This is a genomic window from Pseudaeromonas sp. HNCC25DJ180, from assembly GCF_055413345.1.
Window position 1 is genome coordinate 115,343 of the sequence record NZ_JBVAYF010000007.1, and the last position, 57,671, is coordinate 173,013.

48 protein-coding genes, 2 tRNA genes and 1 riboswitch (2 of these 51 running past the window's edge) are annotated in these 57,671 nt (G+C 53.4%); of the genes, 15 read left to right on the plus strand and 35 right to left on the minus strand.

Going from position 1 to position 57,671, the window contains the following annotated elements; genetic code table 11:
• The 3 genes in view from ACZYTD_RS08190 to ACZYTD_RS08200 are tightly spaced (at most 50 nt apart) and all read right to left on the minus strand, a layout consistent with a single transcriptional unit that may run on beyond the window.
• Positions 1–932 carry the 5' portion of a relaxase/mobilization nuclease domain-containing protein gene (locus ACZYTD_RS08190; protein ID WP_463891142.1) on the minus strand. It extends 514 nt beyond the left edge of the window, so 932 of the gene's 1,446 nt are visible here — the first part of the coding sequence; the start codon lies at positions 930–932; the stop codon falls past the left edge of the window.
• The gene (locus tag ACZYTD_RS08195) at positions 929–1,399 is read right to left on the minus strand and encodes a hypothetical protein (protein WP_463891144.1); all 471 of its coding nucleotides are present in this window, start codon (positions 1,397–1,399) and stop codon (positions 929–931) included. Before ACZYTD_RS08195 ends, ACZYTD_RS08190 begins: the two co-directional genes overlap by 4 nt.
• Positions 1,400–1,449: 50 nt before the next feature.
• The gene (locus ACZYTD_RS08200; RefSeq protein ID WP_463891146.1) at positions 1,450–1,893 is read right to left on the minus strand and encodes a hypothetical protein; all 444 of its coding nucleotides are present in this window, start codon (positions 1,891–1,893) and stop codon (positions 1,450–1,452) included.
• Between the two features lie 648 nt (positions 1,894–2,541).
• Between ACZYTD_RS08200 and ACZYTD_RS08205 the strand changes: the two genes are divergently transcribed.
• The 8 genes from ACZYTD_RS08205 to ACZYTD_RS08240 all read left to right on the plus strand — a co-directional run bounded on the left by ACZYTD_RS08205 (position 2,542) and on the right by ACZYTD_RS08240 (position 8,878).
• Positions 2,542–2,940: a hypothetical protein gene (locus ACZYTD_RS08205; RefSeq protein ID WP_463891149.1), complete on the plus strand. Its 399-nt coding sequence runs from the start codon at positions 2,542–2,544 to the stop codon at positions 2,938–2,940.
• Positions 2,941–2,999: 59 nt separating this feature from the next.
• The gene (locus ACZYTD_RS08210) at positions 3,000–3,464 is read left to right on the plus strand and encodes a hypothetical protein (protein ID WP_463891151.1); all 465 of its coding nucleotides are present in this window, start codon (positions 3,000–3,002) and stop codon (positions 3,462–3,464) included.
• 708 nt (positions 3,465–4,172) lie between these two features.
• Positions 4,173–4,958 carry an imidazole glycerol phosphate synthase subunit HisF gene (hisF, locus tag ACZYTD_RS08215; RefSeq protein ID WP_463891153.1) on the plus strand — a complete coding sequence of 262 codons (786 nt, stop codon included), beginning with the start codon at positions 4,173–4,175 and terminating at the stop codon, positions 4,956–4,958.
• Positions 4,951–5,574: a bifunctional phosphoribosyl-AMP cyclohydrolase/phosphoribosyl-ATP diphosphatase HisIE gene (gene hisIE, locus ACZYTD_RS08220; protein ID WP_463891156.1), complete on the plus strand. Its 624-nt coding sequence runs from the start codon at positions 4,951–4,953 to the stop codon at positions 5,572–5,574. Before hisF ends, hisIE begins: the two co-directional genes overlap by 8 nt.
• 77 nt (positions 5,575–5,651) lie before the next feature.
• Positions 5,652–6,521 carry a LysR family transcriptional regulator gene (locus tag ACZYTD_RS08225; RefSeq protein WP_463891158.1) on the plus strand — a complete coding sequence of 290 codons (870 nt, stop codon included), beginning with the start codon at positions 5,652–5,654 and terminating at the stop codon, positions 6,519–6,521.
• Between the two features lie 106 nt (positions 6,522–6,627).
• Complete coding sequence (locus tag ACZYTD_RS08230) at positions 6,628–7,137, plus strand: acyloxyacyl hydrolase (RefSeq protein WP_463891161.1); 510 nt, start codon at positions 6,628–6,630, stop codon at positions 7,135–7,137.
• A gap of 103 nt (positions 7,138–7,240) precedes the next feature.
• Positions 7,241–8,494 carry a TIGR03862 family flavoprotein gene (locus ACZYTD_RS08235; RefSeq protein ID WP_463891163.1) on the plus strand — a complete coding sequence of 418 codons (1,254 nt, stop codon included), beginning with the start codon at positions 7,241–7,243 and terminating at the stop codon, positions 8,492–8,494.
• Positions 8,495–8,671: 177 nt separating this feature from the next.
• Positions 8,672–8,878: a hypothetical protein gene (locus ACZYTD_RS08240; protein WP_463891166.1), complete on the plus strand. Its 207-nt coding sequence runs from the start codon at positions 8,672–8,674 to the stop codon at positions 8,876–8,878.
• A 99-nt stretch (positions 8,879–8,977) separates the two neighbouring features.
• Here the strand turns inward: ACZYTD_RS08240 and ACZYTD_RS08245 are convergent.
• Positions 8,978–9,054: transfer RNA gene (locus ACZYTD_RS08245), tRNA-Met, on the minus strand.
• A gap of 357 nt (positions 9,055–9,411) precedes the next feature.
• Here ACZYTD_RS08245 and ACZYTD_RS08250 point away from each other — a divergent pair.
• Positions 9,412–9,681: a helix-turn-helix domain-containing protein gene (locus tag ACZYTD_RS08250; RefSeq protein ID WP_463891168.1), complete on the plus strand. Its 270-nt coding sequence runs from the start codon at positions 9,412–9,414 to the stop codon at positions 9,679–9,681.
• A gap of 154 nt (positions 9,682–9,835) precedes the next feature.
• On the opposite strand, the gene rmf is transcribed toward ACZYTD_RS08250, so the two are convergent.
• The 4 genes from rmf to rlmKL form a co-directional block, all read right to left on the minus strand.
• Positions 9,836–10,018 (minus strand): ribosome modulation factor, encoded by a 183-nt coding sequence (rmf, locus tag ACZYTD_RS08255; RefSeq protein ID WP_463891264.1) that lies wholly within the window; start codon positions 10,016–10,018, stop codon positions 9,836–9,838.
• A 148-nt stretch (positions 10,019–10,166) separates the two neighbouring features.
• Positions 10,167–11,864 (minus strand): DUF3466 family protein, encoded by a 1,698-nt coding sequence (locus ACZYTD_RS08260; RefSeq protein ID WP_463891171.1) that lies wholly within the window; start codon positions 11,862–11,864, stop codon positions 10,167–10,169.
• 8 nt (positions 11,865–11,872) lie between these two features.
• A complete protein-coding gene (locus ACZYTD_RS08265; RefSeq protein ID WP_463891173.1) occupies positions 11,873–13,783 on the minus strand; it encodes an ABC transporter ATP-binding protein in 1,911 nt (636 codons plus the stop codon).
• Between the two features lie 90 nt (positions 13,784–13,873).
• Positions 13,874–15,991, minus strand: coding sequence for a bifunctional 23S rRNA (guanine(2069)-N(7))-methyltransferase RlmK/23S rRNA (guanine(2445)-N(2))-methyltransferase RlmL (gene rlmKL / locus ACZYTD_RS08270; protein WP_463891176.1), 2,118 nt, complete (start codon positions 15,989–15,991; stop codon positions 13,874–13,876).
• A 167-nt stretch (positions 15,992–16,158) separates the two neighbouring features.
• Between rlmKL and ACZYTD_RS08275 the strand changes: the two genes are divergently transcribed.
• Positions 16,159–16,235, plus strand: a tRNA-Met gene (locus ACZYTD_RS08275).
• A 108-nt stretch (positions 16,236–16,343) separates the two neighbouring features.
• Here ACZYTD_RS08275 and ACZYTD_RS08280 read toward each other — a convergent pair.
• From ACZYTD_RS08280 to ACZYTD_RS08310, 7 genes are all read right to left on the minus strand, one after another.
• Complete coding sequence (locus ACZYTD_RS08280; RefSeq protein WP_463891178.1) at positions 16,344–16,883, minus strand: cell division protein ZapC; 540 nt, start codon at positions 16,881–16,883, stop codon at positions 16,344–16,346.
• A gap of 90 nt (positions 16,884–16,973) precedes the next feature.
• Positions 16,974–17,987 (minus strand): quinone-dependent dihydroorotate dehydrogenase, encoded by a 1,014-nt coding sequence (gene pyrD / locus ACZYTD_RS08285; RefSeq protein WP_463891181.1) that lies wholly within the window; start codon positions 17,985–17,987, stop codon positions 16,974–16,976.
• 136 nt (positions 17,988–18,123) lie between these two features.
• A complete protein-coding gene (locus ACZYTD_RS08290; RefSeq protein WP_463891184.1) occupies positions 18,124–18,345 on the minus strand; it encodes a DUF2835 domain-containing protein in 222 nt (73 codons plus the stop codon).
• A gap of 41 nt (positions 18,346–18,386) precedes the next feature.
• Complete coding sequence (gene pepN / locus ACZYTD_RS08295) at positions 18,387–21,011, minus strand: aminopeptidase N (protein ID WP_463891186.1); 2,625 nt, start codon at positions 21,009–21,011, stop codon at positions 18,387–18,389.
• A 225-nt stretch (positions 21,012–21,236) separates the two neighbouring features.
• Positions 21,237–23,246, minus strand: a complete 2,010-nt coding sequence (gene prc / locus ACZYTD_RS08300; protein ID WP_463891189.1) for a carboxy terminal-processing peptidase — start codon at positions 23,244–23,246, stop codon at positions 21,237–21,239.
• Positions 23,247–23,255: 9 nt separating this feature from the next.
• A complete protein-coding gene (gene proQ / locus ACZYTD_RS08305) occupies positions 23,256–23,813 on the minus strand; it encodes an RNA chaperone ProQ (protein ID WP_463891191.1) in 558 nt (185 codons plus the stop codon).
• Between the two features lie 82 nt (positions 23,814–23,895).
• Complete coding sequence (locus ACZYTD_RS08310) at positions 23,896–24,363, minus strand: GAF domain-containing protein (protein ID WP_463891192.1); 468 nt, start codon at positions 24,361–24,363, stop codon at positions 23,896–23,898.
• Positions 24,364–24,827: 464 nt separating this feature from the next.
• Here ACZYTD_RS08310 and malE point away from each other — a divergent pair, with 464 nt between their 5' ends.
• Positions 24,828–26,162 carry a maltose/maltodextrin ABC transporter substrate-binding protein MalE gene (gene malE / locus ACZYTD_RS08315; protein WP_463891193.1) on the plus strand — a complete coding sequence of 445 codons (1,335 nt, stop codon included), beginning with the start codon at positions 24,828–24,830 and terminating at the stop codon, positions 26,160–26,162.
• Between the two features lie 53 nt (positions 26,163–26,215).
• Here the strand turns inward: malE and tmaR are convergent, their stop codons facing one another.
• Both tmaR and ACZYTD_RS08325 read right to left on the minus strand, forming a co-directional pair.
• Positions 26,216–26,542 (minus strand): PTS system regulator TmaR, encoded by a 327-nt coding sequence (tmaR, locus tag ACZYTD_RS08320; RefSeq protein ID WP_463891195.1) that lies wholly within the window; start codon positions 26,540–26,542, stop codon positions 26,216–26,218.
• A gap of 252 nt (positions 26,543–26,794) precedes the next feature.
• Positions 26,795–27,538, minus strand: a complete 744-nt coding sequence (locus tag ACZYTD_RS08325; protein WP_463891196.1) for a DeoR family transcriptional regulator — start codon at positions 27,536–27,538, stop codon at positions 26,795–26,797.
• Between the two features lie 425 nt (positions 27,539–27,963).
• Here ACZYTD_RS08325 and purT point away from each other — a divergent pair, with 425 nt between their 5' ends.
• Positions 27,964–29,142 (plus strand): formate-dependent phosphoribosylglycinamide formyltransferase, encoded by a 1,179-nt coding sequence (gene purT, locus ACZYTD_RS08330; RefSeq protein WP_463891197.1) that lies wholly within the window; start codon positions 27,964–27,966, stop codon positions 29,140–29,142.
• A gap of 106 nt (positions 29,143–29,248) precedes the next feature.
• Here the strand turns inward: purT and rnd are convergent, their stop codons facing one another.
• From rnd to ACZYTD_RS08350, 4 genes are all read right to left on the minus strand, one after another.
• Positions 29,249–30,361 carry a ribonuclease D gene (gene rnd, locus ACZYTD_RS08335; protein WP_463891198.1) on the minus strand — a complete coding sequence of 371 codons (1,113 nt, stop codon included), beginning with the start codon at positions 30,359–30,361 and terminating at the stop codon, positions 29,249–29,251.
• Positions 30,362–30,412: 51 nt separating this feature from the next.
• Positions 30,413–32,095: a long-chain-fatty-acid--CoA ligase FadD gene (gene fadD / locus ACZYTD_RS08340; protein ID WP_463891199.1), complete on the minus strand. Its 1,683-nt coding sequence runs from the start codon at positions 32,093–32,095 to the stop codon at positions 30,413–30,415.
• Between the two features lie 228 nt (positions 32,096–32,323).
• Positions 32,324–34,330: a response regulator gene (locus ACZYTD_RS08345; protein ID WP_463891200.1), complete on the minus strand. Its 2,007-nt coding sequence runs from the start codon at positions 34,328–34,330 to the stop codon at positions 32,324–32,326.
• 1 nt (position 34,331) lies between these two features.
• Positions 34,332–35,444 (minus strand): FIST signal transduction protein, encoded by a 1,113-nt coding sequence (locus tag ACZYTD_RS08350; protein ID WP_463891201.1) that lies wholly within the window; start codon positions 35,442–35,444, stop codon positions 34,332–34,334.
• A gap of 384 nt (positions 35,445–35,828) precedes the next feature.
• Between ACZYTD_RS08350 and ACZYTD_RS08355 the strand changes: the two genes are divergently transcribed.
• Positions 35,829–36,986: a glycosyltransferase gene (locus ACZYTD_RS08355; protein ID WP_463891202.1), complete on the plus strand. Its 1,158-nt coding sequence runs from the start codon at positions 35,829–35,831 to the stop codon at positions 36,984–36,986.
• A 3-nt stretch (positions 36,987–36,989) separates the two neighbouring features.
• On the opposite strand, the gene ACZYTD_RS08360 is transcribed toward ACZYTD_RS08355, so the two are convergent.
• The 11 genes from ACZYTD_RS08360 to ACZYTD_RS08410 all read right to left on the minus strand — a co-directional run bounded on the left by ACZYTD_RS08360 (position 36,990) and on the right by ACZYTD_RS08410 (position 50,776).
• Positions 36,990–38,378: a sigma-54-dependent transcriptional regulator gene (locus ACZYTD_RS08360; RefSeq protein WP_463891203.1), complete on the minus strand. Its 1,389-nt coding sequence runs from the start codon at positions 38,376–38,378 to the stop codon at positions 36,990–36,992.
• A gap of 139 nt (positions 38,379–38,517) precedes the next feature.
• Positions 38,518–38,931 (minus strand): ATP-binding protein, encoded by a 414-nt coding sequence (locus ACZYTD_RS08365; RefSeq protein ID WP_463891204.1) that lies wholly within the window; start codon positions 38,929–38,931, stop codon positions 38,518–38,520.
• A 44-nt stretch (positions 38,932–38,975) separates the two neighbouring features.
• On the minus strand, positions 38,976–39,317 hold the full coding sequence (locus ACZYTD_RS08370) for an STAS domain-containing protein (protein ID WP_463891205.1): 342 nt from the start codon (positions 39,315–39,317) through the stop codon (positions 38,976–38,978).
• Positions 39,318–39,520: 203 nt separating this feature from the next.
• The gene (gene thiH / locus ACZYTD_RS08375) at positions 39,521–40,636 is read right to left on the minus strand and encodes a 2-iminoacetate synthase ThiH (protein WP_463891207.1); all 1,116 of its coding nucleotides are present in this window, start codon (positions 40,634–40,636) and stop codon (positions 39,521–39,523) included.
• 9 nt (positions 40,637–40,645) lie between these two features.
• Complete coding sequence (locus tag ACZYTD_RS08380; protein WP_463891208.1) at positions 40,646–41,440, minus strand: thiazole synthase; 795 nt, start codon at positions 41,438–41,440, stop codon at positions 40,646–40,648.
• A 2-nt stretch (positions 41,441–41,442) separates the two neighbouring features.
• On the minus strand, positions 41,443–41,700 hold the full coding sequence (thiS, locus tag ACZYTD_RS08385) for a sulfur carrier protein ThiS (protein ID WP_463891209.1): 258 nt from the start codon (positions 41,698–41,700) through the stop codon (positions 41,443–41,445).
• The gene (locus ACZYTD_RS08390; protein ID WP_463891210.1) at positions 41,697–42,536 is read right to left on the minus strand and encodes a HesA/MoeB/ThiF family protein; all 840 of its coding nucleotides are present in this window, start codon (positions 42,534–42,536) and stop codon (positions 41,697–41,699) included. Before ACZYTD_RS08390 ends, thiS begins: the two co-directional genes overlap by 4 nt.
• Complete coding sequence (gene thiE / locus ACZYTD_RS08395; protein WP_463891211.1) at positions 42,529–44,151, minus strand: thiamine phosphate synthase; 1,623 nt, start codon at positions 44,149–44,151, stop codon at positions 42,529–42,531. Before thiE ends, ACZYTD_RS08390 begins: the two co-directional genes overlap by 8 nt.
• On the minus strand, positions 44,148–46,064 hold the full coding sequence (gene thiC / locus ACZYTD_RS08400; protein ID WP_463891266.1) for a phosphomethylpyrimidine synthase ThiC: 1,917 nt from the start codon (positions 46,062–46,064) through the stop codon (positions 44,148–44,150). Before thiC ends, thiE begins: the two co-directional genes overlap by 4 nt.
• Before the next feature lie 144 nt (positions 46,065–46,208).
• Positions 46,209–46,310: riboswitch (TPP riboswitch) on the minus strand.
• A gap of 60 nt (positions 46,311–46,370) precedes the next feature.
• Positions 46,371–48,422 carry an NAD(+) synthase gene (gene nadE / locus ACZYTD_RS08405; RefSeq protein ID WP_463891213.1) on the minus strand — a complete coding sequence of 684 codons (2,052 nt, stop codon included), beginning with the start codon at positions 48,420–48,422 and terminating at the stop codon, positions 46,371–46,373.
• Positions 48,423–48,760: 338 nt separating this feature from the next.
• Positions 48,761–50,776 carry a HAMP domain-containing methyl-accepting chemotaxis protein gene (locus ACZYTD_RS08410; RefSeq protein ID WP_463891214.1) on the minus strand — a complete coding sequence of 672 codons (2,016 nt, stop codon included), beginning with the start codon at positions 50,774–50,776 and terminating at the stop codon, positions 48,761–48,763.
• Between the two features lie 169 nt (positions 50,777–50,945).
• On the opposite strand from ACZYTD_RS08410, the gene ACZYTD_RS08415 reads away from it, so the two are divergent.
• Positions 50,946–51,740: an ATP adenylyltransferase family protein gene (locus tag ACZYTD_RS08415; RefSeq protein WP_463891216.1), complete on the plus strand. Its 795-nt coding sequence runs from the start codon at positions 50,946–50,948 to the stop codon at positions 51,738–51,740.
• 24 nt (positions 51,741–51,764) lie between these two features.
• Here the strand turns inward: ACZYTD_RS08415 and ACZYTD_RS08420 are convergent, their stop codons facing one another.
• From ACZYTD_RS08420 to apbC, 3 genes are all read right to left on the minus strand, one after another.
• The gene (locus tag ACZYTD_RS08420; RefSeq protein WP_463891218.1) at positions 51,765–53,864 is read right to left on the minus strand and encodes an AsmA family protein; all 2,100 of its coding nucleotides are present in this window, start codon (positions 53,862–53,864) and stop codon (positions 51,765–51,767) included.
• A gap of 87 nt (positions 53,865–53,951) precedes the next feature.
• Positions 53,952–54,533, minus strand: a complete 582-nt coding sequence (dcd, locus tag ACZYTD_RS08425; RefSeq protein ID WP_463891219.1) for a dCTP deaminase — start codon at positions 54,531–54,533, stop codon at positions 53,952–53,954.
• 215 nt (positions 54,534–54,748) lie between these two features.
• Positions 54,749–55,837, minus strand: a complete 1,089-nt coding sequence (gene apbC, locus ACZYTD_RS08430; protein ID WP_463891220.1) for an iron-sulfur cluster carrier protein ApbC — start codon at positions 55,835–55,837, stop codon at positions 54,749–54,751.
• Positions 55,838–56,061: 224 nt separating this feature from the next.
• On the opposite strand from apbC, the gene metG reads away from it, so the two are divergent.
• Positions 56,062–57,671: the 5' portion of a methionine--tRNA ligase gene (gene metG / locus ACZYTD_RS08435; RefSeq protein WP_463891222.1), read on the plus strand. 454 nt of this gene lie beyond the right edge of the window; only the first 1,610 of its 2,064 coding nucleotides appear in the window; the start codon lies at positions 56,062–56,064; its stop codon lies beyond the right edge, outside the window.

Sequence of the window (57,671 nt, forward strand, 5' to 3'; positions counted from 1 at the left end):
CCAAGAGCATAGTTATCTCGCCATGGCTCATAAGATATCTCTTCCACTTTTTTAAGGTTGGCCCATGTAAAGCGAGTTTTTTTAATATTACTACCACTTAACCACTTTTCGTTGTCGATGCTGTATTTAATGCCAACTGGTTTGTTGTCATCAGCAACTATTGTCACATACACGCCATGTTTTTTCAGGCCAGTGACAAATTCTGTCATTGTGCTTGGCTTTTTCTCATCATACAAACACTTGATTTTTGCCCTTATTGTTTTCGCGTGGTCAACATATCCTTTCATTCTTCTTTCATCAGCAATGAAATTATTTTCCTCTTTAGTGAATGTCTTATCAAAGTTTTCACATTTTACTAACTCATACTTTTCTTCGATATCTCGCACAGCATTGCAGCTCTTTTCGTAATCATTCTTATCATTAACGAGACTTCCATCATCCTTAACTCTGCATGCAACAATATGTAGATGTTCGTTATCTGTGTCCTGGTGTAGTGCTGATGTCCAAACTGTTGTCTCATCGTACCCCATTTTCTCCATATACTCGGTAGCTATATCAAGCCACGTTAAGTCATTAAGTTTTTCGCTCTCTGTTAAGCTTAATATGTAATGAGAACAAAACATCTTTCCTCTACCTAAATGCAGCTTGGATTGAACAAGCATTTCTTCATTCATTTTTTCTATGTTTGCACCAATTATTTTGTTGTTTGCATCATATATCAAAGGCGACTTACAACATATATTCCCACCAATATGTCTAATCCTGACTTCTTTACTTTTGATATCTTCATTCACTTGATTTTCTTCTTTCTCTTTCTCCTTCTTTTTCTTTTCTCTTTTCTTTTTCTTTTCTTCATCAAGCTCATTAGCTCTATATATGTATAACAATCTTGGTGCGAATATCGGTGAACACGGCTCTTTGCTTGAAATCATTGTATGTCTTCCTTATTGTTATTTTTGTTGTTTATTATTCTATTGTGTATCATCGAAATAATGCACTTAGCTTCAGCATAAGCATTATTAAGACCTTTTAACTCTTTTCTTACGGTTTCAGGACTGATCTTTCCTTCGTATATTTTTCTAATTACTTGGTTAAGCATTCTGCCTGCTTCATTAAGTTCAGCTATTTCGCTGTTTGAGCACAAACCAATCTCATCTATACAAACTCGTAACTTTCCGCTAGTTGTTGCATTCTTGTATGTTGACTTTACATGTTCAAATGGCTGCAAGCATTTGTTTCTTTTCTTCGAGCTTGATTCTGTTTTTAGTATTTCATCTTCTGTTGTCATTCTTTGCTTTAGGTCTTCAAACTCTTTCTCTGTAAATGCTACAAATATCTTTTTGGAAAGTAGTTTGTCTTCACCTAGTTTCTTTCTTCCTGCATTGCTTTTATTATTCATACTTAAACACTCTTATTATTGTTATTGTTTAAGCGTCCGTGCTGTTGTTGTTATTTGGTTTGTTTTATATATTCACCTATCTCACAAGCCACATTTATTGTTTTAACAAGCCCCTCTATTAAGCCAGCTTCTTTATTTACCGCAATCACAAGGCCATAATCTCTTAGTATTGATATTACTTGTTCCAATAAATACATAACCCTTAAGACTTCATATCTCAGTTTTTTATTTGTTGTTTTGTTAACTCTTACTACAAACTCACCTTTTTCACAGATTGAAAAATACATGTTGCGAAGTAGGACTGCTGGGCGACAGCCAAGTAAATCTGATAACCTCTTAATTTCATCGTACTCTTTTTCTGTAAATGATACCGCTATACTTATTTTTCTTTTTTCGCATTCGCTAATTCTTGGCCTTCCTCCTTTTCTATTGTTTGATTGGTTTTGGTTAACAGCATCTACATTACATACAACCTCGCCTTCATATTCATTCATCTTTTAGTACCTTTATTATATTTTATTGTCACTTAATACTTTATTATATTTTCAAGCGCAGAACCCAGAGGGTTTGAGCACCCACCAACGCGCAGAACCTGAAAGGTTTGAGCAGTCGAGCGTTTTTACCACACAGAAACATCCGAAGGATTTTCGTAGGTAAAAACATAGCTCGTCAAAAGCTTTGACTTCTATTTTTTCTTTATATATTTGCTTTCTGTGTTTATCTTTATATAAATCAGTTTATTAAGTCCTACATATTAATGCTACCAATAAGGAATAATTAACACAATGCTTTATTATAAACTATTTGAATGTTCTTCATGATGGAGTTATTTGTTTTGGTTTTTAGTTCTTTTATTCTTTTGATTATGTGTGTTTTGTTTTTCGTTGTGTGCACTCATATTGTTGAGTATGTATGCCCATTAAATTCAAGATGTATACTTTTTTAGTTTGGTATGTATACACATGCTATTGACAATACAAGCACGTCTACAGCAAAAGCTTACATTTTTTATTCTGGTGTATATCTTGTAAATAATTAGCAACACATACATTTTAATTGATTAATTTAATATTATTATTATTATTATTATTATTATTAATGTCGACTAACAATCGGTGAAGTCAACAAAAGGTATGAACGACATGAGTAAAGGTCGCAAAAAACTGGATGAGTTAGTAAAGGCAAAGCGAGCTGCATCACGCGCATATGCAAAAATCCAGAGTATTTCAGAGAAAACAAAATTTGACCTGCTCGAAAACAGAGTTCAATTCCATGAGTCAGAAAAGACAATGGGACGTCCTCCTGTTCCTCTGCCTGTTCAGAAACAAAGCGCAGAAGCTGAATTTCGCAAACTGGTTGATCTTGTTCATACGATTGAAGAAGAGCGCGATTTGCCGTTATCAAGCGAATCATCAATCGCATTCTTTGATATCGATCCTGCTAGTGAAAAGGTTGGCCGTAAAAAGGTTGATGCTGAGCTAAACAAAATACTCAAATACATCAAGCGAACAGAGCTGCTAATAGAAAAGATAAGAGAATAAAAAGAAGAAGAGATCGAGGAAAAGGCTCTTAGCAGGAAAAGGCTCTTAGCAGGAAAAGGATGTCGAAGCAGCAAAAGATTGCGATGTATGAGGAACGCATCAAGCAAGCTCAGGAATCGCTTCAGCAGATGGAAGGTACAAAATCAAAGGCTCAGCTTGAGCTATTGAAGCTGAACGATATTAGAGCCGAGGTTCGTCAGTTGCGCATTCTCATCAACAACCCAGATAGCTTCCAGGTTGTGAACATGTCTTTGAGTCAGGAAGAAGCACAGCAGCGCCTGTTGGTGCTTGAGAAACAAGAAGAAGAGCAACTGCGAATATACAGTCAGGCCGAGAGCGAAGAGGCTAAGAGCGGTAGATTTGAACAACTCCGATCAGACTCAAAAACTGCTGAGCTAGCAAGACTACAAAAGCTTGAGGACGACAAGATGAACAGGCTCGAAGCACTAAAGAAAGAAATCAGTGAGATTGTGAAGACCAGAGATGAAATCGAACAAGAGCTTTTCAATAAGAAGGCTGTATAGCCACAGCAAATCAGGACAGCACGTTTCCAGCTCGCTCTTGCTCTAGCGAAGCGGTTTGTTACCAAAGCTGGTAGTGCTGTCTATTGTTCAACAGATAATGAGAGTTGTACGCATAGAAAAACAATTTTGTGCTCAAAGAAGGCTCTTGCTATCTCTTTGTAGAAGCAAATAAAACTCCTTTATGCTTCTGATTTATATGCAATTTACAGTGTAAATTCCACAACCTAGCCAGATCTGGGCTCGCTCTCAGGGGCCGTTCAGTATGTTACAGTGTAAATTCCACAGCCCATCCAGTTACGAACCCATAAGCTGAGATACCCTTCGGCTTAAGAGATAGCTCTGACAGACAAGGTGATACCGGACTAACAACATATCAGAGACATGATTTTCCAAATAGGCTGATGCGTATACCGAGCAGCTAGCGCTATGGAGCTCATCAGCTGGGAAACATCCGATGGCGCAGCACGGGATGGGTCCGCCCTCACAATGGACATCTGGATGTCCAAATTCCTTATTTCTTTATACAAAATTTCAGTTAAAATCACCATCCGATGAAAGAATATTTATGCATACTTATAAAGTCACAGTTTTCAGGTAACTCATTATTTATAAAGCTAAATTTTTTCGACCTGTGAAAATCTTGTGAATATATATTTCATGCGCGCATTCTGGCTTTGTGTATGCCAATGATAAATAAGGACTTTTTGAATGCAGTCTAGTAAACTGGCACGGCGCATAATTCCCTGCCTCGATGTCAAAGATGGGGTGGTGGTCAAAGGGGTACAGTTTCGCAATCACGAGGTGATGGGCGACATAGTCCCCCTGGCCAAACGCTACGCCGAAGAGGGCGCCGACGAGCTGGTTTTTTATGATATTACCGCCTCCTCCGATGCCCGAGTCGTAGATAAGAGCTGGGTCAGTCGCGTTGCCGAAGTGATCGATATTCCCTTCTGTGTGGCAGGCGGGATCAAGAGTGTGGAGGATGCGCGCCGCATTCTGGAGTTTGGTGCCGATAAGGTCTCCATCAACTCTCCGGCCCTGGCCGACCCCTCGCTAATCAGCGAACTAGCCGATCGTTTCGGTGTGCAGTGTGTCGTGGTGGGGATCGACTCCTACTTCGACCAAGCGACCGGCCACTATCAGGTCAAACAGTACACGGGCGATGAGAGCCGGACTCGCATCACCCAGTGGACGACCCCGGAGTGGGTGGTTGAAGTGCAAAAGCGCGGAGCCGGTGAAATTGTGTTGAACATGATGAACCAGGATGGCATGCGCAAGGGGTATGATCTGGAGCAGTTGAAGCTGATCCGCAACCTGTGCCGCGTACCGCTCATCGCCTCAGGCGGTGCCGGTGAAATGGTCCACTTCCTCGACGCCTTTGAACAAGCCGATGTGGATGGCGCCCTGGCGGCCTCGGTATTCCACAAGGGGATCATCCCCATTCCCGAGCTAAAAGCTTATCTGCGTAACCAAGGAGTGCAGATCCGTGACTAATTCCGTGCCATTTGATGCAAGCCAACTCGATTGGGCCAAGGTAGACGGTTTGATGCCCGTTATAGTCCAGCATGTTGCCAGCGGCGAAGTGCTGATGCAGGGTTTCGTCAATGCCGAGGCCCTAGCCAAGACCCTGGAGAGCGGCCATGTCACCTTCTTCAGTCGTACCAAGCAGCGGTTGTGGACCAAAGGCGAGAGCTCTGGACACTTCTTGCAGCTGCGCGCCATCACCACTGACTGTGACCAGGACTGCCTGCTCATCGCCGCCGATCCGATTGGCCCAACCTGCCATAATGGGACGCCAAGCTGCTTTGATGGCCATCCACTGCCACCCTTAGGCTTTTTAGCCGAGCTGGAGCAGATCCTGGCTGGCCGCAAGAGTGCCGATCCTGAGTCTAGCTACACGGCACGCCTCTATGCCAAGGGCACCAAGCGTATCGCCCAGAAGGTTGGTGAAGAGGGGGTAGAAGTGGCGCTGGCCGCCATGGCCAAGGATCGTGAGGAGCTCATCAACGAATCCGCCGATCTGCTCTACCATCTGACCGTACTGCTGCAAAATGAAGGACTGCAGTTGGCGGATGTAGTGCAACGTCTCAAAGAGCGCCACAGCAAGTAAAACACTCAGCCGCCAGGCTCCCCTTAGGGCTTGGCGGCAAACTTCCTCTTCTCATCATCTCGCGGTTAACTCGCCCCATGCGCATCACGCTACGCCAATTAGAAGTCTTCATGGCTATCGCCAAGAGCGAGTCAACGACCCGAGCGGGCCAAATATTGTCACTCTCCCAGTCCGCAGTCAGTGCCTCCCTGCATGAACTGGAGCAGCAGCTAAACGTACAGCTGTTCGAGCGGATCGGTAAGCGCCTGATGCTCAATGAAAACGCCCGTCTGCTCTTTCCCCGCGCCCTGGCTATGCTGGAGCAAGCCCAAGAGCTGGAAACGCTCTTTGTCGGAGGGCGCAGCAAGCTCAAGCTGGGCGCCAGCACCACTATCGGCAACTATCTGCTACCCAAGGTGGTGGCCAGTTATAATCATGACTTTCCGGCCATCAACCTCATCCTCAACATAGGCAACTCCGCGGAAGTGGTGATGGCGGTGGCCAACTTCGATGTGGATATCGGCTTCATCGAAGGCCCTTGTCATAGACCCGAGCTAGAGGTCAAGCCCTGGTTCCGCGACGAGCTAGCCATAGTAGTCGGAGCCGAGCACCCTCTGGCCCAAGGCTATTGTACCAGCCAAGAGATCGCTGCCGCCGACTGGATCTTGCGCGAAGAGGGGTCGGGCACTCGGGAGGTGATGGACCAACTGCTGCTGCCGCATTTTGGTCATCTGCATCTGGTGATGGAGATGGGTAATTCCGAGGCGATCCGGCAAACCGTGCTGGAGGGAAAGAACATCAGTTGCCTCCCCTTGCAGGTGATCCAACATCACCTGGCACGTCGAGAATTAGTGCGTCTGCCCCACCCAACGCTGTTTCGTCAGCTCTATCTCATCCGCCATAAACAGAAACATCTTTCCCAAGGCTTGCAGACCTTTCTTGATATCTGTAGCCGCCAACTACGCTAAAGTTCATGCATGCGTTCGCAGATCCGTAAAACTGTAGCCAGCCAGGTTGATCACTCTGCCAACTACGCCTAACTCTTAATGAGGTCTGTTAACGGAAAGTAACCGCATGAATATTCATTCTGTCGGCCTTGCTTGTCTATTGTTGGTGCAGCCAGTCACAGCGCAGATCCAAGGAGAGTTGTTGCTGGGTACGCCCGCTCAATCGCAAAATGTCAGCATCCAGCACCTGGATGGCCGCCTCAGTTGGGAGTGGCTAGAGATGAGCCGCCTGCCCTGTCGGCTCGACACGTCAGGACGGCTAGGAGTACTGGATGTGAATAATGAAAACGCCCTACGTGCAGGTGGTGAGGCAATAGTGGCCTGCCAGTTAAGCCCACGATGGCAAATGGAACTGCCGCTAGGGATGATTTGGCTTAGCGATTATCAGTTCGGTCACACTGGCCAGCGCAAGGATTATGGCGGCCCTTGGCAATTTGTCGCCGCTCTGGGCTTAAGTTATGCCATCAGCGCTGAGTGGAGTTTGGGCTATGAGTTTAGCCATATGTCCAATTGGAATCTGTATGACTCGAACCCTACACTCAATAGCCACAATCTACTCATCGCATATCATTTCTAACCAGGGTAAAGCAGGCTTGAGTCACGACGGCTGGCTGGGTACACTCCCCGCCCCATAAGCCTCGGCATCTTGCGCCCTGGCATGGTTAGTTCAGGATCCGCTTATGTCCAGCTCACTCCCTCATGTACCACACGTTGCCATCATAGGCGGAGGCCCCGCAGGCCTAATAGCAGCCGAACAGTTAGCCAAAGCGGGCATCTCTGTCACCCTCTTTGATGCCATGCCCTCGGTGGGGAGAAAATTTCTGCAAGCAGGTAAGGGCGGCATGAACCTCACCCACTCAGAAGAGCTCTCCTCTTTTGCTCAGCGCTATGGCGAGCGAAGTGAGCTCATGGGCGAGTACCTGCAACAATTTGGCGCCACAGAGCTCAGAGCCTGGGCCGAAGGGTTGGGCGTCACGACCTTTGTGGGTTCATCGGGGCGAGTGTTCCCTACCGATATGAAAGCGGCCCCCCTGCTACGCAGTTGGTTGCATCACCTCCGGGTACTAGGCGTGCAAATGGTCATGCGCCACCGTTGGCTTGGCTGGGCCGAGGATGGCCAATTGCGCTTTCAGACACCACAAGGGGAACAAATCTACTCGGCTGATGCCACCCTCCTGGCACTGGGAGGCGCCAGCTGGCCACGACTAGGCTCAAACGGTGACTGGGTGCCGCTATTGCAAGCCAGGGAGCTGGCGGTCGCGCCACTAAAAGCCAGCAACTGTGGCTTTGAGCGCCCCTGGAGCGCATTCTTTGCGGAAAAATTTGCCGGAAGCCCGCTCAAGAGTGTGGTGCTGACCCATACGAATGAGCAGGGAGAGACCCGGTCCCGACAAGGCGAGTGTGTGATCACCACACACGGTCTGGAAGGCAGCCTGCTCTATCCTTTCACTCCGGCACTGCGTGAGCAGTTAGAGCAGCAAGGCCACGCCACCTTTTTCCTCGATCTGTTGCCTGGTCGTACAACTGAACGCGTAACCCAGGAGTTGCTAGCCCCGCGCGGTTCAAAGTCGCTGGCCAATCATCTGCGCAGTCGATTAGGTATTGAAGGCGTCAAAGCCGCACTGCTGCGGGAGTGCCTGCCAGCGGATATCTTCCAGGATCTGCCCCGGTTGGCAGAAAAATTGAAATCTCTTCCCGTCACTGTCGAAGCCACCCGCCCCATAGAAGAGGCGATTAGCTCTGCTGGCGGTCTTAAATTTGAAGAGTTAGACGAAAACTTGATGGTAAAACGCTACCCAGGGCTATTCTGTGCCGGCGAGATGCTGGATTGGGAAGCGCCAACCGGTGGTTATTTGCTAACTGGTTGCTTCAGTACGGGCTATCGAGCTGCGCAAGGGCTCAAGCGCTGGCTGATAGCACAACAAGCGCACTGATCTCCCTGACACATTGTTTGGCCCCCACTATCCATCAGAGGCCAATACACCAACTAGACCGATACAACGCGCCCCCATCTATGGGGGGCACTGAGCGGTCACACCACAATGGATTGAACTTTTCCACACTCTTGCAGTCAAAACGGTATATTGGAAATACCACAAAGGAGAAAGCCAATGGAAAGAATTGACTATTCGTGCCTGAAAGACCAAGTGTTCGGTAGCCTGGACAACTGCGGTTCCCCCTATCAGGAGACAAAGAGTCTGTGTATGAACCGAGGCTTACCTTTTGGCATTCGCGAAGAAGAGATGGTATCCAGCGCCATCAGTGAATATCACGGCTGGAACGAGACAGTAGAAGCCGCTGATCCAGAGCCCCTATGAACACCCTAGTGCAGAAAAGAGAGGCCTTAATGGCCTTTTTTATTGCTTGAATTAGATGACATAAAAAAACCCCAAGCCTAAGCTTGGGGTTTTTCAAACTGGTTGCGGGGGCAGGATTTGAACCTACGACCTTCGGGTTATGAGCCCGACGAGCTACCATGCTGCTCCACCCCGCGTCTGATGTGATAATCATAGCACAATGTCATACCTGGTCAAGATAATTCCTTTTACAGCAATTAGTTAGCTCAATAATCCAGCACCTTTACCCCTCATGCTTCGGTTATAGGGATCCGGGTGACCGATCTGGCGATCTTAAGGGAGGCCAGCAGCAAAATGTGATGCGTATCACACTATTTATCTTTGCAATGCGCCTAGTAATAGTCTGGTACTTAAGAATGCTTTTTTTCGTATATTATGCAGCCAAATAATGAGTAACAACTCTCCACCTGCCCAATGTTGAGCATGTTGAGCTAGACATTACAGGATTAATAGAGCAAAGGCTCCATTTAATAAGTACGAAAAAGGACAACTTCATGAGTAACGAAACAATCACAGCTGACCTGTCACTGCTGGCCACAAAAATACGTCGAGTACGCGAGCATATGGGGCTATCGCGCCCGCCGTTCGCCAACATGCTGGGCATCCCCATGACCACGCTGAAAAACTATGAATTAGGTTATCGGGATAGCAGCGCAGATCTGTTACTCATATTTGCCAATCACCCGCAATTGAAGCCGTTCATCAACTATGTACTGGATCAATCGGCCAGTGCTGATCTACTGAATGAGCGGAATGCCAGCTGAAAAATGTTCTTGTGGCGCATAAACAAAAAGCAGGCTGATCCTATCAGCCTGCTTTGTTGAAGAAGAATTGCCAACGCTCACTTTGTGTCGTCAGACCTGGTCAGCCACTCCATGTATATAGGCTGTGTTCTGGTGAATCAAATAATGGGTACGTTTACTTTGTTAACAAGGAAGAGCCGGTATTACGGTCATCCATCGCATCACGCCATCCGCCTAACCAATATCCTCTCGCATCTGTACATTGATAAGGGCAGCCATCTTTAGAGCGGCCGTCTATGCCTGCTTGATAGCCTTTTGCGTGTGCTCTTTCCAACCGATCTCGTTTTTGTCTCTTCATCTGTTGAACCCTCTTTTCCATATGAAAAAAAAGACGACAGTCTTGATCACCGTCGTCTTTATCCTTAGCCATCTGTCAGCAGAGGTCAACTACCGTTATGGATAAAATGCGATGTCACACACCATAACTTGTCTAACTAATTAAATATTCATGACATTTTCTTTTCACTGGAACGGCGACGCAGCCAGGCAAAAGGAGCCAGAAGAGTCAAAAACAACCAGGAGATGGCCCCACCGCCATTTGACTTGCCATAATCGTTAGTCGGCAAAGCATTTTCCACCACCATGGATGCTGGTACATTGCCGTTACTGTCGAAGGCCGCATTGGGACTCAGGCGAACAGTTACCACGGTAGGGTTGGCCCGTATTTTCCAATCATCCAAAGAGGCATAGCGGTAAGCCGTTGCGGCCACACTGCCATCATCATTAATGGCAACAGCATTCGCAATGAAGTAGTAGCTACCATTTTGCTGGCAACTCTTCTCCCCACTGGCGGTTGAACAGATCAGATCATTCAAACGCCAACCCTGAGCGGTAGCTACGTTATAGAGAAATGCTTCTTGCTGACGCGGGCTCCCCTGATAGACAGGCTGGCTTTCATTGCGCTCATCCTGCCATCCCACCACTTGTCCCTTGCTGTTGATGGCCGCTGCCTCTGAGTTGGCTCCACCACGAGGAATATCAGAGTATGGCACTGTAGTCGCTCCGGTATTGACGTTGTAAACAAACATCTCTACCGGCAGGTTACGCGACTTGGCTGAGTTGAATTTTTGATTACCTATCACATAGCCCTGACTATTTGCCGCTACGGCCCAGGTATTGCGCAGAACTTCATCCCCCTCTCCCGGAGCAATCAAAGGGAGCGGAATACGATTGGGAGCGCCAACGCTGACGGCACCAGCGCTCACATTTAAGCTCCAGGTAACCGCCACATTACGGCCAGATTGCGGACCATTGCCCACCGCATCCGTAGAGGAGTAACCGACAGCCAACAACTGACCATTATCCAGAGCGGTCAGTCCCAAAGCCGAAGAGGTTTGCAGCACATCGTTATTGGCCCGGTAATAGCCAGGACTCAGCTCTGGCACGACACTGCTCTCACTGCCGTTAACCAGCCAAAAAGCGGCTTGGGTGTTAAAACCAGGGCAACGGATGAACTCACCGTTGCTATAGGTGTCCCCTTGATAACAGCGAGCAAAAGAGTCGTCTGGTGCAACCACGCTGGTGTTAGCCGTACCGGCTACCAGGTAAAGATCACCGACTGGTAGCAGGTCATAAGCACTGCTGAACCCGCCCATGCCACCCAGCGAATACTTGGGAGCAAGCTGAGTCTGAGTGCCATTTATACTGACAAAACCATTGCGCTCATGGTAGTAGCTGGAGTTTGTCGGAGCTGCCGCAACCTTATAGCCAACAAATTGTGACTTGGTCGCGCCCAGCTTGGTGATGATGCCATCCTGCTCGCCTGTTTGTGCGCCATCGAGCTGCGTGGTCAGCTGTGACACATAACTCAAGGTATCGTAACGCCACTGCAACGCCTTGTTAGCTGAGCCATCCCAAAACGCGCTACAAACGGTGGATGCAAGCTGGGTATCACAGCTCATTTCATAGCTCAGACGATGAGCCAGGTCCATGCCGTTCGGTGCCATATTGAAATAAGAAAACCAGTCATTCTTCGAGACAAAACTGGCCACACTATTATCTTTGGCCATGCCAAGAGCCCAAGGACCATATTGGGTCGGTGAACTGGTGGCTATCTCTTCAATGGAATAAAAAGAGGTGGCAGAAGCCTGGGTTCCCCATGACAGCAAGGAGAGCAGAGCCAAGGTACTAATTTTAGTATTCATGAATGCAGTTAATCCTCTTGTTTCATTGCTTCGAGCTCATCCCAGCGAGTAAAGGCATTTTCCAGCGCCTCCTCACTGGCTTGCAACGCTGCGAGCACGGCTTGGGTTTCATCACTACTCTTACTGAAAAAATCAGGCGCATTTATCTGCTGCTGATACTCGGCCACCTGCTGCTCCAGCGACTCCAGTCGCGCAGGCAAGTTCTCAAGCTCCAGCTGTAGCTTGTAAGACATTTTACGGTTTTTCTTGGGCGCTACTTCGGCCTTAGCCTGTGCAGCGTTCCCCGCTTTATTTTCCTTGGTCAAGGTGGCGGTCGCGGCATTTAACTGACGCGATGCCATCAGATCCGAATAGCCACCCACATATTCCGTGATGCGACCATCGCCCTCGAAAAACCAGGAGTGAGTCACCGTATTATCGATGAAACGCCGATCATGGCTCACCAGCAACAAGGTGGCCTGATAATCCGCGAGTAACTCTTCCAGCAACTCCAATGTTTCGATGTCCAAATCGTTAGTTGGTTCATCCAAAATTAATAAATTGCAGGGTTTTAAGAACAAGCGGGCAAGAAGTAAGCGATTCTTCTCCCCTCCCGAGAGGGCGCGAACCGGGGTTAAGGCTCGTTTGGGTTCAAACAAGAAGTCTTGCAGGTAACCCAAGACATGACGGCGTCGTCCACCAACCTCTATTTCGGTTTTCCCTTCGGCCAGGTTGTCGATAACTGTCTTATCAGGATCCAGCTGTTGTCGATACTGGTCAAAATAGGCCACATCCAGTTTAGTGCCACAACGCACCGCTCCCTCGCTAGGCTGCAATTGGCCCAGCAATAGCTTGATGAGTGTGGTCTTGCCACAGCCGTTGGGGCCAATCAACGCAATCTTGTCGCCCCTTAGCACCTGCAAATTAAATTGGTGGATCAAGCGCCGTTCATCAATGGAATACCCCAGCCCTTCCGCCTCAAACACCAGCTTGCCAGAGCGATTAGCCTCATCGACTTGCAGCTTGGCGGCTCCGATAACCTCACGGCGAGCCTGGCGTTCATTTCGCAGCTCCTTGAGCGCACGAACGCGCCCTTCATTGCGGGTACGGCGCGCCTTGATGCCCTGACGGATCCAGGTCTCTTCCTGAGCTAACTTCTTGTCGAATTCAGCTTGTTGCAAGGCTTCAACCCGCAACCACTCCTCTTTCCCCGCCAGATAGGCATCGTAATTACCAGGCCAGGAGGTCACCTTGCCTCGATCCAGATCGACGATCCGGGTTGCCAGATGGTGAATAAATTCTCTATCGTGGCTGATAAAGACGATGGCGCCACGATACTCTTTGAGAAAGGTTTCTAACCAATCAATGGCTTCAATGTCCAGATGGTTAGTCGGTTCATCCAGCAACAAAAGATCCGGGTCACCAGCCAAGGCGCGCGCAAAGGCCACCTTGCGTAACCAACCACCGGATAGCTCCTTGAGCACCACATCTGGATCCAGCTTGAGCATGCTGAGTACCTGACGGATACGGGTATCAAACTGCCAGCCATTTTGATGATCCAGCTCTTCTTGCAACCGGCTCAGCACCTTGATGTTTTGCTCGCTTGGATCAGTGACCAACTTCAGCGATTGCAGATGGTAACGTTGCAGCAAATCCCCCACACCACTAACCGCATTCGCCACATAATCGAATACTGTCTCCTCACTGCTCTGAGGCGGGTCTTGCTCCAGACGAGCCACGCGCAAATCTTGCAGGTGGATCCGACGACCATCATCCAGAGCGGTTTCACCCGCAATGACTTTAAGCAAGGTCGACTTGCCCGCCCCATTGCGTCCCACCAGACAGAGCCGTTCTCCGGCTTCAATCTGTAACTCCAGATGATCCAGCAAAGGCGCATCGCTATAGGAAAGATAAGCCTGATGCAGTGATAAAATTGCCATTATACATTCCAGGAAAAAAAATCTATTACCCCGTATCCGCCAGGGTGAGCCAAGGCTCCCCCATGGTGGTTCAAACAGTCAGCGAACCTATTATTCTGCTGCGTCATCGGCGTGCTGAATAATCCAGCAGTTGTGAATGTGCACGTTCCGAGCAAAATCCTTAGGCCGAGTCTGTTCGCTGATGTTTTCGGCTACCAGTTGCAGGTTGGCTAACCCTTCCTGATCCATCTTGAAGTGGCGCTTATTGTTGGAGAAGACCAGCGTGCCCTTCGGAGCAAGCAGCCGCTTCAAATCCGTTAGCAGGCGGATGTGATCTCGCTGCACATCAAAACTTTCATCCATCCGCTTGGAGTTGGAAAAAGTAGGGGGGTCAATAAAGATCAAATCAAACTGCTCGTCGCAACTGGCCAGCCACTTCAGGCAATCGGCCTGTTCAAAATGATGGCGAGAGTTGAGCAAACCATTGTGCTTTAGGTTCTCTTTAGCCCAGTTAAGATAGGTGCGTGACATATCCACAGTAGTGGTGAAGCGAGCCCCACCCAGCGCCGCATGCACAGTCGCCGAGCCCGTATAGGCAAACAGATTCAAGAAGCGCTTATCGTTGGCCATGTTCCCCAGCATGCGGCGGGTCAGACGATGGTCCAGAAACAGGCCGGTATCTAGATAATCGCGCAGATTGACCAGCAACTCAGCGCCATATTCATGCACAACCAGCATGTCACCCAGTTCATTCAACTTCTGGTACTGGCTCTCGCCCTTCTGCCGCTCACGCACCTTCAGGATCAAGTTGGCGCCAGGCACGCCCGTCACGGCTATGGTAGCTTGCACCATATCCAGCAGCCGCTGGCGCGCTACAGGCTCAGGGATGGTCTTGGGTGCGGCGTACTCCTGCACCACCAGATAATCGCCATAACGGTCAATGGCAGCATTATAATCCGGCAGATCGGCATCATAGAGGCGATAGGCATCCAGCTTTTCTTGCTTGGCCCATTTATCCAGACTCTTCATATTCTTGCGCAGGCGATTAGCAAAATCCTCCGCCACCATCTTGGTGGAGGCGATGGAATCTTCCGCTATCTGATAATTGCGTAATTGACACTCTAAGGCGCCATTGAACAACCGATACTGCTTATCCGCCCGCAGACGTAAGCAACTGAGCAGATCAGGCGAGGCTGACAAGACAGAGACGCGCCAACCTTGAAAGCCCTGGCGCAATGATTGCCCCAACTCCTGATAGAGCTTCAACAGTTCGGGAAACTCACCCAATCGTTCGCCATAGGGGGGGTTGGTGACCAGGAAGCCTTTATGGCCAGGCCAAGGATTACGCAAAGCAACCGCTTCCTGGGAGGCAAAACGGATCAGCGAGGCAAAACCTGCCTCTTGGGCATTTTCTTGGGCCCGACTCAGCACACGGCTGTCGCTATCCAGACCGAGGAACTTCAACTCAGCGCCCGCCGTTAGACCGCGTTTGGCTCTTACTCGCGCCTCAGCCTGCAGGGATTGCCACAAGGAGGCGTCGTATTGTTGCAGCGAGGTCAAACCAAAGCGGTGACGCAACAAACCCGGAGCCATATCGGTCGCCATCATGGCGGCCTCGATGAGCAAAGTGCCCGAGCCACACATGGGATCGATGAGCGGCTCACCTTGCCAACCACTGCGCAACAGTACCGCTGCCGCCAGATTCTCCTTCAGCGGGGCATCCCCTGTGCCAGAGCGGTAACCGCGCTGATGCAAAGCGGGCCCGGAGAGATCCAGCGCCACGCTGGCCTCTTCACGCTTCAAATGCACCTGAACCCGCACATCGGGTTCACGCTTATCAATGTTGGGACGCTGACCGGTGCGCTTGGTAAATCGGTCGACTATGGCATCCTTAACCTTCAAGGCACCATATTGGGTATTGCGGATACTGTCCGAGGTCCCAGAAAAATCCACGGCTATGGTCTGATTGACCGAAAAAAAGCTCTCCCAGGGAATATTACTGATCCCCAGGTAGAGATCCATATCATCGCGCACACCAAAGCTAGCCAATGAAAGCAGAACCCGCGAAGCCAGGCGACTCCACAAACAGGCACGATAAGCGCACTCCAGCTCACCGGTAAACGCGACCCCTGCGACCGTCTCTTTGACAGAGTCGGCACCCAGACGGGTTAGTTCATCGGCAAGTAGGTTTTCGAGTCCCTTGGGACATGTTGCAAAAAAGTTGGTCATGTATGGCTACGGCACGGACAATATGGCCGCACATTATAGCGCAACTCACCTCAGGAGCCCTACCCTCGGATGAAAAAGGAGTGAGAGTTAGGAAAAGATATTCGCATTACAATCACGATTTTACTTGCACTGACTGGCCTGTGCCCCTATTATGCGCCCCACACAGACGCGGGGTGGAGCAGCATGGTAGCTCGTCGGGCTCATAACCCGAAGGTCGTAGGTTCAAATCCTGCCCCCGCAACCAAATTTAAAGCCGACGTAAACTACGTCGGCTTTTTTGTTTGTGCCATTTTGCGCCAATAAAAAAGCCGCTGACTCAATAGCGGCTTTTTTACATCAGTTTGGACCAGCGTCAGGCTAAACGCAGCAGTTGGCTGGAAACAGCATGAAAGGGGATGATACGATTGTTCATCACCTTGATGATGCCACCTGCCGCTAACTCTTTGTTCTCATCCAGCCGCAATACCCCACCCAACAATATAGCGACAGAGGCATTACTGCCCGGCTCAATCACCAAAAAATCGGCATGACCATATTCGGTCACCAAGGTGACCACTTCGCCAAACAAGGGTGCCTCACCCATTACATCAAATTGCCGAAAAAAGTGGCTTCTAACCATCTGTGGTTTCGCAAAACGCAGGGCAGCAATGGCATTAAGCACTATTTGCACCCGTTCAGCTTCCGAAAATGGCAGTTCGCCGATACATTCCAGCAGGTGAAAATAACAGGAGACATCATCGAGGGTAAACGCTTGCGGCTTGCTAGCCTCGCTGGTTAATTGCTTGGCTTGGTAGGCAGTATTGAAGAGCAGCCCATCAGAGAGATCGAGCATAAGACGCTCATTCTCTTCATCGAAACACCAGTGCCAGTATTCATTCGGTACGAGGATCATGACCAAACTCTGTGATTAATATGTACGCAGTAGAATTTATATTCCATCTGCGTACATATTACAAATCTAAGTGATCAAAATGACCAAAATTTATCTAATATTTTTGACAATCTCGCCGACCAGCTCGGGGCCTTTATAAATAAACCCTGAATATACTTGCACCAATTGAGCACCGGCCTCCATTTTTTCTCTGGCGGCGAGGGCCGAATCAATCCCACCCACGCCGATGATAGGCAGCGCCCCCTTCAACTGCTTAGCCAATTCCCGAATAAATTCGGTGCTCTTGGCCTGCAGGGGTTTGCCACTCAAACCGCCCGCTTCACCGGCATGGGGCATGTCGAAAATCATATCCCGATCTAGAGTGGTGTTGGTCGCTATCACACCGTCGATTTTATTGCGCACCAAAGAGTCTGCCACTTGGGCTATTTCCTCTACGCTCAGGTCCGGGGCTATTTTTACCGTCAAAGGAACATACTTGTTATGCTTGGCCGCCAACTCACCCTGGCGCTGTTTTAACGCCATCAACAATTCATCCAATGCTGCCCCAAACTGCAACTGGCGTAATCCCGGGGTGTTGGGTGATGAGATATTGACCGCAATATAACCGGCATGGGCATAAACCTTATCCATGCAGATCAGATAGTCATCTTTACCATTCTCTATTGGCGTATCTTTATTCTTGCCAATATTGATCCCTATGATGCCCTTATATTTGCTCTTTTTGACATTCTCGATGAGATTATCGACACCTTTATTGTTAAATCCCATGCGGTTGATAATGCCTTCCGCCGGAATGACGCGGAACAGACGCGGCTTGTCATTGCCTGGTTGCGGGCGGGGAGTCACAGTGCCCACCTCAATAAAACCAAAGCCCATGGCACCAAATGCATCGATGGCTTCGCCATCCTTGTCGAGACCTGCCGCCAAGCCAACGGGATTATCAAATGTCAGCCCCATGACTTTAACCGGCCGGGACGGCACCTTCTGTCGAAAGAAAATATCCAAAGGAGTACCGCCCAATAAGGCGAGCTGTTTGATGCTCAACTCATGAGCCACTTCAGGATCAAGCTTGAAAAGGAAATAACGGGCGAGAGGATAAAACATGCGAGCTCCTTATGAAGTGATAGTGGCAACTGACATCTGCACCTTTCACCATGAGCCGGGCTCCGCTCCATCGAGCAACGGTGGAAAGCGGCGCACATGGTAAACATTATCGCGCCCCATTGCACTCCCTCTGCATTCAGGCAAGCCGCTCCAGATCAATAAAGCGGTGGTTTTCATCAGTAGTCAGTCTGAAACGACCATGGATACCCCCATGACCAACAAAGCGGCGCAGATGATGAACAGGCAATTCAATGCGCAGTCCCTGTTCGCTCACTACCGAGAGGCGCTGAGCCTCGCCACGATAAAGCGCCAGCAATTGCTCAGTCGACAGCCCCAGACGAAACGTATAATGCAGCATAATTAACCAGGGTGGGGTCCTCCCCCACCCTGCCTAGAGGGTTACTGCGCCAGAGCGCGATCGATTTTTTCCGCCAAATCCCGCGAAAGATCAGGCAGCGCGGCCAGTTGTTGCAGCTCGGCACGGATCAACGCCACTCGCTCCTCATCCAGCCGTTTAAATTGGATAAGAGGGGTGATCATCCGAGCCGCAACCTGGGGGTTGATAGTGTTCAACTGCTGCAGTATCTGGCCCAAGAAACGGTAGCCGCTACCATCCTTGGCATGAAAGGCCAGGGGGTTAGCGGCAGCAAAGGTGCCGATCAGGGCACGCACCCGATTGGGGTTTTTCAGGCTAAAGGCCTGGTGTGCCATCAAGTCTCTTACTCGGTCAAGCACATCCGCAGCCTGACTTGTCGCCTGCAAGCGGAACCAATTGTCCATGACCAAACCATCTTCATGCCACTTATGCTCAAAATCGGCCAAGAGATGGGGTAAGGCAGGCAGCTGACCCAGATTCGCGGCCTGCATGGCTGCCAGCAGATCAGTCATGTTGTTAGCCTGTTCATATTGCGCAAGCACCCAGGTGTTAGCCAAAGCCTGATCCGCTCGGGCCAGGTAAGCGAGCGCCAGATTTGCTAATGCCCGCCTTGCCATCGCCTGCGGCTCTATGCTGTAAGCACCTGAATGGTGATTGCACTGATATAACGTCTTCCACTGCTCCTGCAAGACCACTGCCAGACATTGCAAAAGATGCTCACGAACCCGATGAATAGCCTCTATATCGACCCGTTCGAACTGCTCTGCCAAGGCGGTTTCACTGGGAATGGTCAAGATCTCGACCAGTAGCGCCTTATCCAGTTCGGTGTCTGCCACTAGATGCTCGAATGCGTGCAATAGTGTGACAGGCTCAGGCAAAGGCTCCCCTTGCAAACAAGCCGCGACCGCACTCTTGAGGTACTTGTTAACCAGCATTTGTCCGGCATCCCAGCGCGCAAATTCATTCTGGGCAAAGCGCAGCAGGAAGCTCAGTTCATCGTCGCTATAGGGGTAATCCAGTTTGACCGGTGCGGAGAAATTCTGCAGCAAAGAGACAATCGGCTGTTCATGAATATGATCGAACACAAAGGTCTGCTCATCCGCCGTCACCTCCAGCAGATCGGCCACAGCTTCACCTTGATGAATGAGGGGCAAGCAAGTTCCATCCTGACCATAGAGAGCAATGCTCAATGGAATATGCAATGGCAGCTTGTCACTCTGCTGGGCGGTAGCTGGGGTAAACTGAGAGACCTGCAAGCGGTACTGTGCCAGCTCGGGAACATAGTTACCCCGCACGGTCAGGATCGGCGTCCCCGCTTGGGAATACCAACGGCGGAATTGCCCAAGATCCCGACCCGAGGCGGCCTCCATGGCCAGCACAAAGTCTTCACAGGTTGCCGCCTGACCATCGTGCTGGGCGATGTAGTGCCGCATCCCCTGCTGGAACCGCTCCTCGCCCAACAGGGTATGGAGCATGCGGATCACTTCCGCCCCTTTTTCATACACAGTCAGGGTGTAAAAGTTATTCATCTCAATGACAACATCGGGACGAATGGGGTGTGCCATGGGCCCCGCATCCTCAGCAAATTGTGGCCCGCGCATGACGCGCACATTGCCGATGCGATGGACGGCTCTTGAACCCAGATCCGCAGAAAACTCCTGATCGCGGAAAACCGTCAGCCCCTCTTTGAGGCTGAGCTGGAACCAATCTCGACAGGTGATCCGGTTGCCTGTCCAGTTATGGAAATATTCATGACCGATCACCCGTTCAATATCAAAGTAATCGGTATCGGTTGCGGTCGCCGGATTAGCCAACACAAATTTCGAGTTGAATACGTTGAGGCCCTTGTTCTCCATGGCCCCCATGTTGAAGAAATCAACCGCCACTATCATGTAGATATCCAGGTCATACTCCAGCCCGAAGCGCTGCTCATCCCAGGCCATGGACTTCTTCAGACTATGCATGGCATGTTCGGCACGAGACAGATTACCCTTATCGACATAGAGCTCGAGCGCGACCTTACGCTTGCTGCGGGTGATGAATTCGTCACGCAGCACATCGAAATCCCCTGCTACCAAGGCAAACAGGTAGCAAGGTTTGGGGAACGGATCTTGCCAAGCGGCCCAATGACGACCATCGGCCAGCTCACCTGAGCCAGTTCTATTGCCATTGGAGAGCAAGAAGGGATATTGGGTTTTATCGGCCGTGATACGGGTCGTGAATTTAGCCAATACATCCGGCCGATCCAGATAGTAGGTGATCCGCCGGAAGCCTTCGGCTTCACACTGGGTGCAAAATGCCGCCCCCGACTTGTATAGCCCTTCCAATGCACTGTTCGCTGCTGGATTAAGCACAGTTTCGATGGTCAAGACAAATTCATCGGGCAATTCAGACAAGATAAGCTGGCCTGGTTCTAACCGGTATTGGCTATAGGGGGCGCCGTTCAAGAGAATCCCCTGCAGCACAAGCGCCTCACCATCCAGGATCAAGGGATCATTATGCTGCCCATTACGACGGATATGGCTGATGGCGACAACCCGAGTCTCTGTCTCTGTCAGCTGAAAATCCAGATCCAAGGTGTCAATCCAGTAGCGAGGCGCCTGGTAATCGAGACGGTACTTTTGTTGTGTGTGAATAGATGAGGTCATATGAATACCCATTCTGCAGGTTGGTGTTGATACTGGTTGATTATCTTTTAAAAGAAAAATAAAACCCAATAGCTTACCAATAAATACCAACTTGGGAGTGAAAGTGATGTTTGATGAAAAGTGCGCCGCCAGATCACACCTAGCATGTGCAAGCGATTGAATTTTGATCCCCTAACCTAACAAAAAGAGCGCCTCGCGGCGCTCATTTTTGTTATTTACTCGTCATCAAGAGCGGGATAACACCACCAAATCAGCAGTGATATTGGCCGCCTCCTGCAGGTAGCCATCAGGGAATTTTATCTCTGTTGGCAACTCTTCAACCTTCTTGATCGGCGGTTTACCCATGCGCACCAGACGTTCGTTGATGCGATCAAGGGAACGCTTATCCAACGCATCTCGCTCCTTGATCCGCTCCGCTTCATTCAGGGAGACTGTCTTCTTGGCTTTTTCGCTCTGATACCAAGCAATATCATCCTGCACATAGCGGAACTCCGGCTCATGCGAAACACGTTGATCATGTTGTTTGCGCAACATTGGCAATATTTTGTCAAAATGTCCCAACAACTGATAACTGGCAGGTTCAATGCTGTCCCAAGGCAACGCATTGGGCTCGACACTTTCCCCGGTTTCACTCGGATCGATTAACGCGGGAAATGCAATATCAGGAACCACGCCTTTATGCTGAGTACTGCCGCCATTGATGCGGTAAAACTTGGCAATGGTGTATTGCACATGACCCAGCTCTTTGTCATAGAAGTCATAGACCTTGGTCAACCCTCTATGTTGCTGAACTGTACCCTTACCATAGGTATTTTCGCCCAGGATCAAGGCACGACCATAATCGTTCAACGCCGCAGAGAAGATCTCGGAAGCTGAGGCACTATAGCGATCCACCAACACTGTCATAGCACCGTCATAGTAACTCTTGCCATCATTATCTTCATTGACCGTGATACGACCCATGCCGTCACGGATCTGTACAACTGGCCCACTCTTCATAAACAAGCCGGTGAGATCCGTAGCCTCCGTCAAAGCCCCGCCACCGTTGCCGCGCAGATCCATGAGTAGACCATCAATCTTGTCGGCCTTGAGCTTGGCCAACTCGTTGATCACATCCAGATGCAGATTGACATAGAAGCTGGGGATCTCTATCACCCCAATCTTTTTACCTTCAGCATCCATAACATGAGACTTGGCGGCTCTGTCTTCCAGTCTGACTTTATCACGAACAATTTCAACTACTTGCGATTGACGTGCGCCACCCGTACCACGCATGATCTCCAAACGGACCTTGGAACCTTTTGGTCCCTTGATGAGATCCACCACCTCATCAAGACGCCAGCCAATGATATCGACCATCTTGCCATTGTCTTGTGCAACACCGGTGATCTTATCCTCAGGCTTGAGCTGTTTGGATTTATCGGCCGGCCCACCAGGAACGAGGGAGCGAACCACGGTGAAGTCATCATCCGCTTGCAACACAGCCCCTATGCCTTCTAATGAGAGGTTCATCTCATTATTGAAACGCTCAGCATTGCGTGGTGAAAGATAGCTAGTATGAGGTTCAATGGCTCGAGCGAAGGAGTTTTCAACGGTCTGGAATACATCTTCACTCTCACTCTGACTGAGGCGCTTGATGGCATTCTGATAGCGTTTGGCCAGTAACTCTTTGATCTCAGGCCACTCTTTACCTGCCAGCTTCAAGCTCAGAGCATCGTATTTGACGCGTTGGCGCCATAATTCATCCAGCTCAGCCGTGCTAGCCGGCCATTTGGCGCCTTTACGTTCGAACTGGTAGCTGTCTTGGGAAGTAAAATCGAAGGGCTTATCCAATAAACTCAAGGCATAGACCAGACGCTCATAGCGGCGCTGAGTGCTCAGATTGTACATGGCATAAACCACGGCCAAATCACCGTCGCTCAGGGCATTGTCCAACTGTTTTTTATAACTCTGAAAGCCATCGATATCTGACTGCAGAAACAGATTACGGCTGTAATCGAGAGCTTCCAGGTAGAGATTAAAAATCTTCTCCGAAAACGCATCATCCAGCCGTATCTGTTTGTAGTGGCTGCGGGTGAAAAGAGCGGTTATTCGCTTGCTTGCCGTAGCATGCTGCTCTTCCTGGGTCAGTTTAGGAATATCTGTCGGCTTTATCGACGGCTCAATAGCCATCGCCACCCCAGCAAGAGAGAGTGCTAGCCCAAGGACAGACAAACGAATAATGCGTTTTCTCAAAGGCTTCTCCTAGAGAACAATACGATCTACTTTAACTCGGACAACCATGCCAGTTGCAAGTTGCACCTGAATATCATCCTTATCCACTTCTTTGATCGTTGCGGGCACAGGTGATTTACCGACAACAACCTTGACTGCTTGACCTGTACTAAGAGAGGTAGGATCAATTTTAGGACGAGCGGGGCGCCGGGGCTTAGCCGCTGGTTTTTCTGCATCGGGGCGGCGACGAGAGGCAAACACCTTGTCCTTGCTCTCTTTCAACGCTTCCTTGGCATGGGTGACATGTTCTTCAGTCAAGATGCCACATTCATTGCCATCCAAGTCCACACGGATCGAGCCAGCTTTGATGCCATGCAGATAGCGCCAGCTAGAGGTATATTGCCGGAGTGCCGAACGTAGCAGGGTCTTGGACACCCGAGCATCGTCTACCAATCTGGCAGCCAAATCCTGGAAGATACCTATTTTCAATGGCTTAGCTTCACCTTCTGCAATAAAGCAGGCAGGAAAAAGCTCACAGAGGTAAGCAATCAACTCTTTGCTGTTTTTCAGTTTTTCGTTGTTTTCCATGTAAAACCTTGGATAAAAAAGGGAGATCCCCGAGCTAAATCAACGGCCTATTATAAAGGCATGTCGGCCAATTGCGAGCACGTTACCCAGCCCAATTCAATTTTTTCAACTCGTTGACAATAAGCTCAAGACCAGCTTGGTCTTCCGCGTCGAAACGATCGAGGTTTGGGCTATCGATATCTAATACCGCAACCACCTTTTGTCCCACGAGAACAGGCAACACTATCTCTGAATTACTGGCTGAATCACAACTAATATGGCCAGCAAACAGATGCACATCGGCAACCCGCTGCACCAAGCCGGTTGCCGCAGCCGTACCACAGACACCGCTACCGACTGGAATCCGTAGACAAGCAGGTTGCCCTTGGAAAGGACCCAATACAAGCACCCCCTCCACCTTGAGCAAATAGAAGCCCACCCAATTGATATCCTGCAGCCCCCCCTTCAACAGGGCACTGACATTGGCCAAATTTGCAATCAGATCGGGCTCACCCGCCACCAAGGCTCGGAGCTGACCTACTAATGATTCATACAGCTCACGCTTACGCATGCCAACACTCCATTAATAGTGTGGCGGCTACCATAAACTTTGTCTTGGTAGGTGACAATCCCTAGCTCTCGAGATCCCTAATTCTCATCAATATGCAGTGAAAAGAGATAAGCAAACTGGCAACTCACTAGCCGCTAGCTACACTAAGACGTAGGTAAGCACTCTCTTTCCATGCATTTGGGCTCTTACGAGCCCATTCCCCTGAGCCAGGTACAAGGATTTCGTACCTGGCCTTTTTTTGCCCCAAACATACCCCTCCCGAATTCCTACTCCGGTAACGCCTCAACTTCAGCGCGGATTATCACGCGAATAGCCCATTGACAGCCAACAAGAGGCAGAAAATTACTACAACGGCATGATTTTTATGGAAAAAACATCTTGATAGCATCACATGGTCATCATTTGTGACCTCGCTCTTTTCTCACCACCATGCCTTATTTAATTCACCTTCAAGGATGAAAATAATGAAACAGTTAGCCGCCATAGGACTTTGCCTCTCTTCCTGGCTTGCAGGCATAGCACCAGCCTACGCAACTGATCACGATACCCTGCTCTATCGGCTGCATCACACCACAGCCGGTTCCCATCCCTATATTCAGAAACTCGTTCATGACCAGCTGATACTGCGTAATCAAGCCAGTCAACGCCTGCAACGATGCCTCCTTCGTATTGATGATATGGCACCTAAACACGCCGATTTAGTCTTGTATGTAAATTATGATCGAGGCTGGCATGCCATGCAGAAAGTAGCCAATTGCTACGGTGAAGAGCGTGGCACACGGATACGAGTTGAGATTTCACCCGCAGGCGAAAATCTGGCTTCCAATTTTGAACAGCGTATGGCCACAGGCAACGGCCCCGATATCATTCTCTGGGCTCACGATCGAGTGGGCGACTGGGCCAAACGTGGTTATTTACAGCAGATCAACCCCCATATTCTACTGAAGCACTCCATTCCCCTACCCACTTGGGAAGCGGGCAAGTATCAGGGTAAGTATTATGGCTACCCGGTTGCGATGGAAAGTTCCGCTCTTATTTACAACAAAGAGCTCTTACCCTCGGTGCCAAGTAGCATAGAAGCCTTCGCCACGCTGGGACTGCCAAGTGGGATCAGACCACTGGAGTGGGACTATAAAAATACCTACTTCACCCAAGGCTTGTTAGCCGCAGGTGGTGGTTATGCGTTCAAGCAGAACAGCTCAGGGTGGGATGCCAAAGATACTGGCGTCAATAACGGTGGTTCAGTCGTTGGCCTGCAAACCATCACCAACTTGATCAATAGTGGCGGGCTCAGTCCCCAGGCCGATTATGGCTCTGCCATGGATGGCATGCTCACTGGCCAAGTGGCCGCCATCATCAATGGTCCATGGGCATGGAAAACCCTGCAGGAAGCGGGCGTAAATTTTGGGGTTGCGCCACTACCAAGTGTCGCGGGACAGCCAGGTAAACCCTTTGTCGGCGTATTGACCTACCTCATAACGAGTCAGAGCCACTATCCAGCGGATGCCAAACGTTTCCTGGAAAACTACCTGTTGACCGAACAAGCCATCGCCCTGGTAGACGAGGAGTGGGCGCTTGGTGGGGTACTTAATATCAGTTATGTGCTGAATGATGCCCGGAATCCACTCATTCTGGATAGTTTGCAAGCCAGTCTGGCTGGGCAATTGATGCCTAACATTCCAGAAATGAGTAAGTTCTGGAGTGCCATGCCAGCCGCCATCATCTCCGCCACCAATGGCAGTAACTCAGCCAAGGTGGCGCTAGATCAGGCAGCCAGCCAGATACAAGCCGCTGAGTAAACCAACAAAAAAGGCCAGTCTCATGGACTGGCCTCTTCTCATGGGCTAGCGCTTCAAGCCTGTTGCTTATCTTTACCCAACTCCACCAGCTTCTGACTCAAGTCGCGGCGTTCTTTGGATAGTTCGGCATTTTTGATCACATACTCATCCACGCGATCTTCGTAATCACTCTTCATGCTGCTGATGATTGCCTGGATCTCCTGCACACTCATGCCAGGCTTGATGTACTCTTCCAAGTTATCGAGCAGCAATACCCGCTTCTGGTTATCGCGGATCTTTTTCTCATTGTCGGTGATTTCACGCTTGAGTTTGTTCTTACGGCGAGACATACGAACATACTCCAGCACATCAGCAAACGACGATTTATTCACGTTTTCCATAGTGACACCAGTACCTTGATGATGAAAAGAAATTGAGAATGGAGCGGACCATGAACACCTTACCGTGGAAAGGTTTTCAATTGTGGTCCAAAGCCCTCCAATACTTCGTTTACTCTACTCAACTTGCCTTTAGAAACAACAAGAAACCCTGTTTAGTAACGCTATGTTACATCTCATCCCGATATGGAAAGAACGACTCAGAGTTGCAGCGCCCCCCTAACCAAGACTCATATTTGGCCAAGGCAGGCCAGATCAATCAACCTTGATGACCTCGACGGTCTGATTACTCAACCAATGTTCATCTGCAACCGGCAACCCAGTATCTGTGATCACTCGCTTGATGCGGGTCAGAGGCCCTATCGCACCGGGATGGATCCGCCCAAACTTACTGGAATCCGTCAGTATGATGTTTTCCTGTCCCTTGGAGAGAATAGTATTGGCTACATCGGCACGCATCATATTGCGATTGGTAAAACCCGTGTCGATATGAAAGCCATCGACCCCAATAAAAGCCTTACTGAAGTGCACATGCTGAATACACAGCCGAGTCAGTGGGCCAACTAGGCTCTCACTGGTCGCCTGATATTGCCCACCCAATAAAATGACCTCGCTACGTGCCTGCCTGAGCTGATGTGCAATATAGGAGCTGGAGGTAATAATGGCGGTATCCCCTCGCTCACCCAGTAACTTGGCTAAGATCGCATTGGCACTACCGCCTTCGATGAGTACTGTCTCACCCGGCGCAACCAAGCTGGCAGCCTTCTCCGCCAGATGAAGTTTGATCTTGCTGCGAGCCCATAACCTATGATCCGGATCATCACTATCCACCCGGGTAGCCGCACCATGGATACGCTTTAAAAAACCTTGTTCTTCAAGATAGTTCAGATCCTGGCGGATGGTGACTTCAGACACACCAACCTGTTCCGCTAGTTCAACAACGGTTATCCGCCCGCGTTCATTGACTAATTCTAGAATTGCTGAATGTCTCGGGTGCATTACACACTCTCTTTTTTGTTATTTAGATGGCCCGAGCGAGGCTAATCTCCTCTCGCCCCCTGAGCTGTGATGGACTTAATCGTAACCCAAGCTGAGAAATTAGTGACCCCCTATATTTGGATAATCTGATTTAAAATCTGCAGACTGTCAGATGAAAATAATAAAAACATAGGTAACATCACTATTTATTTTACCCTTAAGGAAAAACAGCCAACTGTCACTCCAGATAAGGCTCAGTAAAACCCCTGAGGTAAAACGCTGGTGCATCAAGCGCCATAAGCCCTACGACTTGGATGTCATTAAGTAATAGCGTGACCGGATGCTCCACCGATTGATAGACTTGGCTCACAGTGCTTAAGTGAGTATGATGCGCCGAATTTTATCTCTTCCCGCTACGCCTCGGCGCAATACCCTAAGGAGTCCCCATGTTTGGAACCCCCCATAGTCAATCTGCTACCCGCGCCCTGCTACTGGGCTCAGGCGAGCTAGGTAAGGAAGTCGCCATCGAGCTGCAGCGTCTGGGGATCGAAGTCATTGCGGTCGATCGTTACGCCAATGCCCCCGCCATGCAGATAGCCCACCGTCACCATGTGATCAGCATGCTCGATGCTCAAGCACTGCGGCAGCTCATTGAGTTAGAGCGGCCCCACTACATCATTCCCGAGATAGAGGCGATCGCCACCGATACCTTACTGGAGCTAGAGCAAGAGGGCTTCAATGTGGTGCCAACAGCCAGGGCAACGCGTTTGACCATGGATCGCGAAGGGATCCGTCGTCTGGCCGCCGAGACGCTGGGGCTGGCCACCTCCCCCTATCAATTTGCCGATAACGAAGCCGACTATCAGCAAGCCATTGCCCAGATTGGTACACCTTGTGTGGTCAAACCTGTCATGAGCTCGTCTGGCAAGGGACAGAGTGTGGTGCGAAGCATCGAGCAGGCGACCGTCGCGTGGCACTATGCCCAAGAGGGCGGTAGAGCTGGACGCGGTAAAGTCATAGTGGAAGGGTTTGTCCCCTTCGATTATGAGATCACGCTACTGACAGTCAGTGCGGTGGATGGTATCCATTTTTGCGACCCCATTGGCCATCGCCAGGAAGAGGGCGATTACCGGGAGTCTTGGCAACCGCAACAGATGAGTGCTGCGGCGCTGGCTAAGGCACAGCATATTGCCCGTGAAGTCGTCATGGCCCTCGGCGGTTATGGGCTGTTTGGCGTCGAACTGTTTATCCAGGGTGACAACGTCTATTTCAGTGAAGTATCGCCACGACCACATGACACCGGCATGGTCACGCTGATATCCCAGGATCTTTCCGAATTTGCCCTGCACGTTCGCGCCATATTGGGCTTGCCCATTGGCCAGATCACGCAATATGGCCCCGCCGCCTCGGCGGTCGTACTCCGCGAGGGCGAGTCCAGCGATATTCGCTATGGCAACCTGGCTCAGGCACTGCAGCTAGTGCCCGGCGCCCAACTGCGGCTGTTTGGTAAGCCGGAGATCCATGGCCGCCGTCGCCTAGGGGTCGCCCTGGTCCGGGCCCAGAGTATAGACCTAGCCATCAGCCAAGCGCTGCAGGTCGCGGCAGCGGTTGATGTCGCTTGCTAACGTTGCCACGGCAAAAAAGAAAAACCGAGGCAAGCGCCTCGGTTTTTTTGCATCATGGATAATGAGGTCAAAACAACCCCTGCCTAGTTTTCAAACCGCCAAGTTTTCAAACCGTCAGGTCGCCCAGCACTTCACTGCGCCATCCGGTCAACAACCGAGGCAATCCGATCAGGGTCTTCTGTTCATCGGAACACTTCCATAACCAGCTAAGGTATTGATGGATCATCTTTTTCGATGCCAACAATTCCACGGGCAACTGCTCTCGCGCCGCCGCGGCTTCCACCTTGGTGCGCAGTCGTTTCAGCTCCGCCTTGTAATGGGGAAAGTCAACCAAGCGCTGCAGGCGCTGGGGCCAGGTTGCCGGATCACTCGCCTGTGCCTCCTCAATGAGACGCAGCAGGGTCTTGCCATGGTTACGGATTTCCGGCTGCAACAACCCCAGTTGATCCAGCTCGCGCAAAGAGGTCGGTTGCTGCTGGGCACACTTGAGCAGGTGCAGCTCCTTAACCACAAAATTCAGCGCCAAATCCCGTCGTTTGGCTTCATCTTCCCGCCAAATGGCTAGGTGCTGCAGTATGGCCAGCTCCTTGCGCCCCAACTGCCAGGCATTGCCAATATCCTTGTAGGCTTCTGCCGGGTCATCCTGGGCCAACTTACGTTGCACGAGCGCGGCACACTCCTCCTCGAACCAGGCATGGCGCCCCGTGAGGGTCAGTCGTTGCTGCAACTTTTCATACATAGGCAGCAGATAGAACACATCTGCCGCCGCATACTGCAGTTGCTTCTCGGTGAGCGGACGTGCCAGCCAATTGGTCCTAGCCTGATCCTTATCCAGCGTGATCGAGAGCAGCTCCTGGCTCAGGGCATTAAAGCCTATCGACAGACCTTGCCCGGTGAGGGCGGCCGCCAGCTGGGTATCATGCGTCCGCCAGGGCATGGCGTGCGCCTGATGATGAATAAGTTCCAGATCCTCACTGGCGGCATGCAATACCACCACCTGCCCAGGTTGCTGGAGACGGGCCCAAAGTGGAGTCATGTCGGCAACGGCCACAGGATCAATCAGTGCCAGCTCTTGCCCATCAAATAGCTGAAACAGGCCCAATTGTGGATAATAGGTACGGGTGCGCACAAACTCGGTATCGATGGCCAGCGGGCCGGGGGCGAGGCGTGAACAGAGTGCAGCGAGCTCAGCACTCTGGGTAATAATTTGATATTGCATGGGTCTATCCATGTTACCAAGGAAGAAAAATCTCCCTCAGTCAGAAGGGGATCAGGAAGGCGTCTGGTTGAGCGCTTCGTCACGTAGGACTCGACGCAGTATCTTGCCCACGTTGGACTTCGGCAGCTCACTGCGAAATTCTACCAGTTTAGGCACCTTGTACGCAGTTAAATGTTTGCGACAGTGGGCAATCAAGGTGGCTTGATCCAGTGAGGGATCCCGTTTGATGACGATGATCTTGACCTGCTCTCCGGTCAGTTCGCTGGGAACGCCGATCGCCGCCACTTCCAATACTTTGGGATGCATGGTGACCACATCCTCAATTTCGTTGGGATAGACATTGAAACCCGAGACCAGGATCATGTCCTTCTTCCTGTCGACAATCTTGATGAAGCCCTGCTCCTGCCACACCACCACATCACCGGTACTGAGCCACCCCTCCTTCATCACTTCTGCCGTAGCCTCCGGGCGCTGCCAGTAACCGCGCATCACCTGAGGACCCCGGACCTGCAACTCCCCCGGCACATTAAGCGCGGTGATCTCCTGCCCCAGCTCATCCATGATCCGTATATCCGTCGAGCAGACGGGCAACCCGATGGAGCCATTATACTGCTCCAGATCATAAGGACAGACAGTGACCAGAGGCGAACACTCCGTCAGACCATAACCTTCTAGCAACCTGGTGCCGGTGACGCTCTGCCAGCGCTCCGCCACCGCATGCAACACGGACATGCCCCCCCCTATGACCAGTCGCAATTCAGACATGCGCAGCGCGCAAAACTCGGCATTGTTGAGTAAGGCGTTAAACAGCGTGTTGACCCCCGTGATGCAAGTAGGTTGATACTTTTTCAACTCTCGAACAAAGCCCGGTATGTCTCGTGGGTTGGTAATGAGCAGATTGCAGGCACCAATACGCAAAAAGAGCAGCCCATTTACCGTGAGTGCAAATACGTGGTACAGAGGCAAGGCCGTGACGACAAACTCCCGCCCCTCCTGCAGTACAGGCCCATAAACGCCAAGGCACTGCTCCACGTTCGCCAACAGGTTACGGTGTGTGAGCATAGCCCCTTTTGCCACGCCTGTGGTGCCACCGGTATATTGCAAAAAAGCCAAATCATGGCCAGTGAGATGGGGTTTGACATATTGCATGCGCCGCCCCTGATCTAGCGCCCGGCGAAATGAAATCGCATTGGGCAGATCGTACTTGGGTACCAGCTTTTTGATGTATTTGACGACGAAATTGACCAGGGTGCCTTTGGCAAAGCCAAGATGATCGCCCATGCGTGTCAGGATCACATGCTTGACCCCGGTACGATAGACCACCTTCTCCAGGGTATTGGCGAAGTTGGAGACGATAACAATAGCCTTGGCTCCGGAATCTTTAAGCTGATGCTCTAGCTCCCGTGGAGTATAGAGGGGGTTAACATTGACGACTATCAGCCCCGCACGCAATGCGCCAAATAACGCAATGGGATATTGCAGCAGATTGGGCAGCATCAGGGCGACTCTATCCCCCTTCTCCAGATGTAACTGCTGCTGTAGATAGGCAGCAAAGGCTCGCGACTGAGCCTCTAACTCGCGAAACGTGAGGAGTTGCCCCATGTTGATGTAAGCGGGTTGGTCGCTAAAACGGGCCACGGCAGCTTCAAACATCTCCACCAGCGAGGCATAGCTGTCAGGATTGATCTCAGCCGGCACGCCTGGGGGATAACGCTGCAGCCAAAATTTTTCCACTATCCTCTCCTCTATTTCAACCTGGTGGGCAGATACTACATGACACAAACCTTGAGATAGACTCACTCCAGTATGAACACTAATCTTGAGTTAACATCCTAGAAGAAACCGGTCTGTTTAGAAGCGCGTGGATTTTACTGTCTTATAAGAAAATTTCGACATAAATCCACATACCCATGCTCAGATATCACAATCAGCCGCTCGCACCCGCTGCCCAGCGGAACAGGCTCAGATCCTATCCGGCAAGATAACGGCCTCCCTGAGCTGATGCAGCGTGTTCGCCACCAATCCTACTAACGCACTCAACCCTATTTCGGCCGCCGCCCGATCCTGCTGTCGACAGCGCTGTTCCAATCCCGAGGCAGCCTGATATAACGCCTGGGCACCTAAAGAGCCCGAGCTACTTTTGATCGCATGAGCATAAGCGCTGGCAGAGGACCACTCGCTATGATGAATAGCCTGAGCCAACTGGCTCTGCAGTCGGACTAGCTCATCGGTAAATAGCTCGACTATCCCTTGCAGGGCCTCGGGTGTGATCTCTGAGCCCAAGGCGCTCAAGGCTTGCTCATCCAACAACATAGGGGATGACGCGGCCGATGCCACCCCATCAATGGCCCCACCAAGCGGGCTAGCGGGTTCAAGCCATCGACTCAACATTTCATGCAGCTGAGGCCGACGAATGGGTTTGGTCAGATAATCATTCATGCCCGCATTCAGGCAACTGGCTCTATCTTGCGCCAAGGCATGGGCTGTCATCGCCACAATGGGTAATTGGCCATAGCAACCGCCCAACTGACGAATAGCTCGGGTCGCCTCCAGACCATCCATACCCGGCATAGAAATATCCATGAGGATCAAATCAAAGGGCTGCTGAACCACCAGCTGGATAGCCTCCTCGCCGCTCTGCGCAATCCAAATCTCACACCCCACCTTTTCCAATAAATTGCGCGCTACCATCTGATTGGTTGGGCTATCTTCCACCAGCAATACCTTGCCCTTGAAACGCACCGACACCGGAGGCGCACTCGGCACAAACTCCCCTTGGGGTTCAGTCAGCGGCAAGGTAAACCAGAAACGGCTACCGACGCCCAGGGCCGAGTCCAGACCAAAGGCCCCCCCCATGAGCGTAACCAACCGAGCGACTATGGCCAAACCGAGCCCGGTGCCGCCATACCGGCGATTCAAACCGGGATCGATCTGGTGAAATTCGGTAAACAGCTTCTCCTGCTCATGGGTGGCAATGCCAATACCGCTGTCCTCCACCAGGAAGCGCAACGGTGCTGCCGAGCCCACCTCTTTGCTGATGACCAGACGAACAAAACCCTGATCGGTAAACTTGATGGCATTGGTCAATAAATTTTGTAATACCTGACGCAAACGCGATGGATCAGTTTCCACCACATCGGGCGCCAAAGGCGATAACTCCAAGGAAAATTGCAACCCTTTGGCTTGAGCCTGTTTGCCATAGAGATCCTGCAGCCCATCGAGTAACGAGCGCAGATGAAATGGCACGGCCACAAAATCCAACTTGCCCGCCTCGATTTTGGAAAAATCCAACACGTCATTGACCAGCTGGAGCAGGGCACTCCCCCCGGCACAGATGCCTCGAACCAGAGTTTGTTGTTTCTCATCCAACTGACTCTCGAACAGGAGTTCAGAGAGGTTAATCACCGCATTGAGCGGTGTGCGAATTTCATGGCTGATGGTCGCCAAGAAGTGGCTCTTAGCCTTATTGGCACTCTCGGCCTCATCCCGCGCCCGGCTCATGGCTTGCTGCGCCAGTTCCAGTGACTGATACTGCTGGCAAGCTTGCACGGCACACGCCAGCTTTTCCACCAAGGGACCAATTTCACGGTACAGGGGATACGTTAGCGGATTACCCCGCCCCAATAACAAGATACCGTAGGTTTTCAGGGGCCAGGCATAGTAAGAGTGGGCTTCAGGCTCACCGCATAACGGAACAGGAAACGACGCCCCGGCTTCAAACAGATCAATGGCCTTGGCCATGGCTCGATGCAATCCCTGATTGCGCATGGCGGCATGGGGGAGAATTGAGCGGGGAGTGAAAAAACCACACTCGTCATCATGTAATAAGAGCGCGGCCGTACAGCAACCCAGTCCGCGGACAAAAATGGGTAAACACTCACGCAGCATGCCATTAAGCTCAAGAGTAACGCCTATAGACATGGCAATCTCATGCAATACTTCCTGCTCGATAAGACCCTTATGGTTCATATCACAGTAGTCCCACTACGGCGGTTTTATTAAACAACTCCAGATAGTCTTGCCCACAGTTGGCAATTTCGCCAAGGCTCAACACACCCACCATGGGCAAGTCGGTACGCACACTCTTTAATTCAGCATCGAATTGATCCTGTAAAAATAGGTAACGGGAGACACAATCTACAAATAACATCATTTGCGGCGCTGCGGCACCAAACGAGCGTTTGGCCAGGCGACTGGCATGGCGCGCCGCCTGGATAAGCGTGGTTGGTTCTCCATGCATGATGTGGACATACGCCCCCCGACGCACTTCCCCCACACAGGTAAGCGCCCCGCCATCGCAAGAGATGGGATCCCGGATCACCATCTCCTCCGCCAGTTTAGCGATGCCAAAAGGATAAGACTTGGCCAACGCCAGAAACTCCCTCGGCTTGAAGCGCTGCCCGGCATGGGCCTCGACGATCTGACGATAAACATCAAAGGCTGGCTGCCAATCCAGCGAGATGATGCGGTTCTTATCTACCTCGGTCACCTTGAAGGCACCGGAAATGGGCTCCCAACCATGAGCCACCCCCACCCCACACTTGCAATCGGCCAGGGCAAGCACAGCCGCATCCTGCAACACCCCCTGGGGAGTGATGACACAGGGCATGCGTTCAAAACTGAGGCCGCCACAGCCCCCCCCTATATAGTTAATTTCCAGACCAAACTCATTGAAGAGCCCCAGGATCAGCTGGTTGATGTTCGCCGATAGGCCATCGACAAAGGTGAAGAGCGTCTGCTCGCTCTCGGCTTTCAAAGGCAAAATATCCAGTAAAGTGCTATCGAGGGTCGCCCCTCCCTCTTCGTTTAACTGGCGGATCACGGCGATAGCCACCGCAAAAGGCAACCCCAACAGCATGGCACCGTGCAATTGCAGCTGGTCGGCATGGATCACCCCGGCAAAGATACCGCCAAACACCGGCTTGCCAGCCTGTAACAGCATGGGATCCAGCGCCGTAGCGGCAAAGGCGTTGTTGGAGGGAAGGAGCATCAGGATTGAGGCTACTTGCTCATCGGCCAGCAGTTGCTGCAAGGCGGCCTCTATAGCCGCCAGATCATCGCCCTTCACCGTCAACAGACGCATATAGTTTCTTCTCCAAATTTCCGATGAAGAGGGCCATGAATCAGCCCATCCCGCTTTCCCTACATAGGTTGTGGCTCAACCCGAGGAACCATGCCAGCCCTGAACCGCAGTTTTAATGGCCAAACCCTATTATTGTGATCTCCCCACCGTAACGCGGCGCTTGCCACCCCGGCTCGCCATAGCAATGAGCAGAGCGCCTGGGTATTCGCCTGCAATTAGCGATGCAAATTGCAATCGAACTAGCGAGCATGGGCATAACCGAATCACTCAGTGCTGGTATCAAATTGATAATTAACGAATTAAATCCCGCAGAAAACTTGGCCCAAGATCTGCTTTATACCCGCAAGAGAGATCTATGCTCGTCACCTATGCAAGCGAGGCCACATGATGAAACGAGATCTGGTTGTGATTGGTCACCCTATGGCCTCGATTGCTAGCGAGGAGCAGCATCTGCTCAGCTATTTAATGCGCAATAGGAAGGTACTCTGGGTCAATCATGACCAGGAGAAGGGCATGTTCGGCACACCTGCCAGAGGCGAGCCCACCCCATCCCCGGAACCGCGGCGACCTCTTGTCTGTGAGTTCACGCCTCACCATCTGATCCACACCAGCACTTCATGGCTACATGGTTTGGATCAGCATCTGCTCAGGTTACAAGTACAACGCATGATGCAAAGCCAGAAGATCCAGCATCCCATACTGTGGGTGAACTCGGTGGCAGGTGGCGAGTTGGCGGCTAAGTTAGCCGGACATAAGGTGATCTATTTTTGTAGTGAAGCCGTGCCGCAATGGCCTGTTGCTAGCCGTCAACTCTGGTTGCAACGCCAGGCCGAGCTGGTGGCTAAGGCCGATCTGATCCTGGCCACAGATCCGGCGCAAGTCAGTCGCTTTCCCGCCCATAAAACCTGCTTGCTAAATACTAGTCTGCCACCGCTACCGCCTGCGATGCCTCGTCCTAAAGATCTGCCCCGAGGCCGTCCCATCGCTGGTTTTTATGGCACCCTGGATGACCGACTGGATTGGGACTTTCTGGCCCAGGCAGCTCGCTCTAGGCCTGATTGGTACTGGGTCTTGATCGGCCCCAACAAGAGCCAACGGCTGACAGAGATATTGCGCCACAAGAATATCTTCTGGCTGGGAGAGAAATGTTATGACGAGCTGACCGCCTACCTGCCCCATTGGCAACTGCTGCTGCTGCCCTATCTTACGACCACCAGCGCGCAACCCTACAATCCGCTCAAGCTGAATGAATATCTTTCCCTGGATAAACCCGTGGTCATGACCACACCCCTACCCCAGGAAAATGGCTTTCGACCGCTAGTCAGCCGCGTCCATAACGCCACTGAGCTGGCCGAACTCCTGCCGGTACACTACTTCATCGCCCAAGAGCCCGCTCCTGCCGGTGATCACCCCAGCTATGAGTGGAAGGGATTATTAGCCAAGCCCAGTCTGGGTAAAGGGAGCCCCCCAACGCACGCGATCAACTGGGAGCAACAAGCGGCCACCCTGGCTGGCCTGCTGGATGCAGAGAGCAAACCCTGAGGCTCATGCCTCAGGCTCCGCCCAAACCTGACGCTTACGATAGATGGTGGAGGGGCTCAACTCCAGCAAGGAGGCCGCCTGAGGTATGTTCCCCCCGCACTGGGTAATGGCACGCTCTATGACCTCCTTTTCCACCAACCACATGGGTTGAATCGCCATCTGGGATTCGGGGGACACAAACGCTGGCGCGACCTTAGTCGGGCGGGACGGAATAAGCTGATCCAGCGGCGGAGGCAACATGCCTGGTTGCACCAGCGCGCCGTCATTGAGTACGACGATGTTGCGCAGCACATTTTGCAGTTCCCGCACATTTCCCGGCCACGCATAATCCCCCAGAATGGCTTCGGCTTCATGGCTAAAGTCGCTAAATTGCTTACCCTCCTCGGCGGCAAATTGCCGCAGAAAATGGCGGGCGATCTGCAGCACATCCTCACCACGCTCCCGTAACGGCGGCAGGGTGATGGGAATAACATGGAGGCGATAGTAGAGATCTTCACGAAAACGGCCCGCCTTGACCTCGGCAAAGGGATCCCGATTGGTGGCGCAGACAAAGCGCACATCCACGGTTTCCAACTTGCTGCCCCCCACCCGCTGAAAGGTGCCGGTCTGAATAAAGCGAAGCAATTTACTCTGCAGATCCAGCTCCATCTCGCAGATCTCGTCCAGAAACAGGGTGCCACCATCGGCGCGCGACGCCGCGCCAACTCTATCCGCCGCCGCGCCGGTAAACGCCCCTTTGACATGACCAAATATCTCGCTTTCGATCAACTCATGAGGGATAGCCGCGCAGTTGAGTACCACCAAAGGATGGCTACGCCTAGGACTCAAATTATGCAGAGTCTCGGCACACACCTCCTTGCCGGTACCGCTCTCCCCTGTGATGAATACCGTCGCCTTGCTGCCAGCGGCACTCTCCAGGATCCGGTACACCAGCTGCATGGGGAGTGAACTACCTAAAAAGCCACCGAACTCGGCACGTTCATAATTGTCCCGATAGGTATCCACCAGATAAGTCAGCTGTTGATGTTTAGCCGCATTACGCACCGTGGCGCATAGCCGCTTGCTGTCGAAGGGTTTGGTTAAAAAATCAAACGCCCCCTGGCGCATGGCCTCGACGGCAATGTCCACCGAACCGTGCGCAGTGACCACTATGACGGTGCAAGGCAGATGTTGCTCATTGATATGGCGCAAGATCTCCATGCCCGAGATATCGGGCAACTCCAGATCCAGCAACACCACCTGGGGCAACTGTTTCTCCAGCTCGACCAGCACGGGTTTGCCCTGAGCAAAATGGACCAACTCATAGGGCTCGTTGCGCAGATACTCGCGATAGAGGGCGGCCAGGGTCAGGCTGTCCTCCACCAGAAACAGTAAGGGATATGATGATGGCACGGCGCGGACTCCTCAGAACAAGATTGCTCTATTGGGTCTAACAGAGCCCTTGCGCGACGACAAGTTTTCCGGCCAGTTGTTGGCCATCATGCCACACAACTCACACCCTGGAGTCACTCTCGCGGCTAAGCCAGGCCACTCACAGCAAGGGAAGCCGGTATCTATTCTGGCTCTGAATTGAGCGATATTGGATTTTAGGGGCCAGCGACTGGATCAGATACAAGCCATAACCGTGGCCGGCTATAGGCGATGCCATGACTCGGCGTACCAGCAAAGAGTTAAAGTAACCACCATCATCATGCCACTCTAACCAACACTGCCCATGTCGTTGCCAACAGTGAAAACCGATATACCGGGCATGAGGAGAGGCATATTTCACTGCGTTCGTCATCAGCTCGGTCTGCAGCAATAAGATGCGCTCCCGTTGAGCCGGGCTAAGGTGACACCCATGCGCTACTGCCAACCACTCGAGCAGGCCCGCCAGTTGGTGACGTAAGCAGCGCACGCCCTGAAGACTGGCCACCTGCATGCTCTGCCATGGACAAACTTGCATCCGACCCTCCCTCCACACCACGAACTCACCGCCACCGGGGAGCATTAGTTGGCAGACCCTTTTAGCAGCAGATAATCCTCCCGCTTGCGCAGGCACGGGATGCTCTTATCGATCCGCAGCAGCATCAACAGATCTCGAGGTTGGCCATCACCACAGATGAGGCGCAAATAGCACATCTCGTTTTGCAGCCGTTTATAAAGAAACACCAAGGCACCGATCCCGGTGGAGTCGATGAAGGAAACGTCACTCAAATCGAGCAGTACCGACTCGTGGCCACCGGGCAACGAGGCCATTAGCGGTTCAAGCTGCCGCACACTCATGGCATCAAACTCACCACTTAACGCAATGAGAAAAGCACCGTGAAATAGGGTGGTAGTCGTTTTCATGGATCGCTCCCTGCCGCACTGACCGATAGTCAGAGCAGTGCAAGGGACGCGCCATGATGCAAGACACTGTTTTATAGGCGCTGCCCGCCATAGCGCAGCTTCAGCCCGTGCAAATTGCAAACCGGGGGTGACCAGGTCTGCAATTTGCAAACGGCAATGGCCTGAGATGACCACTCAACCCGATGACGCGAGTAGTCTATGCCTCAACGCCCCAGATGATGACTGCTCGCCTCATGCCAAATCACCTCGAGACCTCGGGCCTTGATGGCGGCCGCCACATTCGGAGCCGAGCGATCGTCATTGATGGCAAACTGCTCCAGCTCGGGCCGCGCTTCGGCGTAACCGCCTGGCTGGGTCTTGGAGCCGGCACTGACGCTGGTGATGCCCAGCGGGATCACGCCATCGCGAAATGCCGCAGACTCGCGAGTCGAGAGCGACAGCTCAAGCTCGGGGTCCAGCAAGCGCCAGGCGCAGATGAGCTGGATCAACTGCTTATCCGTCATGGGGTGATCCGGGTTGAAGCCACCGGTGCAGGGACGCAACCGAGGAAACGAGAGCGAATAGCGGCTACGCCAGTAGCTCTTGCGCAAATAACTCAGGTGATGGGCCAGCATCAGCGAATCAGTACGCCAATCAGCCAACCCCAATAGGGCACCCAGCCCCATTTTGTCGATCCCCGCCTCGCCTAGCCGATCCGGAGTCTCCATGCGCCAACGCATATCCTGCTTCTTACCGCGCAGGTGATGCTGATCGTAGGTGGGCTCATGATAGGTCTCCTGGTAAACCATGACCGCATCCAGCCCCAACTCGATAAGTTCCCGATACTCCTCTGTGGCCAAAGGCTGTACCTCCATCATCAGATAGGCGGCATAGGGCTTGACCACAGGTAACATGCGGCGGAAGTAGGCCATGCCACCTTTGCTCTCATGCTCACCGGTCACCAGCAGCAGGCTCTCATAGCCCATCTGCTGGATCACCTGGCATTCGGCCCGCACTTCAGCTTCATCCAGCACCTTTCGCTTGAGCTTATTGCTCATGGAAAAACCGCAATAGCTGCAATCGTTGGCGCACAGATTGGTCAGATAGAGGGGCAGATACATGCTCACCCCTTGGCCAAAGCGTTGCCTGGTCAAGCGCTCCGCCTGCTGCGCCATAGGCGTTAGATAGGCTTCTGCCGCCGGAGAGATCAGCGCGGCAAACTCCTGGAGACCACGCTTAGGCCGTGCCAGGGCCTGCTCCACCTGTTGCGGTGTCGTGGCCATGATCTCGCGGCCCAAGGCATCCCAATCCAGTTGCTGCCAAATATCATAAAAACTCATGACGTCTCCTTATCCCAGCGAGGCCAGAAAACTACCCAAGGGGCTGGAAGCCACAGCATGGCTGGTCGATGCCGCCATGCCATGCTCAAAAGCCAGACGCCCAGCCTGAACCGCCAGCCGAAACGCCTGCGCCATGGCTACCGGATGTCCAGCCACGGCAATGGCGGTGTTGACCAGCACGGCATCCGCCCCCAGCTCCATGGCTTCGGCCGCATGGGATGGCGCGCCAATGCCCGCATCCACCACCACAGGCACCCGGGCCTGCTCTATGATGATCTTCAGCATCTCGCGGGTAGCCAATCCTTGATTGGAGCCAATGGCCGCGCCCAGGGGCATGACGGCGGCACACCCCGCCTCCTCCAGTCGTTTACAGAGCATGGGGTCGGCCCCACAGTAGGGCAGCACCACAAACCCCTCCTTGACCAGCTGCTCCGCCGCCTTGAGGGTTTCGATAGGATCAGGCATCAGGTAACGCGGATCGGGGTGGATCTCCAGTTTCAGCCACTGGGTTCCCAGGGCTTCGCGCGCCAAGCGAGCGGCATAAATCGCCTCTTCGGCCGTTCTGGCCCCGGATGTATTGGGTAACAGATTGACGCCTAACTCCAGCAGGGGCGCCAATATCTGTTCATCCTTGCCATCGAGTTTCACCCGTTTGAGCGCCATGGTCACCAGTTCAGAGCCCGAGGCGGCGATGGCCTCCTGCATGCTCAAGCCTGAGGCAAACTTACCTGTGCCGGTAAACAGACGGGAGTTGAAGCGTCTGTCCGCTATGATCAAGGGGCGAGTCTGTAGCGTCTGGATCATGATTAACCTCCTGCAATTGCCATAAACAGATCGACCTGGTCATCCGGCTGGATCTGCACACTCTGCCATTGACTGCGCGGTATGACGCACTCGTTGATCGCCAGGGCAATTCCGCTGCGGATCGTCTCGGCATCGCGCCCCCCTTGGCTCTCCCCACAGAGATCACCACTGACCAGGCCATACCCCTCAGCCCGCAGCAGGCAGGCCACAGTCAAACCCGCGCTCAGCGGCCGACTGACCCCATTTAACTGAAACTTCATTCTGTCACTCCTTCCGAGGCTTGGGCCGCCCCGCATACCGGGCATAGTGGGTCGGCGACTAACTGCAGGCGCTGCCAGCGTCCGCTCAAACCATCAAATTGCTGTAAAGCTCCCAGGGCCGGGCTGGCGATTGCGGCCAGAAACTTGATGGCCTCCAGCGCCTGCAGCGTCCCCATCATCCCCACTACCGGGCCGAGAATTCCCGCCGTGCGGCAATTTTGCGTGGGCTCAGCTCGCGTGGGATAGAGGCAGTGATAACAACCGGCCGGACTCTGCTGCCGCAGATCCAGCAGCAGCAGTTGCCCCTGCCAGCCGCTGGCCGCCGCCGAGAGCAGCGGAATGCCGAGGCGTACACAACCGAGGTTGACCAACTGCCGGGTCGCCATGTTATCCGAGGCATCCAGCACCAGATCGACGGGCTTGCCCTCGGGCGCCAGCAGTGCCGGCCAATTCGCGTCATCCACGGCGGGACAGGGGTGCAACTGCACATGGGGATTGAGTAATTTCAGCCGCTTGCTCGCCAGTTTTACCTTGCTGTCGTTGAGCTCATTACTGCTATAGAGGATCTGTCGCTGCAGGTTACTCACCTCCAGCTTGTCACCATCGCTCAGATAAAGGTGCCCCACCCCGGCGGCGGCCAAATACAGAGCCGCAGGAGAGCCTAAGCCCCCCAAGCCGACGATAAGCACGCGCGCCCCACGCAATCTGGCCTGACCCACTTCCCCTAACTCGGGTAACAACATCTGCCGCCCATAGCGGCGCCAGCGCAACTCCTGCTCTAGCGTGTGCGGGTCGCGCTGGTTGGGGGCACGTAAGCTACAGCTATGTTCAGCCATGCTGCGCCTCCCCCCTGCCCCGGTTGCTGCTGGTCTTGGCGTTAGCGCTTTCGGTATGGGCATGAGCATTCGCCTGGGCCAACTGTTGCAGCAGTGCGCGGGTCACCTGCTCCGGCTCTGCCGCCTGGATAATGGCCGTCACCACAGCCACAGAGCCGACCCCGGTAGCCACTACGCTGGCCACCCGCTCGGTGGATATCCCTCCTATGGCCACAGTGGGCCACGCCTTGAGTAGGCTGGCGTAGCCATGCAGGCGCTGCAGCCCCTGGGGCGCGGAGGGCATCTGCTTGGTTTGCGTCGGGAAAATATGGCCCAGGGCAATGTAGGAGGGGCGAATGGCCATGGCGCGGGCGATCTCGTAATAGCCATGGGTAGAGATCCCCAGGCGCAAGCCAGCCTGCTGGATAGCCGCCAGATCGGCTCTTTCCAGATCCTCCTGCCCAAGATGGACCCCATAAGCACCATGGGCTATGGCCAGTTGCCAATAGTCGTTGATGAAGAGCCGCGCCTCATACTGGCGGCCTAACGCCACCGCCTGGGCTATCTGGGACGCCAGTTGCGGATGGGCCGGATCCTTGATGCGCAACTGCAGGGTTTTCACCCCCCAGCCCAGCAGCCGCTCGATCCATTCAAGAGAGTCCACCACAGGATAGAGACCCAGTTGGTGCGGGCACGCCGCAAAACCCGTTTCGGCCTGTTGCCCCCCAACGGGCAAGCTGGCGGGCCAGCAAAGCCCCAGCCGCTTGGCCTCGAGTGAGCCAGGCAACAGCACCCGCGGAAAGTGAGACTCGGCACTGGGCCAACCCAGATGCGCCACAGGACCCGGCCCCGCCCCCACCCCCCGGGCCTCAGCCAAACCTTGTTGCAGGTAGGCGCGGGCCAGGGTGATGGCATCCTCCAGCACATACTCCTGGGCCAATAGCGCCGCTATCGCCGACGCATAGGTACAGCCGGTGCCGTGGCCATGCCGAGTATCCAGACGCGGCGCCGCCAACCAGAAGCTCAGCTGACCATTGGTAAAGTAATCCAGGCAGAGATCCTGGCTCCACGCCAGATGCCCCCCCTTGACCAGCACAGCTGCCGCACCGAGTGTCCGCAACTGCTCGGCCGCCGCGATCAGTTGGGCGGGTGAGTCTGGCGCCATGCCGGTCAGGGCCGCCAGCTCCTGGCTGTTGGGGGTGATGAGATCCAGTTGCGGTAGCAAGGCACCGAGCGCAGAGCGGGTGGCCGCCTCGGCCATGGCGTGACCCGAACTCGCCATCGCCACCGGATCGTAAATCACAGGGCAAGCATGGTGCGCCTTGAGGCTAGCCAGATGCCCGGCCAGCGCCGTCACCTGCTCGGGGGTTGCGAGCAAGCCTATCTTGATGGCTTGCGGCAGCAAATCACAGGCCAAGGCATCTAACTGACTCAGCAGGGTCGCGGCCGAACATGGCGCAACGCCTGTCACCGCCACCGAGTTTTGTGAGGTCACGGCCGTGATGACGGTGCAACCATGACAGCCCAAGTCAGTCACAGTGAGCAGATCGGCCTGGATACCCGCGCCACCACCCGGATCCGAACCCGCTATGCTCCAGACGATGGGGCGCCCAGACGCTGAGGAGGTCTGGCTCATTGCTGCACCTCTTGCTCCGCACTGTGGAGAGGCTTGGCTTTGGCGTGATAGAGCTCGCTACCTTGCGCCTTGAAGCGCTCGGACTGACCGGCCATCCCCTCGGCTTGCGCCGCGACCGCCTTGGCACTCTCGATGTCACGCACCTCTTGACTGAGCTTCATGGAGCAAAACTTGGGGCCGCACATGGAGCAGAAATGGGCGACTTTACCTGACTCCTGGGGTAAATCCGCATCGTGGTAGGCACGTGCAGTTTCCGGATCTAGCGCCAGATTGAATTGATCTTCCCAACGGAACTCAAAGCGCGCCTTGGACATGGCATTATCGCGCACCTGAGCCCCGGGATGACCCTTGGCCAGATCGGCCGCATGGGCCGCTATCTTGTAGGTGATGAGCCCCTGCTTCACATCTTCCTTATTGGGCAGCCCCAGGTGCTCCTTAGGGGTCACATAGCAGAGCATGGCGCAACCAAACCAGCCGATCATGGCAGCACCTATGCCGGAGGTGAAGTGGTCATAACCGGGGGCTATGTCTGTGGTCAGCGGGCCCAGGGTATAAAAAGGGGCGCCGTGGCAATGCTTGAGCTGCTCATCCATGTTCTCCTTGATGAGGTGCATGGGCACATGACCCGGCCCCTCTATCATCACCTGCACATCGTACTCCCACGCTATCTTGGTGAGCTCACCCAAGGTTCGCAGCTCGGAGAATTGCGCCTCATCATTGGCATCGGCGATGGAGCCAGGGCGCAGACCATCCCCCAGAGAGAGGGCCACGTCATACTGGGCACAGATCTGGCAGATCTCGCGGAAATGCTGATAGAGGAAGTTTTCCTGATGATGGGCCAGACACCACTTGGCTATGATGGCGCCCCCACGGGAGACTATGCCAGTCACCCGCTTGGCGGTCATAGGCACATAAGCCAGCAGCAGACCGGCATGAATGGTGAAGTAATCCACCCCCTGCTCGGCCTGCTCTATCAGGGTATCGCGCATCACCTCCCAGCTTAACGCCTCGGCTATGCCGTTGACCTTCTCCAGGGCCTGATACATGGGCACAGTACCGATAGGCACAGGACTGTTGCGCAAGATCCACTCCCGGGTCTGGTGGATATTCCGGCCGGTGGAGAGATCCATGACAGTATCGGCCCCCCAACGAGCAGACCACACCAGCTTTTCCACCTCCTCTTCGATGGAGGAGGTCACAGAGGAGTTACCTATGTTGGCATTGATCTTCACCAGAAAGTTGCGGCCAATGATCATGGGCTCCGCTTCCGGATGGTTGATATTGGCCGGTATGATGGCTCGCCCCTCGGCCACCTCCTGACGCACGAACTCCGGGGTGATCCCGGCCTCGCCTGCCGTCAGTGCACGCTGGTTTTCCCGCAGGGCAATGTACTCCATCTCGGGCGTGATAATGCCGGCACGGGCATAGTGTAACTGGCTGACACAGAGCCCGGCCTTGGCGCGGCGTATGGGGGCAGCCTCTTGCATCTTCGGCACCAGATGTCCGGCGCCACTGAGCAAGTTCTCTTGCTGACCTCGGGTAAAGTGCGAGTTAGGAGCAGCGACCCACTCACAATCACCGCGCTCATCAATCCAGGCATCGCGTATCCGGGCCAGACCGCGGGAGACATCTATGGTGAGCTCCGGATCGCCATACGCCCCGGCGGTGTCGTATACGAGCACTGGCTCGTTAGGCTCAAACAGAGGGGTCTCTTGATTGCCGCCAATCAGTGACGGCGCTAAATGAATTCTACGCATCGGCACACGCAGATCGGCGCGAGAGCCTGTCAGGTAGATACGATCCGAGTTGGGAAAGGTTTGGCCAACCAGCTGCGTGATGTACTGCTGGGCCAGCTCACGGCGTTCACGGCGAGAAACCGGAGCCACAGCCGCATCATGGATAGAGGTAGAAATAGACATAGCAAAGCTCACTTAGGTAAAAGAAACAGTGGGTTTGCTTGTCTGGAGTGGCGTTGCGAGGAGTAACAATCCAGCGGGCGGAGCTAGCGCGGGATTGACAGCATCACGGCCAGAAGAGGAGTGATGCGGAGGTAGATGACTCACCTTACCCTTGTTTCCCTTCGCAGGTTTTAACCTGATCAGGTTCAACGGATCCCGAATTAACGGTCTCAGCCCAGTTGGGCACTCCGACAAGATGGGCGACAGTATGCCGTCTGTCGCCGGTAAGACACAAGAGCCAATGTGGCGGTTGCCCCGCGACTAGGGTAGCTGCAGTGAGCGGGCAAATTGCTCCATTTGGGCCAACTCACGTTTAAGCTGGCTGGAGAGCACGGGGAAACGCCGATACGTCTTGGGATCGGCACTATCCGCCTCGATGTGGAAGCTCACCGCAATCCGCTCTCGCTTCCACTGATTGCGACAGTAGAGACCGTAGTAGCGCTGCAGCCAGGCCGTCAGCTGCGCCAGCGAATAGCGTTCGGCAAACTCACCGCGCAGCAAGGCTTGTAGCACCCCCTTGGGTGACAGATGCTGGGTCTGGCTGATCCGGCGAATGGCATCGAGTACTGGAAAGGGCATCAGATCTGCCTCATCAGTCTGCTCAACTGGCCGCAACTCGGCGGTGGGCGCCTGATTAACTATGGCCTCCATGGCGGCCAGCTGCAGTCGCGTACACCCCAATAGAGCCGCATCTTGCAGCGGTATCCCCTGCTCGAGAATATAGCGATTAATCTGCAATACCCGCGACTTGCTCACCCCACCTATGGGTGACAACACGCCTGAAGTATCGCCGTCCATGGTGCAGTAACCCACACTGGCCTCGGAGAGATTGGAGGTGGCAATGAGGAGTTTGTTGCCCCGATTGGCCAAGAGCCAGATCCCGGGCGCCCGCACCCGGGCCTGAATATTTTGCAGCGCCAGATCATCCCGCTGCCAGTTGAGCGGGTCTTCCGGTGTCAGCTCATTGGCCAGATTGAGATACCCGGTCACCAGTTCGGCGATGGACCAGCTATGGTGTGTGGCTCCAATATCCGCCGCCAGGCCAGCGGCCGCCTGGGAGGTGACGGACCCGCTGTACTCTGACCCTTGGTAGAGGGTGGTCAGGATGAGCGGCATCACCTGGGCCTGCAGCCACGCCAGCGGCGTCTGCTCACCGCGGGGGGCTGGGCTCAACCGCCCCTTGGCCAACTCCGCCAGATAGTTTGCCTCGCCCAGCGTGGCATAAGCCTGTACCTGAGCCATCCACACCAGTGCACCACACAAGGCCGAGTCGGCGCCGCCGGAGAGACTCAAGGCATAGCCACCCGTATAGGTCTTGCGCTGCCAATCCCATAACCCCAAGGCAATGGCCCGGCAGGCTTCGGCATGTTCATCTTCAACCGCCAGAGTGCATGCTCGCGCCAAAGCCCGGTGGGGCGACTCGGGAGCCCAGATAAAGTTGATAGCCGTTATCCCGTCACGGCGACCAGGCAGCAGAGGTTGACTGCTGATCAGGCGGGCCGCCCGATTGATCTGTAAATCCACAGTGGCGCTGTACACCTTGCAGGGCGCAAAACTCAATCGCTCCCCCACCAGCACCAGTTCGCCATTACTGGCGATCATGGCATCACCATCATAGACAGCCCGCCCGGCTTCACACCCCAGCAGGTTGGTATAGGCGTAGACGGCACCATAAGCCCGGGAGCCCTCACGCACAAACTGGCTGCGCAGTTGCTGCTTGCCCAAGGCAAAGTGGCTGGCGGAAGGATTCAGGATCACATCCACCTGACGCTCAAACAAAGAGCGACCCGGCCGAGCCGCTACCCAGGAGTCTTCACAGATCTCAAAACCCAGACGCACCCCTTGGACATCAAACACCAGATCGCCAACCGGGATCTGCTGACCGGCCCAAGTGATCTCAGTCACGTGACCGGCCGGCCAGGGGGTAAACCAGCGCGGCTCGTAGTGAATACCATTGCGCGCCAGATGCTGCTTGCAGACTATGCCGTGCACGCGGCCTAAAGAGAGCAAGGCAACGGCGTTAAACACTTGACCACCGGGGATCAGCAGGGGAAAACCAACTGTGATCAGCAACTGCTCCGGCAACTGGTTAGCCAACGCCACCAGCTCCCCTGGGAGGTTCTCCAACCAGTCGGCGACAAAAAACATATCCTCACAGCCATAACCCGTCAGTGATAGTTCGGGAAGCAACAGCAGGTCGGCCTGAGCCTGTTGAGCCTGGGCGACCGCCTGGCGGATCAGCGCCAAGTTGCCATCCAGATCGAGCGGCGTGGTATTGATGCAGGCCGTAGCCAGGGTGAGAGTCTGACGCATGAAAGATAAAACTCCTGTTAAGCCCCGTAACCCAGGCGCTGTTGGTAGCGCGGTAGCAAGTCGCGGAGGACCGCCCCAAAAACAGACGCTAAGCGTGGGCACAAGGATGCAATTGAGCCAACCCCACTGGACTCACGGCCCATGGGCCGAGTCAGGAGCAGGCTTTCAACGCAGCATGGAAACATCGCAATACCGGGTAATTGTCCAATACTCAAGGCACGCTGAACAGCTCTGCGAGTACGCCTCAGACAAAAAAGCCGGGATCGGTATCCGATCCCGGCTATTGGCCGCTCCGAGGCAAGGCAGGAGAAGTGTCGATTACGCCTGCATGCGGCTGGTTAGACCTTCTGCAATTGGAACTGGCGCACCGTTGCTTCCTGCTCTTCACACAGACGGTCCAGCACCGCTGTCTGGCCCGCCATGTCGGCCATGGTACGGCTACTCTGCTCTACCACCTCGGACATCTCGTTGATGCTGCGACTGATCTCCCGGCTGGCAATGGTCTGCTCACGAGTGGCATTGGCGATCAACTCGGCGGAGTTACGCACATTCATCATATGGCTGGAGATGGCGCCGATGGCCTGATTCACTTGCCCCATCTTGGTCTTGCTATCTTGCATCAGCTCAATGCTCTCCTGCATGCTGCTGACCGCCCCGGATGATTTCTGCCTAAGTTCGGCTATCATGCCATGGATCTCCTGAGTGCTCTTGTTGGTGCGACTAGCCAAGTTACGCACCTCATCGGCCACGACGGCAAAACCGCGACCGTGCTCACCGGCCCGCGCCGCCTCAATTGCCGCGTTGAGAGCCAACAAATTGGTCTGCTCGGAGATCCCTTCAATCGCCTCCAGAATGCCACCTATCTTCTCGCTCTGGGCATACACCTGCTTGATCACCTCTTCGCTGTGCTGAAGGTTGTCAAACAGCACATCAAAGCGGTGGCTATTCTCAGTGACTAACTGACTACCGGATTGCACCTGTCCATCGACAGAGAGCACCATGTCCAAACTGGCCTCGGTATTACGGTTCACATCCTGAATGGCATGCTCCATCTCGGTCACTGTGGCCGCCAACGTGCTCATGGTACCCGATTGCACCTGCACCTGTGAGGCCAAGGTGCCGGCAAACTCCCGGTTCTTGATCGCCGTTTGCCGAGTCTGCTCGGCGCCCCCTTTCACCACAGTCAGGGCATTGTTGAACTCATGGATGACGGCGTTGATATCACGCTGCAGCTCGGCGAATTCACCACCAAATTTCCCATCAACCCGGGAGGTGAAATTCCCCACCGCCATCTGCCGCAAGACACGCTGAATGGCGGTCATTGGCACCTTGATGGCATTGGATAGACGCCAACCGACGATCACGGCAAAGCCCAAACTGAACACCAACGCCAACAGTATGCTTAAGGTCGTGCCACTGATACTGGCCTTGGCTTCACCAAAGGCCGCATGGCCTATCTGCTCGACCTCTGACTGCAGCCTCTCCTGGATGAGCAGAGTAGCATCGACCGTCTGCGACAGCGCCACCGCCTGCTGTTGTAATGAGCCACGAGTGACCTGCAGGGCAACATAACGGGCTATGGCCCCCTGTTTGGATCCATCGTTCTCTTTAAGCGCCGCCAGCCCCGTCATGAAATCACTATTATCTTTGGCCGCCGGTATCTCTTTTAGCAACACCTCAGCATTCTTCTGAATCATGGCGCTAGTCGATGCCGCATTGGTCTGTATGCTCTGCATCTCCTTGGTGGATTGGGCGCTGAAGATAGCGTTGACCATATACTCCATGGTGCCCATCTGGGTGACCAACTGCTTGGCCAGAGAGTCAATATAGGAGTCTTCCTGGGCATAGGGTTTAAAGGTCAAGTCCACCGCTATCTTGGCAAAACTCAACTTGGTCAAGAAGTCTGCCTTCACCCTACCAATCTTGGTGGCCTCATCCAGGATGCCCTGTTTGGTCTGATAAAGGGTTTGAGCCGATGCGTGGATTTGGTTAACCGAGGCAACCAGCAACTGGGCCTGGCTTTGAGCCTGGGCCGCATCACCTAGCTTGCTCAAGCTAGCCGTCAATTCACCAAGTTGTTTTTGTAATTCGCCCGTCTGAGTCTGGAACGCCTGCCTATCCTGCTCCAATTCACTCTTATCGGCGCTGAATACCATGTCATTGGCCAACTTGTTATTGCGCAGCAAGGCCTTACCAATGACATTGCCCTGGTTAGTCAAACCGGCTACATCTTCCACCACGAAAGAAAAGGCGGAATTGATATTCTGTAGATTGAAAAAAGAGATGCCTCCCCCCATAGCCATCAGGCCGCAGAGAATGGCAAATGCCAGCGTCACTCTAAGAGTTAGTTTCATGCAGTCGGTTCCTTTTCGTTATTGGCATTTTTATAATTATTATTGGGGGTTGAGCCGGATAACCCGACTACAAGTGTTTGGTACTATTCTAGTATTCTAGTCTAGCCCATGCGGTAGATTCAGAAATTGATATGGGCAGAATTTATGGACAGAATTAAGGTATAATTGTTTGGTAACTTTAGTAGAACAAGCAAAACAGGTGGCACACCGCGCCCTTATGCAGGGAGATCTGCATCCCCTGCGCACTCAGCTCATCACCACGGAAGAGCAGGGATTGAGCTATGTGCTGCGCATTGCCGACAATTTAGTCAAAAAACAGGCCAAGCCCCTCAAGAATGGCTTGCCCGTCAATCCGTTTTTGCCCTATGAAACCAGCCTGTTTGTTGCCGACCTCAGTGACACCCATGTCTGTATCTTGAATAAATTCAATGTGCTGGCTACTCACCTACTGCTGATCACCCGAGCCTACGAATCTCAAGATAAGCTGCTGACCCTAGCTGATTTTGATGCCCTGCTGGGCGTGGTGGCAGAAAATGGCGGCTTGGGTTTCTTTAATGGCGGTAAAAAAGCCGGAGCCAGTCAACATCACAAACATCTGCAGTGGCTCCCCATAGATGAAGAGCGATATCAGAATTTTCCGCTGCTCGACCCGCTACATCAGGCGCTGGCCTTCCCCCATTATTGCCGGCAAATGAGCACATTGGCGCCCAAGGCCTGGTACCAAGCCTACCAAAGCCTATTGCAGCTTAGTGGCTGGCAACCAGGGCGAGCCTATAACCTGCTATTGACCCGCGACTGGCTATTGCTGGTGCCTCGTTGCCATGAAAAAGCCAATGGCATCTCCATCAATAGCCTGGGCTTCGTCGGATCGTTTTTTGTGCACCATCAAGAGCAAGCCAGCCAGTTGCTAGCCCATGGTCTAATGCGTAGCCTATGCGAGGTCAGTGGCTGGCCCTCCTCTTAACATCGCAAGCCAAAGCCTCCTTCTTCACCCAAACCACTTCCCCAACTTCTTTTGTAGTTGCTGCTGTAACCCCTGTTCAGCCTTGTGCTGCAACTCCTGCTTAAGCAACTTTTCCGCATCGAGGGAATACGTGGGCTGATCCCAACTCCCGCCTATTTTCAGGGGTATCAGCACATGCTTCAGGCTGTCGAGTTCGACGCCCCCCTGCCCCTTGGCACTCCCCACCACGGCCACATCCAGTAGAAAATCCAGAGTTTCCAGCCCCAAATGGGTAGTGCCTGCGCCTTGGACTCGCAGCAGAGGTGAAAGCATATGGATGTTGTGAGTCGACACCAGACCTTGCCGCACACTAAAATCTGCCGTCAATTCAGTAAAATCGGTGCTTTGTACCTGATGAGTTGCGGGCTTGCCTTTGAGCGCGGCTTTGGCATCCCGCAACATGGCCGCAATATTGACACCATGGATGGCACCGTCGGCCACGCGCAGCGCCAATTGCCCAGTGACGCTTTGCCGCCAGGCATCCCACCCCAGCCCCTTCGCAGTCAAGGCGCCACTAAGATTGGCCAGCCCAGATACCGGAGACTTACCCGTTAGGTTCTGCAGCAAGGCGCCTATTTGCACGCCACTGATCTTAGGGCTAAGTTGCCAGCTCACAGGCGTCTGCCTGCTATCGAGACGGCCGCTCATCATGAGTTGCCCCTGATAGGTATGCGCCGTCAAAGAGGAGAGCTGCAATAGACCATCCCCTAGCGTCATGGCTAACGAGAGGTCCTTAACAACCAGATCGGGGGCCAGCAACTCATCGCAGCGCCATTGCCCTCCGCCATTGACCTGTCGCAACAGGCTCAACTCGGATGTCGGCCCCCCCTGCACTGGTTTGACCGTCTGAGTGCGGCTGGCCTCAGCACTCACATGCTCCGCGTTCGCGACCTTAGCGCTTGATGCTGCGGGGTTATCCGCTTGCTTGAACCAGGCCAGATCCAGCCGCGGCGTGTGTAAATCGAAATGAACCTCGGGTAGCGTCGAAAAACGCACGGCAACCTGCCCTTGGGCGACCAGAGGCCCACTGCTTACCTTAAGTGGGTTCAGGATCAGCAACTTACTGGCGGCCTGGTAATCCAGTCCGCCCTGCAACGCTATCTCTTGCAGTTGGGGCGGCGTCACGCCTGAGACCTTGCCACTCAGTTGCCAAGTTGGCAGCGTTAGCCGCTGCAGCCCATCGGCTATCTGCGCCGTTAACGCAGCATCGCTGTGCCAACTGGCCTGGAGCGCCCCTTGCTGTAATGCCCCCTGGGTCTGCCAGCCTGACAACTGCAGCAACTGGCCCCCCTCACTCGGCGTCAATTGCAAACGAGCCTCGCTTTCGACGCTCAGCTTGGTTATCCCTTGCTGCAATTGCAGCACCAGGTGCCAGTTATCAAGGCTCAGATGGGCAAAGTCTCCAACAAAATGGGCCATAGCAGAGGAGGTCAGGCTAGCCTGCAAACTCTCGGTGCTAAGCTTGGTTTCCAGCGCAACACTGATAGGCGTATTCAGGGCCAAGGTAGAGAGGGTGAGATCCAGGTTATCCAAGCGTCGAGTCACACCCTGACGCGCATCCTGATAGAGGAGTGAGCCGTTGCGCACACTGAGCCCAGCCAGGGAGAGCAAGAATGCCTGTTGACTAGCTGCTGATGATTTCCCGGAGCTTGGGGCAGAAGAGGATGCTGGCGCGGAAGAGAAAGAGAGCAGATCGGCCAGGTTGTTACGACCATCGGCGAGAATGGTGATGTTCAACTGTGGCTTGATGAGCCGCAACTCCTGCAGTTTAAGCTGGTGGGAGAAGAGCGGTCGCCACTCCACGCCCATGCTCGCACTCTCCAGGGAGAGTGTATTACCAGCCGGGAAACCGGGTGGATTCTTGAGCGTGAGTCGGGGCAAAGTTAGTCGCAGGCTGGGCAACAACCGCCAGCCAATATCCCCCTCGATCACCACCTCACGGCCGGTCTGCGCCTTGACCTGAGCCAGTAGAGTCGATTTGAGCTCGTCGGTATTGATGAGCTGTGGTAACAACACGAGCAGCGCACAGAGCAGCAACCCCAGCGCTATCAAGCCAACCAACACACCCGAGCCTAATTTTTTCATTGCGCCTCCAGACAGACAGCAGCCACGCATCGCGTCTGCAGGAGGTTCTTAATGGCGATGCTCTCTCACGCCGAAAGGACGCCAGGGTTAGTCCTGATTGATGCGACTCGCTACCGCGCCTTGCTGACTCTTGTACTTGGCATTAGCCCGTTTGTTATATGGCCGAGCAGCGGGCCCCGACAGCACTTCAAAGTTTAGCGCACCAATCACCATCTTGGGGCGTAACGCCAGCGGTAAACGACCACCATTGTAAAATTCCAAGACAATGCGACCAGACCAACCCGGATCGATGCGGTGCGCCGTCACATGCACCATCAATCCCAGACGCGCCAGGGAGGAACGACCATCCAGCCAGCCGACAATATCCGCAGGTAAGGTGACCGATTCCAGGGTTACCGCCAGCGCTAACTCACCGGGATGCAGGATGAATGCCTCACCATCGGGAATAATGATCTCGTCACTCATCACCCGATTGATCGCCTCGGCGACCTCTTCCTTGGGGCCACTCAGATCGATATAGGCTGCGGTGTGGGCCTGAAACACGCGAAACTCGTTACCGAGCAGCACATCTACGCTGACACCGCTGATCCGCGCTTGCTCGGGCGCGGGCTCGATGACAATCTTGCCCTCGGCGAGATATTTTTCTATGTCAGTATCACAAAGACGCATTCCTGGACTCCTGAAGAATGGGGGGCTGGATTAACCCAGCAACATGTGGCGGATACGCGACGTGGTCGTGTTGATAGCAACCCCGGTCACCCAACTCCCATCTGACACCGCCACCTCACGAACTAGACAACAAATGAGGCCGAGCTCCAGCGCCATGGCCCGATTATACAATAATTACCGCGACATGCAGAATAATCAGCTTATCCATCACAGACTTAGCCTAGATTAGTGGTAAATATAGAACTCGGGATAGGTGTTCCCGAGAAATAAAGCACGGCCGCCAATTTTCTCGCCATTTGCCGGTAGCGGTTCGCCAGCTCACCTGCGGGCTCCGCCAGGAGTGTGGGCAAGCCGGCATCCATGTGTTCACGGATCTGAATATGCAGTGGCATCTGCCCCAGCAGTGCCAAGCCATATTGGCTCGCCACTCGCTCACCGCCGCCTGTGCCAAACAAGGGTTCATGATGCCCACACTGGCTACAAATGTGGTAGCTCATGTTTTCGATGATCCCCAGCACAGGGATTTGCACCTTGGCAAACATGGCGATCCCCTTCCTCGCATCCGCCAGGGCAATATCCTGGGGGGTGGTCACTACCACTGCCGCCGTGGTCGGCACCTGCTGCGCCATGGTGAGCTGGATATCCCCCGTCCCTGGCGGCATATCTACAATCAGGTAATCCAGTTCACCCCAGCGCGTCTCATTGAGGATCTGCTGTAATGCCTTGCTGGCCATAGGGCCGCGCCAGACCGCCGCCTCCCCCTCCGGCACCAGGTAACCTATGCTGTTGCTGGCAAGCCCATGCGCCACAACGGGTTGCATGAATTTTCCATCATGGGATACAGGGCGTTCATGTTGACACCCCAGCATCAGGGGAATCGAGGGGCCGTAAATATCCGCATCCAGGAGACCAACCCGCGCTCCCTCCTGGCGCAACGCCAAGGCAAGATTGACGGCCGTAGTGGATTTACCTACCCCCCCTTTACCCGAAGCCACCGCCAGAATATTGCGCACACCGGAAATGCCTGGCGTCGTGGTGGCTCGAGCCAGGGTGGCCACCTCTTGACTGACATGCCACACCACATGGCTCACGCCAGCGGCCTGGCACTCGACCAGTTGACACAAAGTCGAGTCTAACCCTTGCAACTGCGCCAGCACCCCGGCCCCGGCAAAGGGCAGGCGCACCCTAATGTTGAGGCTCTCTCCCTCAATAACAAAGTCCGAAACAAAACCCGCCGTCAGCAGATCCTGAGACCAACCATCGGGTTGGAACTGGCTCAGTAGATGGGCAATCTCGTCAAACATGGCAAACTCTCCTCGGCGTATCGAACGGCAGATCTCCGCCTATTCGATGAGGGATACCCGCATTCAGTGCGGCGATTTGTTAAAAAAATGTAGGTGGCCAGTCTACAAGAAAATAGCACGCAAGGGAGGGACAATTGCAGCAGGGGAGCCAATCCGTCTAGGCAGCAATATGCCTCTTCGGGTAACATGAGCGTCCATTTCATTTCCCTATACAGACAGGAACTATGGCCAACGCAGCTCGTAAAATTCTGGTTACCTGTGCCTTGCCTTACGCAAACGGCTCTATTCACCTCGGTCACATGCTGGAACATATCCAGGCCGACATCTGGGTGCGCTATCAACGGCTGCGTGGCAACACCATCCACTTCATCTGCGCCGATGATGCTCATGGTACGCCCATCATGCTCAAGGCTCAGCAGCTTGGGATCACCCCAGAGCAGATGATTGCCGAGGTTTCCCAAGAGCATCAACAGGATTTCGCGGGCTTCGGTATCAGTTTCGATAACTACCACTCCACCCATAGCGATGAAAATCGTGAGCTGGCCAGCCTCATCTATAGCCGGCTGCGCGATGGCGGCTATATCAAGAGTCGTGGCATCTCCCAATTGTTCGATCCAGAAAAGCAGATGTTTTTGCCCGATCGTTTCGTCAAGGGAACCTGCCCCAAGTGCAAGGCCGTAGATCAATATGGTGATAACTGCGATGTCTGTGGCGCCACCTATAGCCCAACCGAGCTGATCAACCCAAAATCAGCGGTTTCTGGTGCCACCCCGGTCATGAAGGAGACAGAACACTTCTTCTTCGACCTGCCGCAATTTGAAACCATGCTCAAAAGCTGGATCACCTCAGGTACCCTGCAAGAGGAGATGGCCAACAAGCTGAACGAATGGTTTGAATCGGGGCTGCAACAGTGGGACATCACCCGTGACGCACCCTATTTTGGCTTTGAGATCCCCGACGCACCAGGCAAGTACTTCTACGTTTGGTTGGATGCCCCTATCGGCTATATGGGCTCTTTCAAGAACCTGTGTGACAAACGCGGCGATCTGGACTTTGCCGAATACTGGAGCCAGGAGAGCCAAGCCGAGCTATACCACTTCATCGGCAAAGACATCCTCTACTTCCACGCTCTGTTCTGGCCCGCCATGCTTGAGGGTTCCGGCTTTCGCAAGCCGACCAATGTGTTTGTGCACGGTTATGTCACCGTCAACGGTGCCAAGATGTCCAAGTCCAAGGGGACTTTCATCAAGGCCGGTACCTATCTGCAACACCTGGATCCGGAATACCTGCGCTACTACTACGCCGCCAAGCTCAACAGCCGCATCGACGACCTGGATTTGAACCTGGATGATTTTGTGGCTCGAGTCAACGCCGATGTGGTCAACAAGCTGGTCAACCTGGCTTCCCGCACCGCAGGTTTTATCACCAAACGCTTTGATGGCCAACTCTCCACGAACATGGCCGAGCCGGCGCTGTATGCCGAGTTTGTCGCGGCCCGCGAACGGATCGCCGATGCCTACGAGGCGCGGGAGTTCAGCCGCGCCATTCGCGAAATCATGGCCTTGGCCGATATTGCCAACCGCTATGTGGATGAAAAAGCCCCCTGGGTCATAGCCAAACAAGAAGGCCGCGAAACGGAACTGCAAGAGGTGTGCTCCGTCTCCTTGAACCTGTTCCGGGTCCTGATGACCTATCTGAAACCCGTGTTGCCACAACTGGCCGAGCGCAGCGAAGCCTTTCTCGGTGAAACCTTTAGCTGGGAAGGGATCGACCAACCGTTGCTGGATCATACCCTGGCGCCCTTCAAGGCACTGTTCAGCCGCATCGATCCGAA

Coding starts and splice junctions, on each gene's coding strand:
- ACZYTD_RS08195 (WP_463891144.1), bottom strand. CDS start 1,399: ATGAATAATAAAAGCAATGCAGGAAGAAAGAAACTAGGTGAAGACAAA.
- ACZYTD_RS08200 (WP_463891146.1), bottom strand. CDS start 1,893: ATGAATGAATATGAAGGCGAGGTTGTATGTAATGTAGATGCTGTTAAC.
- ACZYTD_RS08205 (WP_463891149.1), top strand. CDS start 2,542: ATGAGTAAAGGTCGCAAAAAACTGGATGAGTTAGTAAAGGCAAAGCGA.
- ACZYTD_RS08210 (WP_463891151.1), top strand. CDS start 3,000: ATGTCGAAGCAGCAAAAGATTGCGATGTATGAGGAACGCATCAAGCAA.
- hisF (WP_463891153.1), top strand. CDS start 4,173: ATGCAGTCTAGTAAACTGGCACGGCGCATAATTCCCTGCCTCGATGTC.
- ACZYTD_RS08225 (WP_463891158.1), top strand. CDS start 5,652: ATGCGCATCACGCTACGCCAATTAGAAGTCTTCATGGCTATCGCCAAG.
- ACZYTD_RS08230 (WP_463891161.1), top strand. CDS start 6,628: ATGAATATTCATTCTGTCGGCCTTGCTTGTCTATTGTTGGTGCAGCCA.
- ACZYTD_RS08235 (WP_463891163.1), top strand. CDS start 7,241: ATGTCCAGCTCACTCCCTCATGTACCACACGTTGCCATCATAGGCGGA.
- ACZYTD_RS08240 (WP_463891166.1), top strand. CDS start 8,672: ATGGAAAGAATTGACTATTCGTGCCTGAAAGACCAAGTGTTCGGTAGC.
- ACZYTD_RS08250 (WP_463891168.1), top strand. CDS start 9,412: ATGAGTAACGAAACAATCACAGCTGACCTGTCACTGCTGGCCACAAAA.
- rmf (WP_463891264.1), bottom strand. CDS start 10,018: ATGAAGAGACAAAAACGAGATCGGTTGGAAAGAGCACACGCAAAAGGC.
- ACZYTD_RS08260 (WP_463891171.1), bottom strand. CDS start 11,864: ATGAATACTAAAATTAGTACCTTGGCTCTGCTCTCCTTGCTGTCATGG.
- ACZYTD_RS08265 (WP_463891173.1), bottom strand. CDS start 13,783: ATGGCAATTTTATCACTGCATCAGGCTTATCTTTCCTATAGCGATGCG.
- rlmKL (WP_463891176.1), bottom strand. CDS start 15,991: ATGACCAACTTTTTTGCAACATGTCCCAAGGGACTCGAAAACCTACTT.
- ACZYTD_RS08280 (WP_463891178.1), bottom strand. CDS start 16,883: ATGATCCTCGTACCGAATGAATACTGGCACTGGTGTTTCGATGAAGAG.
- pyrD (WP_463891181.1), bottom strand. CDS start 17,987: ATGTTTTATCCTCTCGCCCGTTATTTCCTTTTCAAGCTTGATCCTGAA.
- ACZYTD_RS08290 (WP_463891184.1), bottom strand. CDS start 18,345: ATGCTGCATTATACGTTTCGTCTGGGGCTGTCGACTGAGCAATTGCTG.
- pepN (WP_463891186.1), bottom strand. CDS start 21,011: ATGACCTCATCTATTCACACACAACAAAAGTACCGTCTCGATTACCAG.
- proQ (WP_463891191.1), bottom strand. CDS start 23,813: ATGGAAAACAACGAAAAACTGAAAAACAGCAAAGAGTTGATTGCTTAC.
- ACZYTD_RS08310 (WP_463891192.1), bottom strand. CDS start 24,363: ATGCGTAAGCGTGAGCTGTATGAATCATTAGTAGGTCAGCTCCGAGCC.
- malE (WP_463891193.1), top strand. CDS start 24,828: ATGAAACAGTTAGCCGCCATAGGACTTTGCCTCTCTTCCTGGCTTGCA.
- tmaR (WP_463891195.1), bottom strand. CDS start 26,542: ATGGAAAACGTGAATAAATCGTCGTTTGCTGATGTGCTGGAGTATGTT.
- ACZYTD_RS08325 (WP_463891196.1), bottom strand. CDS start 27,538: ATGCACCCGAGACATTCAGCAATTCTAGAATTAGTCAATGAACGCGGG.
- purT (WP_463891197.1), top strand. CDS start 27,964: ATGTTTGGAACCCCCCATAGTCAATCTGCTACCCGCGCCCTGCTACTG.
- rnd (WP_463891198.1), bottom strand. CDS start 30,361: ATGCAATATCAAATTATTACCCAGAGTGCTGAGCTCGCTGCACTCTGT.
- ACZYTD_RS08345 (WP_463891200.1), bottom strand. CDS start 34,330: ATGAACCATAAGGGTCTTATCGAGCAGGAAGTATTGCATGAGATTGCC.
- ACZYTD_RS08350 (WP_463891201.1), bottom strand. CDS start 35,444: ATGCGTCTGTTGACGGTGAAGGGCGATGATCTGGCGGCTATAGAGGCC.
- ACZYTD_RS08355 (WP_463891202.1), top strand. CDS start 35,829: ATGATGAAACGAGATCTGGTTGTGATTGGTCACCCTATGGCCTCGATT.
- ACZYTD_RS08365 (WP_463891204.1), bottom strand. CDS start 38,931: ATGCAAGTTTGTCCATGGCAGAGCATGCAGGTGGCCAGTCTTCAGGGC.
- ACZYTD_RS08370 (WP_463891205.1), bottom strand. CDS start 39,317: ATGAAAACGACTACCACCCTATTTCACGGTGCTTTTCTCATTGCGTTA.
- thiH (WP_463891207.1), bottom strand. CDS start 40,636: ATGAGTTTTTATGATATTTGGCAGCAACTGGATTGGGATGCCTTGGGC.
- ACZYTD_RS08380 (WP_463891208.1), bottom strand. CDS start 41,440: ATGATCCAGACGCTACAGACTCGCCCCTTGATCATAGCGGACAGACGC.
- thiS (WP_463891209.1), bottom strand. CDS start 41,700: ATGAAGTTTCAGTTAAATGGGGTCAGTCGGCCGCTGAGCGCGGGTTTG.
- ACZYTD_RS08390 (WP_463891210.1), bottom strand. CDS start 42,536: ATGGCTGAACATAGCTGTAGCTTACGTGCCCCCAACCAGCGCGACCCG.
- thiE (WP_463891211.1), bottom strand. CDS start 44,151: ATGAGCCAGACCTCCTCAGCGTCTGGGCGCCCCATCGTCTGGAGCATA.
- nadE (WP_463891213.1), bottom strand. CDS start 48,422: ATGCGTCAGACTCTCACCCTGGCTACGGCCTGCATCAATACCACGCCG.
- ACZYTD_RS08410 (WP_463891214.1), bottom strand. CDS start 50,776: ATGAAACTAACTCTTAGAGTGACGCTGGCATTTGCCATTCTCTGCGGC.
- ACZYTD_RS08420 (WP_463891218.1), bottom strand. CDS start 53,864: ATGAAAAAATTAGGCTCGGGTGTGTTGGTTGGCTTGATAGCGCTGGGG.
- dcd (WP_463891219.1), bottom strand. CDS start 54,533: ATGCGTCTTTGTGATACTGACATAGAAAAATATCTCGCCGAGGGCAAG.
- apbC (WP_463891220.1), bottom strand. CDS start 55,837: ATGTTTGACGAGATTGCCCATCTACTGAGCCAGTTCCAACCCGATGGT.